General features: G+C 33.4%; 31 protein-coding genes, 2 pseudogenes and 5 CRISPR repeat arrays (1 of these 38 running past the window's edge). Of the genes and pseudogenes, 22 read left to right on the top strand and 11 right to left on the bottom strand.

What is annotated here, in order from left to right:
- The first annotated feature begins 546 nt into the window (after positions 1 to 546).
- The 9 genes from FEZ13_RS00005 to FEZ13_RS00045 all read left to right on the top strand — a co-directional run bounded on the left by FEZ13_RS00005 (position 547) and on the right by FEZ13_RS00045 (position 11,408).
- On the top strand, positions 547 to 1,299 hold the full coding sequence (locus FEZ13_RS00005; protein ID WP_146550964.1) for a MerR family transcriptional regulator: 753 nt from the start codon (positions 547 to 549) through the stop codon (positions 1,297 to 1,299).
- Between the two features lie 292 nt (positions 1,300 to 1,591).
- Positions 1,592 to 2,086, top strand: a complete 495-nt coding sequence (locus FEZ13_RS00010; RefSeq protein WP_146550965.1) for a TraR/DksA C4-type zinc finger protein — start codon at positions 1,592 to 1,594, stop codon at positions 2,084 to 2,086.
- A gap of 289 nt (positions 2,087 to 2,375) precedes the next feature.
- On the top strand, positions 2,376 to 3,758 hold the full coding sequence (locus FEZ13_RS00015; RefSeq protein ID WP_146550966.1) for an isochorismate synthase: 1,383 nt from the start codon (positions 2,376 to 2,378) through the stop codon (positions 3,756 to 3,758).
- The gene (gene menD / locus FEZ13_RS00020) at positions 3,751 to 5,472 is read left to right on the top strand and encodes a 2-succinyl-5-enolpyruvyl-6-hydroxy-3-cyclohexene-1-carboxylic-acid synthase (RefSeq protein ID WP_146550967.1); all 1,722 of its coding nucleotides are present in this window, start codon (positions 3,751 to 3,753) and stop codon (positions 5,470 to 5,472) included. The genes FEZ13_RS00015 and menD overlap by 8 nt, the downstream gene beginning before the upstream one ends.
- Positions 5,466 to 6,290, top strand: coding sequence for a 2-succinyl-6-hydroxy-2,4-cyclohexadiene-1-carboxylate synthase (menH, locus tag FEZ13_RS00025; protein WP_255473018.1), 825 nt, complete (start codon positions 5,466 to 5,468; stop codon positions 6,288 to 6,290). The genes menD and menH overlap by 7 nt, the downstream gene beginning before the upstream one ends.
- A gap of 12 nt (positions 6,291 to 6,302) precedes the next feature.
- Positions 6,303 to 7,121, top strand: coding sequence for a 1,4-dihydroxy-2-naphthoyl-CoA synthase (gene menB, locus FEZ13_RS00030; protein WP_146550968.1), 819 nt, complete (start codon positions 6,303 to 6,305; stop codon positions 7,119 to 7,121).
- Positions 7,122 to 7,560: 439 nt separating this feature from the next.
- Positions 7,561 to 7,917, top strand: a complete 357-nt coding sequence (locus FEZ13_RS00035) for a DUF3221 domain-containing protein (RefSeq protein WP_146550969.1) — start codon at positions 7,561 to 7,563, stop codon at positions 7,915 to 7,917.
- Between the two features lie 264 nt (positions 7,918 to 8,181).
- On the top strand, positions 8,182 to 9,621 hold the full coding sequence (locus tag FEZ13_RS00040; RefSeq protein ID WP_146550970.1) for an o-succinylbenzoate--CoA ligase: 1,440 nt from the start codon (positions 8,182 to 8,184) through the stop codon (positions 9,619 to 9,621).
- 1,574 nt (positions 9,622 to 11,195) lie between these two features.
- Entirely contained in the window at positions 11,196 to 11,408 is a 213-nt protein-coding gene (locus FEZ13_RS00045; RefSeq protein ID WP_146550971.1) for a hypothetical protein, read from the top strand.
- 62 nt (positions 11,409 to 11,470) lie between these two features.
- Here the strand turns inward: FEZ13_RS00045 and FEZ13_RS00050 are convergent, their stop codons facing one another.
- Together FEZ13_RS00050 and FEZ13_RS00055 are read right to left on the bottom strand one after the other, a co-directional pair.
- Entirely contained in the window at positions 11,471 to 11,878 is a 408-nt protein-coding gene (locus tag FEZ13_RS00050; protein WP_146550972.1) for a hypothetical protein, read from the bottom strand.
- Positions 11,879 to 13,047: 1,169 nt separating this feature from the next.
- Positions 13,048 to 13,920 carry a LysR family transcriptional regulator gene (locus FEZ13_RS00055; RefSeq protein WP_255473019.1) on the bottom strand — a complete coding sequence of 291 codons (873 nt, stop codon included), beginning with the start codon at positions 13,918 to 13,920 and terminating at the stop codon, positions 13,048 to 13,050.
- Between the two features lie 123 nt (positions 13,921 to 14,043).
- Here FEZ13_RS00055 and FEZ13_RS00060 point away from each other — a divergent pair, with 123 nt between their 5' ends.
- From FEZ13_RS00060 to cas2, 10 genes are all read left to right on the top strand, one after another.
- Positions 14,044 to 14,370 (top strand): GlpM family protein, encoded by a 327-nt coding sequence (locus FEZ13_RS00060; RefSeq protein ID WP_146550974.1) that lies wholly within the window; start codon positions 14,044 to 14,046, stop codon positions 14,368 to 14,370.
- Positions 14,371 to 14,817: 447 nt separating this feature from the next.
- A complete protein-coding gene (locus tag FEZ13_RS00065; protein ID WP_146550975.1) occupies positions 14,818 to 15,639 on the top strand; it encodes a serine/threonine protein kinase in 822 nt (273 codons plus the stop codon).
- A gap of 486 nt (positions 15,640 to 16,125) precedes the next feature.
- Positions 16,126 to 16,860, top strand: a complete 735-nt coding sequence (gene cas6 / locus FEZ13_RS00070; RefSeq protein WP_146550976.1) for a CRISPR-associated endoribonuclease Cas6 — start codon at positions 16,126 to 16,128, stop codon at positions 16,858 to 16,860.
- Between the two features lie 16 nt (positions 16,861 to 16,876).
- The gene (cas8a1, locus tag FEZ13_RS00075) at positions 16,877 to 18,553 is read left to right on the top strand and encodes a type I-B CRISPR-associated protein Cas8b1/Cst1 (RefSeq protein WP_255473020.1); all 1,677 of its coding nucleotides are present in this window, start codon (positions 16,877 to 16,879) and stop codon (positions 18,551 to 18,553) included.
- A 1-nt stretch (position 18,554) separates the two neighbouring features.
- Complete coding sequence (gene cas7i, locus FEZ13_RS00080; RefSeq protein WP_146550977.1) at positions 18,555 to 19,451, top strand: type I-B CRISPR-associated protein Cas7/Cst2/DevR; 897 nt, start codon at positions 18,555 to 18,557, stop codon at positions 19,449 to 19,451.
- Positions 19,452 to 20,195 (top strand): type I-B CRISPR-associated protein Cas5b, encoded by a 744-nt coding sequence (gene cas5b, locus FEZ13_RS00085; protein WP_146550978.1) that lies wholly within the window; start codon positions 19,452 to 19,454, stop codon positions 20,193 to 20,195. It begins immediately after the preceding gene.
- A 54-nt stretch (positions 20,196 to 20,249) separates the two neighbouring features.
- The gene (gene cas3, locus FEZ13_RS00090) at positions 20,250 to 22,469 is read left to right on the top strand and encodes a CRISPR-associated helicase Cas3' (RefSeq protein WP_146550979.1); all 2,220 of its coding nucleotides are present in this window, start codon (positions 20,250 to 20,252) and stop codon (positions 22,467 to 22,469) included.
- A gap of 72 nt (positions 22,470 to 22,541) precedes the next feature.
- Positions 22,542 to 23,057: a CRISPR-associated protein Cas4 gene (cas4, locus tag FEZ13_RS00095; protein ID WP_146547925.1), complete on the top strand. Its 516-nt coding sequence runs from the start codon at positions 22,542 to 22,544 to the stop codon at positions 23,055 to 23,057.
- A complete protein-coding gene (cas1b, locus tag FEZ13_RS00100) occupies positions 23,054 to 24,043 on the top strand; it encodes a type I-B CRISPR-associated endonuclease Cas1b (RefSeq protein WP_186725854.1) in 990 nt (329 codons plus the stop codon). Before cas4 ends, cas1b begins: the two co-directional genes overlap by 4 nt.
- A gap of 454 nt (positions 24,044 to 24,497) precedes the next feature.
- Complete coding sequence (cas2, locus tag FEZ13_RS00105; protein ID WP_146547927.1) at positions 24,498 to 24,761, top strand: CRISPR-associated endonuclease Cas2; 264 nt, start codon at positions 24,498 to 24,500, stop codon at positions 24,759 to 24,761.
- A gap of 182 nt (positions 24,762 to 24,943) precedes the next feature.
- Positions 24,944 to 41,218: a CRISPR direct-repeat array (repeat unit 29 nt; unit sequence GTTATTCATTAACTATGAGGAATGTAAAT).
- 46 nt (positions 41,219 to 41,264) lie between these two features.
- Here the strand turns inward: cas2 and FEZ13_RS00110 are convergent.
- The gene (locus FEZ13_RS00110) at positions 41,265 to 41,573 is read right to left on the bottom strand and encodes a P27 family phage terminase small subunit (RefSeq protein ID WP_146550981.1); all 309 of its coding nucleotides are present in this window, start codon (positions 41,571 to 41,573) and stop codon (positions 41,265 to 41,267) included.
- 107 nt (positions 41,574 to 41,680) lie between these two features.
- Positions 41,681 to 41,977, bottom strand: a complete 297-nt coding sequence (locus FEZ13_RS00115; RefSeq protein WP_146550982.1) for an HNH endonuclease — start codon at positions 41,975 to 41,977, stop codon at positions 41,681 to 41,683.
- A 138-nt stretch (positions 41,978 to 42,115) separates the two neighbouring features.
- Between FEZ13_RS00115 and FEZ13_RS00120 the strand changes: the two genes are divergently transcribed.
- Positions 42,116 to 42,307 carry a type II toxin-antitoxin system HicA family toxin gene (locus tag FEZ13_RS00120; RefSeq protein WP_186725704.1) on the top strand — a complete coding sequence of 64 codons (192 nt, stop codon included), beginning with the start codon at positions 42,116 to 42,118 and terminating at the stop codon, positions 42,305 to 42,307.
- A 27-nt stretch (positions 42,308 to 42,334) separates the two neighbouring features.
- The gene (locus FEZ13_RS00125; RefSeq protein WP_146550983.1) at positions 42,335 to 42,748 is read left to right on the top strand and encodes a type II toxin-antitoxin system HicB family antitoxin; all 414 of its coding nucleotides are present in this window, start codon (positions 42,335 to 42,337) and stop codon (positions 42,746 to 42,748) included.
- Positions 42,749 to 42,824: 76 nt separating this feature from the next.
- Positions 42,825 to 47,236: direct repeats of the CRISPR family, unit length 29 nt; unit sequence GTTATTCATTAACTATGAGGAATGTAAAT.
- 96 nt (positions 47,237 to 47,332) lie between these two features.
- Here the strand turns inward: FEZ13_RS00125 and tnpC are convergent.
- The 7 genes and pseudogenes from tnpC to istA (FEZ13_RS00160) all read right to left on the bottom strand — a co-directional run bounded on the left by tnpC (position 47,333) and on the right by istA (FEZ13_RS00160) (position 56,071).
- Positions 47,333 to 48,870 (bottom strand): annotated as a pseudogene (tnpC, locus tag FEZ13_RS00130) (IS66 family transposase).
- 81 nt (positions 48,871 to 48,951) lie between these two features.
- Entirely contained in the window at positions 48,952 to 49,305 is a 354-nt protein-coding gene (tnpB, locus tag FEZ13_RS00135) for an IS66 family insertion sequence element accessory protein TnpB (RefSeq protein ID WP_146550984.1), read from the bottom strand.
- A complete protein-coding gene (locus FEZ13_RS00140) occupies positions 49,302 to 49,496 on the bottom strand; it encodes a hypothetical protein (protein ID WP_146550985.1) in 195 nt (64 codons plus the stop codon). The genes tnpB and FEZ13_RS00140 overlap by 4 nt, the downstream gene beginning before the upstream one ends.
- A 115-nt stretch (positions 49,497 to 49,611) precedes the next feature.
- Positions 49,612 to 50,552: direct repeats of the CRISPR family, unit length 29 nt; unit sequence GTTATTCATTAACTATGAGGAATGTAAAT.
- A 128-nt stretch (positions 50,553 to 50,680) separates the two neighbouring features.
- Positions 50,681 to 51,418: an IS21-like element helper ATPase IstB gene (gene istB / locus FEZ13_RS00145; protein WP_370467591.1), complete on the bottom strand. Its 738-nt coding sequence runs from the start codon at positions 51,416 to 51,418 to the stop codon at positions 50,681 to 50,683.
- Positions 51,418 to 52,917: an IS21 family transposase gene (gene istA, locus FEZ13_RS00150; RefSeq protein ID WP_146550986.1), complete on the bottom strand. Its 1,500-nt coding sequence runs from the start codon at positions 52,915 to 52,917 to the stop codon at positions 51,418 to 51,420. The genes istB (FEZ13_RS00145) and istA (FEZ13_RS00150) overlap by 1 nt, the downstream gene beginning before the upstream one ends.
- Positions 52,918 to 53,105: 188 nt before the next feature.
- Positions 53,106 to 53,716: a CRISPR direct-repeat array (repeat unit 29 nt; unit sequence GTTATTCATTAACTATGAGGAATGTAAAT).
- Between the two features lie 69 nt (positions 53,717 to 53,785).
- Positions 53,786 to 54,527: pseudogene (istB, locus tag FEZ13_RS00155) on the bottom strand (IS21-like element helper ATPase IstB).
- Entirely contained in the window at positions 54,527 to 56,071 is a 1,545-nt protein-coding gene (gene istA, locus FEZ13_RS00160) for an IS21 family transposase (protein ID WP_146550987.1), read from the bottom strand. Before istA (FEZ13_RS00160) ends, istB (FEZ13_RS00155) begins: the two are co-directional and overlap by 1 nt.
- A gap of 155 nt (positions 56,072 to 56,226) precedes the next feature.
- Positions 56,227 to 57,170: a CRISPR direct-repeat array (repeat unit 29 nt; unit sequence ATTTAAAACCCACTAAGTTCAGATAAAAG).
- Between the two features lie 391 nt (positions 57,171 to 57,561).
- On the opposite strand from istA (FEZ13_RS00160), the gene cas6 (FEZ13_RS00165) reads away from it, so the two are divergent.
- A protein-coding gene (gene cas6, locus FEZ13_RS00165; protein ID WP_146550988.1) for a CRISPR-associated endoribonuclease Cas6 crosses the window boundary here: on the top strand, positions 57,562 to 57,671 show its beginning. Its footprint extends 604 nt past the window's final position; 110 of the gene's 714 nt are visible here — the first part of the coding sequence; the start codon lies at positions 57,562 to 57,564; its stop codon lies off the right edge, out of view.

A 57,671-nucleotide genomic window follows, 5' to 3' on the forward strand; every position in this document is an offset into this window, starting at 1 on the left:
ACCGCACGAAGAAAATGCATGCATTTTCGAGGAGTCGCCGTCTTCCGCTCCACAACTATCAAAATTAGTTATTCTTAAATGTTCGTATTTTTTTAAAAGAAAATGATTATGAAATTGATTCATTTAAAGAAGATTTTAGTGGATTAGAGAATCTGATTTTATTTAGCAAATGAAATAATTGATTGAATGAAAGGACATTATTTAAACGAGGTAATTATTCAAATTGATCATTATTTTCTCCCGCTTTAACGAGCAGTAAGATCCTTATTTCAAGATTTAGAGAGAAGCAAAAAAGATAGATGGGGGATCAACTGCCCGTAAAAGTCCGATTGGTTCGGGCGGGCATGATGTTGGTCCCTCAGGTGTTGCCACAGGACGTGGCGTTTTGAACCTGAGTTTCTCTATTTCAGTGGGGGATGAAGAAAAATCCCTACTGATGGAGTTTCACATTATCATTAAAACAGTGGGGGAATATTTTGATATGAAAAATGTTTGACTTTAACGTTGCGTCAATCTGTATAGTGAGTTTCAGAGGGGGGGATTAAGATGGAATATACGATCCAGCAGCTTGCTAAACTTTCAGGTGTTACTACTAGAACACTACGATATTATGATGAAATTGATTTACTTAAACCATTTAAACTGACTGATTCAGGTTATCGCATCTATGGGGAGTGGGAAGTTCAACTCTTGCAGCAAATTTTATTGTATCGTGAATTAGGGTTGAAATTGGAGGAAATCAAAGAAATACTATGTAGTTCAAATTTTGATATCAAAAGTGCTTTGCTAGAACATCGAAAAAAATTACTAAAAGAACGAACAAGAATCGAGAAGATGCTACTGAACGTGGAAAAGACAATTCAATCAATGAAGGGAGAGTATGAAATGATGGATAAAGAGCGTTTTGAAGGACTAAAGGATAAAATGATCCAAAAAAATGAGAAACAATATGGTGATGAAATTCGCAAAAAATATGGTGAAGATGTAATAGATGCTTCGAATGCAAAATTACGTGGAATGAATGAAGAACAATTTAAAGAAAATCAAATTTTGGAACAGCGAATCATCGATTTGTTGAAAGAAGCTATGCAAAAAGGAGATATTCACGATGTGAAAGCTAAGGAGGCAGTAGCGTGTCATAAGAAGTGGTTAAAACAATATTGGCCATCTTATTCTATAGAAGCTCATAAAGGACTTGCAGATATGTATGTGGCAGATGAGAGGTTTACGGCATATTATGATCAACATCGAAAAGGGATGGCGCAATTTTTACGTGAAGCAATATATGCCAATCTTTAGATGAAGACAATGAAAATTGGCGCAAAGTAACAGTAGTATGCTGGAGAACATTCTAGCATGCTATTTTTGTTTAGACAGTTAAGGAATAATCGCGTAAATTCACAAAAAGCAGGGGTATAAAAAACAAAGCCAATTTTGTACATAAGTTATACAAGCATTTAGGTATATATAACGATCACCTCTAATGACATAAAAAGATAGCAAAGATCATCTCATTTTTATAAATGTAGTGGAATATGTGCTTTGAAAAGAATTATTTGGGGAATAATAAGAAAGAATGGAGGTTGAAATAATGACAGATCAACAGTTACAAACATTAAAGAAAGCATTGCAGGATGAAAGAAAAAAGATTGAAGAAAGACCAGATAATGATGAAATATTTGATTCGACGGAGCTTTCTAACTATGATAATCATCCAGCAGATCAAGCAACAGATATGACAGATTCGTCGACGGAACTGGCGATGGATAAATTTCATGAAGTTCAATTAGATAACATTGAGAAAGCTTTAAAGGCGATAGATGATGGCACGTATGGCTATTGTATTGTGTGTGGGGAAGAAATTCCTTATGAGCGTTTAGAGGCAATACCGACTGCACTAACTTGTATTAAGCACTCTGAAAGGAAAATGGGGACACAGGAGCGTCCTATAGAAGAGGAAATTTTAAATGCGACAACATCTGATCCAAGTAATTTGAAGGATTATCGAATTGACGGAGAAGACAGTTTCCTTGTTGTAGAAGAGTATGGTTCTTCTGATACCCCGTCTGATGTTGGATATGATTAGAATCCTATGTGTTGAGTGGAAGAAACTACGATAAATATTTTCCCTAGTATTTTAATGTGAATAGAACATATTGCAACAGCTTTTAGAAGATAAAGTGAAGATCGTTATAAATAGAAAAATTTATTGATATATTAAAACACAAGGCATGTAGAAATTTTTTCTACATGCTTTTTTCATACGAAATATAAAGTAAATAAGTGATGAAACCGAAAGAAAGATGTATGATAGTATAGGACATTATGGACGGTAGATAATTTTATCTCTATATCTACTGACGGAGGGAATTTTCATGAATCGTAAGTTGTCGACAACAACCGACGAACAAATTGAGACAGAAAAGTCGACACTGCAATTTTTTTCGGAAACAATTGAAGTGAATCGATTGTCAGCAATGGCATTTTTTGAAGCAGGGGAAGAATCCTTTGTAAATCAGCGATACTATTGGCAAAATCGTGAGAAAACGTTTACCTTAGTCGGTCTAGGTCATGCGTATACCATAACAAGTCAGTCAAAAGATAAGCGTTTTGACGATGTTGAGCAACAATGGAAAAGGCTGACGCAGCATGTTGTAACAAATGACAAAACACTACACCCCATTCTGTTTGGGGGTTTCACTTTTGATCCTGAAAATGGTATTTTGGACGAATGGGGAGATATGCCATCGGCTTTTTTCACAGTTGCTACATATCAACTAGTTATACGCAATAACCATATATATATTAGTACAAACTATGTTGCGGAACGGGAAAACCCAGATTTATTAAAGAGACTTACTATCAAACGTGATGAGCTTATAGATAGAGCACAAGTAAAAGCATTAAAAACTTATGCAAAACCAAAAGTAAAAAGTAGTTTTGAACCCTATAAAAAAGAATATTTGGAATCTATTCATCAAGTGACATCTCTCATTCGTCGAAAAGAAGCAGAAAAAGTAGTGATTGCTCGCTCACTCGTTCTAAAATTTGAAGAAGCTGTTTCATCATCCAATATATTATCTCAAATTATCTCAGAACAGCCTGAAAGTTATTTATTTGGTTTAGAATACAAAGGTAAATTGTTTTTTGGAGCTTCACCTGAACGATTAGTGAAGGTTGAGAACTCTTATGCCCATTCTTCTTGTGTAGCGGGTTCTGTGAAACGTGGTAAAACGGCTGAGGAGGATGAAGCATTAGGAAAGGATTTACTAAATGATGCTAAAAATCGTGTTGAGCATCAATATGTTGTAGAGATGATTGGACATACATTTAAAGAAAATTGTGCAAGCTATCATATTCCATCAGAACCACAGCTTTTGAAAATAAGAGATATTCAGCATTTATATACGCCAGTAGAAGGTCAATTAAAAGATGATGCAACCATTTTGAAATTAGTGAAAACATTGCACCCAACACCAGCTTTAGGCGGTGTGCCACGTATGAAAGCAATGGAAGTCATTCGTAAGTATGAACCTATAAATCGAGGCTTATATGCGGCACCAATCGGTTGGTTAGATACAGCTGGCAATGGGGAATTTGCAGTTGCCATTCGATCTGCCCTATTACATCAAGATGAAGCCTTTTTATATGCTGGTGGGGGAATTGTTGCAGATTCAGAGCCGCAAAGTGAATATGAAGAAACACTTGTGAAATTCCGTCCGATGATTCGTGCTTTAGGAGGACAATTACATGAATAATAAAGAGATTCTAACGGGCTATGTATATAAGCTTGTAGCGTCTTTATACCAGGCAGGGGTGAAGGATGTAGTGGTGAGTCCAGGTTCACGATCTACACCTTTAGCGTATGCCTTTGCACATACAAAAGAATTTACAATGTATAGACAAGTTGATGAAAGATCAGCAGCATTTTTGGCTTTAGGAATAGCAAAAGCGAGTGGACAACCGGTTGTTCTTGTTTGTACATCTGGTACAGCAGCTGCCAATTATTTTCCTGCAATTGTTGAAGCCAAATTAGCTCGTATACCACTAATCGTATTAACGGCAGATCGCCCACATGAACTGCGTGAGGTGGGGGCACCACAAGCGATTGCACAACCTAATTTATACGGTCATCAAGTAAAATGGGCAGTCGATTTTCCAATACCTGATGATTTTCCAAACACTTTACCATTCGTCGAGCGGCATATTGCTCGAGCAGTAGCTATCGCTAAAACCGCGCCTGCTGGTCCTGTACATGTAAATGTGCCATTTCGTGAACCATTGATGATTGACTTACAAGAACAGTTGCCAGCTGTTTCATTCAAAGAAAGCGTGGCACAAGAATCTCGTCCTCATGAACATGCTATGAATATGCTGGAGTCAGTGATTGAGCATGCGAAAAAAGGTATTCTAATTATCGGAGAGTTGCCACAGGATACAGATTTGAAGATAGTTTGGAATTTTATCCGCCATTTGAGGTGGCCAGTCTTTGTAGAAAGTCTTTCTCATCTACGTGGGAATGTGCCAGATGATTGTAACGATTTCGTGATCGACCAGTATGACGCACTTTTAAAAAATGAAACATTTAAGCGTGTGGTAGCACCTGATACAGTGATTCGTTTTGGCGCACAGCCTGTTTCCAAATCGTTCATGCAATTTTTGACGAAAGTACAACCATCCATCTATTTAGTTGTAGATGAGGATCCGATGTTCCGTGATTCTTTGTCCATTACAACACACCATATTCAAGCGGTAATCGGTAATTGGCTAGATGATGTACAAATAGCGACTGTAAATATGGATGAAGCTTATGCACAAATATGGATAGAAGCAAATTGTATGGCAACACAGCATGTGAAAACATATGTACAACAGGAATCAGATGAAGGAGCGCTTACTGCTATTTTATTTGAGCATTTGCCAGAACATAGCAATTTATTTGCCAGTAATAGCATGCCTATTCGTGACGTTGATACGTTCTTTCAAAAAACAGAAAAAGACGTTCGAGTCTATGCAAATCGTGGAGCAAATGGAATTGACGGTGTTGTTTCAACAGCCATCGGTACACAATTGGCGACCAAGCGAGATTCCTATTTATTGATAGGGGATTTGGCGCTTTTACATGATTCCAATGGATTGATTGCTACTCGTTACCAGCATTGTGAAATGACAATTGTTGTGATGAATAATAATGGTGGCGGTATTTTTTCTTACCTTTCACAAGCGACGGTGGAAGACCATTATGAAGAATTATTTGGCACGCCTTCTGGTTTGCAATTTGAGGATTTGGCCAAGATGTATGATGCTCAATATGAAGTGGTCCATTCAAAGCAGGACTTTATAAAAGTGCTTGATGCACCTAAGAAAAAGCCACTCTGCATTATTGAAGTGATCACCAATCGAGCAAATAACGTTCAGTCACATCGTAGATTATGGAACTCAATTAGTAAGGAGTTAGATGAAAAATGGTAAGTGTAATGACATCTGTAAGAGGCATAAATGTACATTACCAGATTATCAATCCTAGAGCTGAGAAAACAATCGTTTTCCTGCATGGTTTTACAGGTAGTACTAAAACATGGGATACGGTTATTCAATCATTTCAAAAAGATTATCGTATTTTTGCTATAGATTTAATAGGACATGGCTTAACGGATTCACCATATAGCGTTCGTCGTTATTCAATGGAAGAACAAGTTGAACTACTGCATGAGTTTTTTGAAGCTAGGCGAGTTCCATCCTTTACACTTGTTGGGTATTCAATGGGAGGGCGTGTCGCACTTGCTTTTGCTGTAAAATATGCAAGTATGATAGAGAAACTTGTTTTAGAAAGTTCCTCACCAGGGCTACCAACAGAAGCAGAACGCACAGCTAGAAGGAAAAATGATCGTACGTTAGCCGAAAAAATCGAAAAAAATGGTCTAGATGCCTTTGTGAAAGAATGGGAGAATATTCCTCTCTTCGAATCACAAAAAACATTACCAGCATCAAAACAACTAGTCATCCGGCAAGAAAGACTAAATCAGCGTGCTATGGGTTTAGCCAACAGTTTGCGAGGGATGGGCACAGGGCAGCAGCCTTCTTATTGGGACGAACTAAAAAAAATGACGAAGCCTGTTTTATTGATAACAGGTGAACTAGATCAAAAATTCCAACAAAAGGCTATTGATATGGCAGAAAAATTTTTATGCTGTGAAAATAAGACTGTCCCAGATGTCGGACATGCCGTACATGTGGAAAATCCACAAATCTTTGCTACAATAATAGAGGAACACTTAGAAACAATATAGGAGGATTTTTTAATGACTCGTGAATGGGTAACTGAACATGTCTATGAAGATATCAAATATGAATCTTATAATGGCATCGCAAAAATTACAATTAATCGTCCAGAAGTACGAAACGCATTTCGTCCCAAAACGACTGCAGAAATGATTGATGCTTTCACTCGTGCTCGTGATAATGCAGAAATCGGCGCCATTATTTTAACAGGCGAAGGTGAAAAAGCATTCTGCTCAGGCGGAGATCAAAAAATACGCGGAAATGGTGGTTACGTGGGGGAAGATAATATTCCTCGCCTAAATGTACTTGACTTACAAACATTAATCCGCAAAACACCAAAACCAGTAGTAGCAATGGTTGCAGGCTATGCAATCGGTGGTGGACATGTACTACATATTGTATGTGACTTGACGATCGCAGCTGAAAATGCAATTTTTGGACAAACTGGACCAAAAGTTGGTTCATTTGATGCAGGTTACGGTGCAGGTTATTTAGCTCGTATTGTCGGACATAAAAAGGCACGTGAAATTTGGTATTTATGTCGACAATATAATGCACAAGAAGCACTCGATATGGGTCTTGTTAATACGGTTGTTCCGTATGAAAAATTGGAAGATACGACAGTAGAATGGTGCGAGGAAATGCTTACAAAATCACCAACAGCTCTTCGCTTCTTAAAAGCTTCCTTTAACGCAGATACAGACGGCCTTGCTGGTTTGCAACAATTAGGTGGCGATGCAACTTTGCTATACTATACAACCGATGAAGCAAAAGAAGGTCGCGACGCATTCAAAGAAAAACGTGATCCAGACTTCGGTCAATTCCCACGTTTCCCATAAAGAGAAGAGATTAACTAAATATTTTTTTGAAAAGTCAACGAATTTTGTTGGCTTTTTTTAGCATTTAGAGGATGAAAGAATAAGTAAAGTTATCAATCTATCTAATCGACCATTTGAGGTTATACTTATTTGCGAGTTAATGACGAAGTGAAACCATAATTATGTTTTTAGTTGAGCAGGAAAAAATGAACCTATAAGATTGTAGCAGAAAAGATTGGCACATTGTAAAAACTTAATAAAATAATATTTCTCTTTCACTTGTAAAGGCGTTTTTTTATATAATTAAAATATTAGTCTAGTAATATTTTGAATTTATATAGTAACTTAGATTTATTTGTGAAATTTTAATATTAATACTAATCTTATATGATTCGCTACTACTATTAAATTGAAAGGAGAGCCAGCTTATCTCTTTAAAGACACATCTAAGGAGGAAAAGGTGAATAAAAAACTAGATTTCATAATTTTAGTTCTTTTCATAATAGGGATTACTTGTAGCAATATGGGGTGTTCAAAAGATTCAGCTAATGATGAAGAAAATAAATCAAGCATTGATGGAATAGTAGCGAAAGTAGAAGACAATCAGATATTAGTAGTAAATGGATTGTCAGTTAAAGAAGTTAAAAGTTTATCAGAACAAGAAGTATTAAAGAAGGCAAAAGGAGCAGCATACTTTGAGATGAAAACAGATATAAAAAATTTGAAAGTTGGATACAAGGTAAAAGTTTGGGTAGAAGACTTAGATACTTCCAATCCTGCGCATGGAACTAGTAGTAAGATAGAAATCTTAGATTAAATTAATTAGGGAGGAAGAACATCAAAAGAAGTTAAACTCCTCTTTACTTTCATCATAAAAGCAAATCATTTAAATTCAAGAAGCAGGAATGTCGTGTAAAATTTACATTCCTGCTTTTAATTTTCTGCGTTTGTGGCTATTGTTGTTGACAAATCTAAATAACATAAAGGTAGAATGTTTTCGAGATGATATAAGTATTTTCAAATTATAATAAGAAAATGCTAAAATAAAAGAGATGATTTTTTATATAAGGGTGACAAGCAAATGATTCCAAACTGGATTATTCAACGTTCAATGTTAACACCAGATCGTATAGCGGTACGTTTTGAGGGGCAAGCATGGACATATAAAGAGATAAATGAGCTAGCATTACAACGAGCAAGTCAATTAGTATCGCTTGGGATTAAATCACACGACCGAGTAGCAATCTATGCAACGTCCACTCCGCAAATTATTTTCATGATTTGTGGATGTATGCATTTGCAATGTGAGATGGTGCTATTGAATTTACGCTTAAGCAAACTGGAATTAGCTTACCAGATTGAGGATTCTGAGGTTGTGGCAATTTTAGCGGAAGATTCTTTGCTAGAAAAATTACCAAAAGCAAAAGTGCAGACTTACCCATTTTCTAAAGTTTCGGACACACCTCTTACAAAATTCACACCAATGCTTGAATGGAGTGAGGAGGATACATTGACGATTATGTATACATCTGGGACAACAGGTTTTCCAAAAGGAGTGCGCCAAACCGTTGGAAATCATGTATCAAACGCAACATCTTCACTTTATAACACAGGACTTATAGAGGATGATGCGTGGTTATGCGCGGTTCCGCTTTTTCATATTAGCGGTTTTTCCATGTTGTGTAAATGCTTGTTGCATGGGGTTCGGCTGGAGCTTTATACAAAATTCGATGTTAAGAAAATCGTCGATCAATTGGTTGATGGTACAGTAACAAGGATGTCAGTAGTGGCTGTGACACTTGAACGGATTTTAACGGAACTAGAGCGTCGTGATAAATATGTATCCAATCGATTTCAAACGATGCTTGCTGGCGGTGGGCCAGTGCCAATCGATTATTTAAAACGGGCGATCGAACGGAAAATTCGAGTTTCACAAACATATGGTATGACGGAGACCGCTTCCCAAACGTCAACTTTATCGAGTGAAGATGCACTTCGGAAAATCGGTTCAGCAGGGAAACCGCTCTTTTTTAATCAGATACGAATTGATGGTGCCAATCAACCATTTGAACAGGGGGAAATACTCATACGAGGTGCACATGTAACACCAGGATATGTTGGGCGCTTTGCTCATAAGCCCTCTCAAAAAAATGGCTGGCTGCATAGTGGTGATATTGGTTATCTTGATGAAGAGGGATACTTATTTGTAGTAGATCGCCGCTCTGATTTGATTATTTCTGGTGGGGAAAACATATATCCGGCTGAAATTGAGAATGTTTTAATCTCTCATCCAAGTGTCCGAGAGGCGGGTGTTTGTGGAATAGAGGATGAAAAATGGGGACAAGTACCAAATGCTTTTGTTGTTTTGAAAAATGATGTAACTACCGAAGAGCTTGTAGTATTTTGTAAAGAACATTTAGCAGCCTACAAGGTACCTAAGAAAATCTATATTGTAAAAGAGCTTCCTCGTAACGGGTCCAATAAATTATTACGTCGTAAATTACAAGAGCTGATATTATGAAACAATTGAGGCTGGGGCAGAACTAAATGAGCATCTCCAGAAGCCGGATTATTGAGTTCTATAGGCATGGTAATAAAAAAGAAAATCCGAACGAATAGAAATTTCTTATTAGAATTTCTATTCACTGTTCGGATTTTTCATTGGCTAAAATGCTTTTGTCCCAGCCTCGTAAGATTCCCTTCAATAAAAGGCTGCTGAGAAAGCCAATTCATCCCTAACAACATGCTAAAGCAGAATTTTTATTGATAAAAGCAGATGAATTTTCGTTTTTAAGTGGTCGCTTTCAAGACACATAGGCGAGTGCTTCCATTCTATCTACAAAAAGCTTTAACAAGAGGATTTAGAGAAAACTCAATGCTTGTTAAAGCTCGCTCGTTCAGGAACACAGTGGAGAGTATAGCAAATCCACATTATGTGAAATATTTGTCATAAAATTAGATAAAAGTAGAAATAGGTTGGTCGATTTATCAGGAAATTTGTAGAATTAAATATTTCCTCGGAAATAATTGGACGTTTTTTATGAACATAGCTATTGAATCCATTCCATACAGGCTATATCTATAAGGGCAAAGACAATCTTAATCCATTCTTATTTAAAAATCCAATTTAGATAGTCATAAGATTACGGCTTGCTCCATAATCTATTAATGGGAGCGGTCAACTGTATTTCGATAGAAAGCATTGAGGGATGAACTGTGATGTGATCTGTTTAAAAAATAAGCGATTGTCATTGGAGGAGATTCTATCATTAAAAAAATATTCGAATTTCGAAATGAGTTATCTGTACTTGTAATAGGGGCAACCATTCTACTCTTCACAATTATAAAAATCCATCAAATTAGTGCAGCCATCATTTTAGCTACGATTTTCTTGATGATTGTGAACTATATCTGTTTAATAATGGTTCAATCAAAGTATTCACGAGTGAACCTCGAAATCCAAAGCTTTCTTGCCGCTTTTTCCTTCTTTTTATATATTCCGATTTTCACGACCTCAGCAGAATATTTAGTTTATCCTACCCTATTTTACTTTATAAGATTTTGTGCAATCGTTGAACTCTCTTTTGTGCTTGTGACCGTATGCGTTATCTGTGCTGTGAACTATCAGTTTAGAAAAAATCATCTAGCGAAAGAGTCGGATGATGAGATTTCAGACTATTAAAGTGAAAGAGCTATCCGAAAGATAAAAGGGATGAGACTGTGGGATATAAGCCGAAAACTAATTAATTTTAGTACAAATCTTGAAAATAAGACCATATGAAAACAAGGTTTATAAATCTTATTTCATATGGTTTATTTATTTTAAGAAGGCTTTGCTCCAGTCTCGTTTTTTGCTTTTTCGATAGTTACTGTTTTGGGTGAGCATTTTTGGTAGATAACATATGAGCTTTCGCACTGACCACATTTTTTTGCCAAATTCTTTAGAAAAAATTTATAGCACGATTCAAAATATACTTACGTCTTTTCCTCTCCCTAGGTTTTAGCCATTTCTTCTGGTATTGTCAAAATATAAAGAAACCTCAAAAGGTAAATATAAATTAACAACTTATGAAGAACCTACAAATCGGATTTTAGATGGACGATGGTAAAGGTACAGCAAGAACAAAAAGTGGTGTAAAAGCAGGCTATTTACTAGCAGACTTTAAAAATTTGGCTAGATTGGTATCAAGCGCTAGAGATAACATTGTTATTGCATATTCAACTATAGGTGCTGCTGGGATTCCATTAATCTGGAGTAACATTGTAACTGCAATTGCAGTGGGAGGAACAATTGGTGTACTTGCATGAACTATTTATATAAATAGCGGATCGGTAAAATCCAATATGAAAGAGGCTTATAATCTATTATTTTATTTTTCATCAATACAAATATAATTTTTTTTAGCAAAAACAATTAAATCAGAATGTATCTTTTTATATTTATAATCGCTTATTTTCAAATTAAATCCTTTTTTTAATTTAATATAAGTACAATTTTTTGATTTGGAAAATTTAATGTTAATAATATTCTTTTTAAAAATTTTCTTTTTATATATTAAAACGCCTAAAAACTTTATAGTATATACTAATTTGTCGTCACAAATATCAAATTCGAAATTTATAAACAAAATAATTGCTGTTATAAAAATAATTAATAAAAAGATATAATTTAATATCGCCGAATCATTCGTTTTGGAAAATACAGAAAAATATAAATTCAATTGCAAGACTAACAAAATAAAAACTAATAGTTTAGACGGTCTGATTAAATAAATCATTTTTCATCTCCTTAGAATATCTAATAATCTCACCACATATTGATACATGTTCTGCTTTCTTGAACTGCACTGTAAGATCTCTAACAGTTCAAAATAAACGACATTGTTATCTTTTTTCCAAGATTGATTTTTCCATTTGTTTTAAATCATAAAGTACTGTTTTTGGTCTAAATTTATATTATCAGGGTACATATGTAAATACAAAAATCTCCTTTTAGGAATTCCTGAAGAGTACAAAAATTACTGTGCATATTAATTTAGCATGATACTCAATAATAACATATATGAAATTTTTTGTATGTTTTCTTTCTACCACTAAAAGTCCTTAAACTCTTTCATATTAAAGTTTTAAGGTATTTTTCGGAAATAATGTTATTTCTATCTTCTCAGGCGTGTTGATTTTACAAAAATTAGGAATATATGTTTGGCATAGCTTTTGAAAAACTCTGTATTTTTAAGACCATTTATATAGAACTTCGCTGCGGCTTGCTCGAGTCCTCGAAAATGCAAGCATTTCCTTCGTGCGGTGTGATTCGAGGAAGAAAATTCAACGTCCCGCGGGAAAATCGAATAGTTGAGATCCGCAGCGAAGCGAGCAAGCCTTCGCTGCAATCAACAAATCTCCTTATTTTCATGGATCAAATTGGATAATCAACACGCTTGCTATCTTCTCAATTTATTTACATAACGTTACGGGTGAAAAAACTCTCACTGAGTGAAATTTCACTTTATCCCGCTTTAACGGGCAGTAAGAACCCCATCTCAAGATTTAAAGAGAAACGAAAAGATAGATGGTGGTTCAACTGCCGCATGCGTCCGATTGGTTCAACTATCCATCAGTGGGGGATGAAGAAAACCCCCACTGATGGAGTTTCACTTTATCCCGCTTTAACGGGCAGTAAGACACCTATCTCAAGATATAGAGAAGAAACGCCAAAGATAGAATGGGGAACAACTGCCGCATGCGTCCGATTGGTTCGGGCGGGCAGGATGTTGGTCACTCAGGTGTTGCCACAGGACATGGCGTTCTTAACCTAAGTTCCTCTATTCCAGTAGGAGATGAACGAAAGTAGTAGAAAAAGGTATCGCAAAATGCACAAAAGTTCCTCTATTCCAGTAGGAGATGAACCCTCACTGATGGAAGCTTCACTTTATATAAGCAAGATCATTTAGTAATTGCTCAGAACCCATTCTTGTAAAAAAGGGATAAATTTTTTACTTGAAGGGGAGAGACTTTGGATAGGTGCGTTCGTAAGAATACCGAGACTTCGAACATAGTTGCCTTCAATGGGTCTTGCGCAAAGTTCTGTTAGATGTTCTTTAATGAGCAATTCAGAAAGCAAACTAATACCTAGCCCATTTTTAACCATCGCAATAATGGCTTCATCTCCACGAATTTGGTAGGCGATATTAGGGGAGATTTTTTCTTTTTTAAAGATAAATTGTACATCATGATGCGAGTCCTCATAGGGCATAATACAAGGCTCTGTTGTAAAAGCTTTAAGCGGTACTAAGTCAAGGCTTGCTAATGGATGTTCTTTCGGAAGTATAGCGAGCATTCGATCCTGCATTAAAGGGATGAAATGAGGATTTTGATTGACTTGTGTTGTTCCAATGCCAAAGTCGATTTTCCCACTTTCTAACCATTGTTTAATTTCTTGAGAATTTCCTTCATATAGTTGAATATGAATTTTGGGGTATTTTGTGTTAAATAAACTCAAGACAGTCGGCATCCAGTGAACACAAACGCTTGTATAGGCACCAATCCGTATAGTTCCAATCTCCATACCATTAATTTCATTGACCAATTCCTTTAGAAGTTGAGAGCGTTTTAGAAGATCCTGCATCGCCGGCAAGAGAGCCAATCCGTTATCTGTAGGGATTACTCCAGATTTTCCCCTTATTAATAAAGAAAATCCAAAGTCATCCTCTAAACTACTAATCATATGACTAATGCTGGGTTGCGTATAATCAAGTTTTTCGGCAGCCTTTGTTAAACTTCCATATTCCACAGCTGTTACAAATGCTTTTATTTTGTTCATGGACATCATATTCACCATCTATAAATTTTTTCTATAGTTATCATTTAAAATATTCAATTTACTAATGATAAAAATAACATTACAATGGCAACAAATCAATCATAGCTGTTAGGAGAAATAATCGTGGGATATGTTATTCAATTTATCATAGGTGGCACTGTGATGATGCTCGCCGCCATGTTAAGTAAATCAAAATACTTATTTTTATCAGGTATCATTACACTTTTACCGATTTTGACCCTAATGAATTTAAATTTACAAGTCCATCATATGACACCTGAAATTTTCCATATTACACAACGTAATGGGATTATAGGAGCGCTAGGTATGGTCGTTTTAGTAGGCGGAATCTATATGCTCACCAACTGGTTCAAGCCAGGTCCATCTGTGCTAATTGCTTTCGGTGTATATATCGTGTTTATGGTAGGTTCTAGATATTTAATGGCCTAAAGTGGATTGTTCGTACAATTTTTTAAGATAGATGCACACAGCGCACAGTGTAAATTATGCTTTTTCAGGCAATGGATTTCGGCCGATTTTGGCTCTGCTCGTGATGTGTTGAAAGAGAGATTTTTCAGGTAGTGTATCTTTTTCTTTATACTTGTATTGTGAAATGAAGGATAGAAAAAAGATTGAGGAAACTTTTGGTTTTCCAATCTTTTTTTGTGAAAAGTGAAACTTCAAATGGGAGGATCTCGTATATGTATAAAAATAAGGAGGCGTTTAAATGCTGGATAAAATTTTTCGTTCTTTGATGAATAATAAGTCGCGCTATCATGGTTCTAGTAGTCGTCACTATTTCAGTCGTGATCAATATCATGGTCACAATTATTACAAAGGGAACCGCCGCAAGAAAAGTTCCCGTAGTTTCTTTAGTTCCCGCAGTTTTTTTAGCTAATGGATATTCAAAAAAATTGGAACCAATATCGTGAGAAGCACTATGAAATTGTATTTATGCGTTATATTGCAGAGCAGACACCATATAGAGTAATCCATAAACTTGGCTATGGTTCGTATGGGATTACCTATTTGTTGGAAGATCGAAAAAGTGAAAAGAAAGTCGTGATGAAAAGATTACGGGCAAGGGGAAAAAAGAAAAGAAAAATACGAAATCACTTCTTTTTTGAAATCGCTACCCTTCAGCATCTAGCAGAGGAAAGTTTTCCAAAGGTGTTTTGTGGAGGCCAAATCGAGGATATTCCATTTTACATCATGGAATATATGGATGGTCAAACATTTGAAGAACTTATTTTTCAGGAAAACAAGTCATTTACGATAGATGAATCGCTAAAAATTGTGGAAGAGCTCTTTGAAATTGTCTCAAAGATTCATAAAGCAGGATATGTACATCGAGATTTACGAATCCCTAACATTTTATCTGTTGATGGCAAACTGCGAATTATTGACTTTGGTTTAGCAGCTCCTCTCCAAAAAGAAGACAAACAACTAGGGCGTCATCGTCATCCAAAGCGATTAAAAACACCTCAAAGTGATCTCTATGCAATAGGCCACTTTTTACTATTTTTGTTGTACTCAACCTACCATCCAACAGAGTCAAAAGAAAGATCTTGGCAAGAAGAATTAAAACTACCTTCCGACATCGAAAACTTTATCGAAAGACTACTGGGCATCAAAGAAATATTTCAAAATATCTCAGAAGCCCAAAACAAACTAAGCCAAATAAGAAATCATTCTATCCAAGCATCCAGAGCGATGTAACAAGAGAATGTAATGTATGGAAAAAGCTACTTCGGAAGGGGTGGCTTTTGGTTTTGGAGAGAAGAAGCCCACTTAGTCTAAAATTATCATTAAAAATTCAAATAATTTCAAATAATGGATCACTAAATATGGTAAAATGTAATTATAAATGGAATATTTTATTAAGGTTCTTAGTCATAAAAATAATTTTGTGCTAAGAATTATAGTCATTCTAAAAAACGTACATAAAAAGATAGATTATAAGAGTGGGATGCAAAAATAAAAAAGGGTGCATCGATTAAATACATCATGCAATCCCTCATAGTTCCACATAGTTTAAGTAAAATTAAAACAAACATCTAATTTACATTCCACATAGTAAATTTATGTTCATTATAACATATTTCTTTTAATTTTAAAATAATTTATTGAAAGTATTGACAAATAATGCTTTTTGTAAAATAATAGATCCATAGATATTTGTTTTAATAAAAGGAGGTGAATTCATTGAATTTGTTAATTGTATTTCAACCTGCAAAACTTCCAAAACAGTATAATTTTATGTTTACAAGTATAGTCAAAGCGGCTTTAGAGATTTCCTCACCTGAAATAATAAAAGAATTGTATAGCTATGGGGAAAAGGCAAACAAAAAAGCAAAATCATTTACAGGAAGTATTTTTCTGCAAGATTATGTAATTGAAGAAACTGAAATAAAAGTAAATGGTGAAATAAGAGTGACTATCTCTTCACCGGATCCTGAACTTATTCTGTATCTTTACAATGGGATTGTTCAAAAAAAGATATTTCGATATCAAGCTCATGAAGTGCAGCTTGCCTATGTGAAAGTCTTGTCTGAGAAACTTCCAACGAAACGGAAGGTGTTATTTAAAACCAATTCACCTATTGCTGTCAAAAATAAGGAGGGGCGTTTTTTAGATGTAAACGATCCATCTTATAATGAGGACTTTAATTATATTGCCAATGTCATTGTAAAAGCAATAACAGGAAGAAATTTGTTGGAACCTTTATCGTTTACACCTGTAATCATGAAGAAAAAAGTCGTCCAATTAAAACACCACTCATTTGCTAAGTTGAATAAGGAGTCCATATTATTCGTCAATTGTTATGAAGGAAGCTTTATTCTAGAGGGGGCTATAGAGGATTTAGCTATTTTGACAAGCAGTGGTTTGGGAGTTAGAAGATCACAATTTTTTGGCAGTATACAAATGTTACAAGAATAGGAGGTGTGAATATCAAATGATCAAAGTTACACTAAATGACTTCCTCTACAACAGTGGGATTTTAGGTCTAATTCGAATTTTTGAACACAGTGGAATCGATTATCAAAAAGAGGGACAACAGTCCATTCTTTTTGAAGAGTCCGCACTTGAAAACTTTGAAAATCATTACTTCAATTATTTAATTGATGAGTATGATTATGATACAAGCTATTCAAAAATGCTGAATTATGAAAGCTATTTATTGAACTATAAGCAAAACCTTAGTGATGATAAGCAGTTGGAACATTTCAATGAAATCATTGACAATATGAAAAAATGGTTGACTTCCAATAGTTATAAAAATACTTACAAATTTTTAACTGAGATCGATTATTCGTTTGAAGCCACTGCAAAATCATTAAAAAAGGTTTCTAAAAAGAAAAACGAAACATTTGAGGATATTGCCGATCAGGTAAAAGAAACTTCTGAAACATTGTTAACCTGTATTGAAAACTTAAAGCATCCTCAAGCTAGACATTATTTAGTAGCACGTACATTAAGCTATCAAATTGTACAAGGATTTTGGACAAACGTTGCATTTTTAAATAGTACAGCTAGTAAAAAGGATTTATATATTGAATATAAAAATTACTTTACAGATGCTGTTCAAAACTATTTAGAAACGAAAAAAAATGAAAAAAAATACGCTAAAAATAAGTTTCAATGTGCAACCTGCGATAATACAATGGGGAAATTGAATGAAGCATTTGACCTCACCTGGCTGCAAAAAACAGGTGTGGATGCAGCACGAAAGTCTTCGCATTACTGGGATCATCAACGTGATATTTTTATTTGTCCCATTTGTAACTTAATTTATAGCTGCGTGCCGTTAGGGTTTACTCTTGTTAAAGGAAAAGGGATTTTTATCAATAATAATCAGTCAATTGAACAATTGATCTCAGCAAACTCAATTCCACTGCGTAATGGTGAAAACGAGTTAACGATGAATGAATTAGAAGAGAAAGCCTATTATCAAATTTTAGATGTTATGGATCAAAATGTTGAATCGAAAAAACAATTAGAAATCGATAATATCCAAATTGTTAAGTTTGATAAAAATAACGAATCAAGACCATACACGTTTAATATTCTTTCAAAACAGAAAGCAGCTCTGATCGTAAAAGCGAAAAAAGATTTGAATTATTTAGTAGGTAAGTATTTAAAAGAAGGTAGGGAATATACAGATCTTTATCAAGAAGTAATCAAACGGATTTACAACGGCCAATCTTTTTACGATTTGTTGAATAAATTGATGAAATTATACATTTCAGAAGACTTTAAAAACCTAGCGGCTATTTATAGGATTTTACGAATTTCAAACACTCAATTTGAAGGGAGCGAACATTTTATGACACTTGATGAGCTTCAAAAAGTAAGAGGAACAGGATATTACTTACGAAGAGCCTATAAAGAACAAGGTCAAGAAAATAAGTTAAGTGGAATATCTTATCGATTATTAAATGCTTTAAAAGTAAAAAATCCAAATAAATTTATGGAAACATTGATACAAGCTTATAGCTATAAAAAAATGGAGATACCTTCTGTTTTTATACAAGCATTAAGCGATGAGAAAAAATTTCAAGCAATTGGATATGCATTATTGCTAGGGTTAAATGGTTATGAGTCAAATAATGAACAAGGGGAGGAAAAATAATATGCTAAAAAAAGGATTAACAGTAAGCATCATTTTTGAAGCTGAAAGTGCCAATTATGGGGAGGGGGTAGGGAATGTTGCCTCATTGAAAAAAATATCTCGTGGTGACCATGAGATGTATTCCTATATTTCAAGACAAGCCCTTCGCTATAACATAGTAGACCAAATGGAAGCAGCAACAACACCAATCGGTAATGATAAAAAGGTGCTGCAATTTCACCCAGACGCATCGATTGCAGATTATGCTGAAATTGATTTATTCGGATATATGAAAACAGCAAAACCAACGAGAACAAGAGCAGCTGTTGTGCGTTTATCAAATGCAGTATCTCTTGAAAGTTATAATACAGATTTAGAGTTTTTAACAAACAAAAACTTATTTGACCGTTATAAAAAAGCAACTGGCCAACAAGGTGATGAAATCAGTGGTGGTAATATTGCGCAAAGTGAAATTCATAAATCATTTTATGCTTATACAGTTGCGGTTGATCTAGATAAGGTGGGGATTGATGAAAATGATGGTGTAGAAATTCCACCTGTTGAACGTGCGAAACGTGTTAATACACTACTCCAAGCATTAAAATTCCTTTATCGTGATATTAAAGGACGCCGTGAAAATTTGGCTCCGATTTTTGCTATTGGTGGGGTCTATGATATTAAAAATCCATTCTTTGAAAATCGTTTAAAGCTAAAACAAAATCGTCTATCAGTTCAAACCATTCTAAATGTACTAGAAGAAGATACAGTTATTAAAGAAAATACAAAAGTAGGGCTTATTAAAGGGATTTTCGAAAATGATGCTGAGATTGAATCAGAATTACATGCAACATCCATTGCGGAATTTTTCCAATCTTTACAATCAGCAGTTGAATCATATTACCAACAAGCGGGTGAGTAAATGAAGGGAATTCGATTAGAGGCTTATCAGAACTTAGCGAATTATCGAAAACCAACTAGCTTTCAACTAAAAGAATCTTACCCATTACCACCTTATTCAACGGTGATAGGGATGATTCATGCAGCGTGTGGATTTACAGAATATGTACCTATGCAAATTAGCATTCAAGGAAAATATCATTCAAAAGTCAATGATCTTTGGACAAGATATGAGTTCGCAGGAAACTCATTTGAAGAGGGAAGACATCAACTGAGAATTGAAGATACAAATGGGAAAACATATGGTGTTACAAGAGGAGTATCAACGGTTGAATTATTAGTGGATGTTGAACTTGTCATTCATATAGTACCAGAAGATGAAAATTATATTCCAGTCATTCTTCAAGCTCTTCAATCACCAGCAGAATATCTATCACTTGGTAGAAGAGAAGATTTATTGCAGGTGAAAAAGGTGAAGGTGGTGGAGATACAAAAGGAAAGAACGAGGAAAGATGTGGTTGGAATTCCTTATGATATTTATGTTCCAATGGACTCAATAACAGAAGATAAAAGATTGTATCAGTCAATTGGGACATACTATAGCCTCAATAAAACATATGAGTTATTTGAAATTGCTAAAGGAAAGACAATTCGACAATGGAAGAAAATCAAGGCCTTCCATATACCTGCAACTAATAATAATAGATTGTTTGCTAGACATATTGTCCAATTTGATGAAGATGATTTGGTCGTTTTTCTTGCGTAATAATGAAGGAATGGGAGCAATCCTATTCCTTTTTTTAGAAGGGAGTAATCAGTGATGTTCAAGGAATTATTAGCAAAATCGGAACAAAAAGATAAGGCTGCTGAAACGATTAAAAAGCATACAGATGAACTTCTATCAAGGCTAGAGATTTTAAGAGGAATGCATCCTAATGCCTTAACTGAACGGGAATGGCTATTATTAGAAAAAGCCTGTTATTATCACGATATCGGAAAAGCTAATACGAAATTTCAAAATAAGGTTCATCCAGTTCCTTTAAGAATAATGGATGAGTTTGAGAATTTGAAAGAAGTATCCCATGGCTATTTAAGTTGTGCCTATATTCCCATTGATGAATTAGAAGAAGAACTTTCTTATCAGGAATTATGTACCTTGATGAAAGCAGTGTACTATCATCATGAAAGAGAAAAAGAAGATTTTACTGTTAGTGAAACAATAGTAGAAAATGATTTACCTAAGTATATACCTCTACTTGAAGAGCAAGGTTTTAATGTTCGAAAAGAACTTGTGTTTGATTATGGTGAATTTGTTGATAAGTATTTTGCGGATGATCAATCTTTCTATGATTTCGTGAAAATAAAAGGATTTCTCAATAAAATTGACTTTACGGCAAGTGCTCATACAAAAGTTGAAATAGAACCCGAAAATTTAGTAGAAAAAGTGGATCACTTTTTAAACGAAAATAAACATGATCCTAATAATTTACAAAATTATTTAAAAGAACATCAAGATGAAAATCATGTCATTATCGCATCTACGGGAATTGGAAAAACGGAAGCTGCTTTGTACTGGATAGGTCAAAATAAAGGGATTTTCACGTTACCATTGAAGGTTTCGATTAATGCCATTTATGATCGTTTAACAAACATACTCAACCTAAACAATGTAGGGCTTTTGCATAGTGATACAGTTTCAGAGTATTTAAAGCGATCTGAAGAGCAAGATAATGAGTTCGATCTTAAATTTGTGGAGCAAACAAAGAAATTTTCCAATCCATTAACTGTTTGCACACTCGATCAAATTATTGATTTTGTAGGTTTGTATCCAGGTTTTGAAATGAAACTCGCTATTTTATCTTATAGCAAGTTAGTCATTGATGAGATTCAAATGTACAGTCCCAAATTAGCAGCTTTCATCATTTTAGGGTTAAAACATATTACAAATGTAGGTGGAAAGTTTTTAATTATGACAGCTACATTTCCACCACTTTTGGAAGAAGAAATGAAACGATTGAATATTCCTTTTCATAAGCGTGAGGAGCCATTTTTAAAACTAGATGAAAATGGGCAAGTCATGAAGCGACATTATATGAAGATAAAAGAACAAGATATATCAGCGGCAGATATTGTGCAAGAAGGAATTGCTGGAAAAGTACTGATCATAGTAAATACAGTTACAAAAGCACAGAAACTTCAAGATGACTTTGATCATCTAGAGATCAAAACGAATCTTTTACATAGCCGATTCATCAAAAAAGACCGTGATGAAAAAGAAGAGGCTATTAAATTTTTAGGTAGAGAAGACGTGCATGAAGAAGGAATATGGATTACTACGCAATTAGTTGAAGCAAGTGTGGATATTGATTTTGATGTATTATTTACAGAATTATCAGAAGCCACTGGTCTATTCCAACGAATGGGGAGAGTTTATCGTAAGCGAATCTATAGAGATGAAAATCCTAATGTCTTTGTCTATACAGGTAATCCCTATCCTTCAGGAGTATCAAATTCTACAAAATCTGTTGTTGATTTTGATATTTTTAATAAATCAAAGGAAGTTTTGCTGGAATACGACAATCAATTGTTATCTGAACAACATAAAATGGATATCGTCAAGAAAATATATACAACTGAAGCATTAAAAGGTTCAAATTACCTTTCTGAATTTAAAAAAACAATCCAAAGATATTCGCATTTATTGGCTTATGAGGATGATCAAAAGCCATCCCTTAGAGATATCCAAAATGTCAATATCATTCCAACATGTGTTTATGCTGAAAACGAGGCGGCAATTCTCGATATTGTAGACAAGCTTAAGAAAGAAACAAATTGGACGAAAAAGATAAAGTTTTTAGATCAAATCAAAGAATTTGTTGTAGCCATTCCCCATTGGGCGTTTATAAATGCATCTAATAAAAGATTAATAGATGAGCCAGTTTACCTAGATAAAAGAAATAGTTATCCAGTCATTGCTTTTAAGTATACAAAAGAACGAGGTTTGATCTATGATATCGACTTTGATGCAATGTTTATGTAAAAAGTATTTTAAATCGTTGAAGAAAAATCAATCTTAATATAGTTATCTATTTTAAAGGAATGGAGGAATAGTATGGTGAGACGATTTGATGAAATGCGAGCAACAGGATTGCAAGTACAGTATTTAAAAGTTTGCAAAAGAAAGCTTTGGCTATACTCTCATCAGATCAATTTTGAAGATGAAAGTGATACGGTATTACAAGGAAAAATATTGCATGAAAATTCTTATAAAAATGCCAAAACAAAAGAATTATTGATAGATGATTTAGTGAAAATTGATATTGTAGATTCACAATATATTGGCGAAGTAAAGTCTAGCAGCAAAATGAGAAATTCAGATGTTGCGCAATTGCTGTATTACCTTTATGTGTTGAAAAAGATGGGCATTGAAAGAAAGGGAAAGCTTCATTATCCAAAAGAAAAAAAGACAGAAGAAATTGAACTAACTACTGAAATGGAAGAAGAAATACCTAAATGGCTGGCAGAAATACAACAAATACTTTCTCTCGATAAGCCACCAGTTAAAGTAAAATATCCCTATTGTAAGAAGTGTTCTTATTATTCCTTTTGTTGGGTGGGTGAAGAATAATGCGAGATCGATATTTGTTTAATAATGGAAGACTTCAGCGTAAAGATTCAACCATCTATTTAATCAAGGAGGATGGAACAAAAAAAGTAGTACCTATTGAACAAGTTGAAAATCTGCATGTTTTTGCGGAAATGGATTTTAATACAGCATTTTTTAATCTGTTAAATCAAAAAAATGTGAATCTACATTTTTATAATTATTATGGTTACTATTCTGGAAGTTACACACCAAGAAAGAAAAAGGTTTCTGGATTTGTTGAGATTAAACAAAGTGAGCATGTATTAAATCTAGGGTATCGTTTATATATTGCACAGCAATTTATTTATAGTGCGGTTCATCACATGCTTAGAAATTTAAGGAGGCATAAAGAATATACGGCAGAAATTATTGATGCCATTGTTGAATTAAAAAATATGGTTTCATCAGCATCAGACATTCAAACGCTTATGGGGATTGAGGGGAAAATCAGAAACTATTATTATCAAGGTTTTAACGGAATCATTCGTAATGAAGATTTCTATTTTGAAAAAAGAGAAAAACGACCTCCAACAAATCCAATTAATGCTCTGATTTCTTTTGGCAATAGTTTGATGTACACAGCTGTTTTATCCGAAATTTATAAAACGCAGCTTAATCCGACCATTAGTTTTTTACATGAGCCAGCTGTTCGAAGATTTTCTTTATCTTTGGATATAGCAGAGATCTTTAAGCCACTGATTATGGATAATCTTATTTTTTCTTTAATTAATAATCGAATGATTCGATTAGAACATTTTGAATTTGTTGAAGAAAATGTTTGTTTATTAAATGATACTGGACGAAAAATCTTTATAAAAGAATTTGAAAATAAAATGCAAACTACTATTAAACACCGAAAACTAAAAAGAAACACATCTTATCGATTTTTAATTCGATTAGAATGCTATAAGCTGATCAAACATTTCTTGGCGGATGAAGATTATAAAGCTTTAAAAGCATGGTGGTGAAATAGAGGGGGGACGAATGTATATGTAACTATAAGAAAAGATTAATGTTGAAAGTGAAATTATGGATTAAAATGGAAAGATAAATATAAGAGATAGCACGCGTGTTGATTTGACAAAAATTAGGTCGTCTGTGGCGTAATTTTTGAAAAAACCTGTATTTTTCGGACCATTTATATAGATCTTCGCTGCGGCTTGCTCGAGTCCTCGAAAATGCAAGCATTTCCTTCGTGCGGTGTGATTCGAGGAAGAAAATTCAACGTCCCGTGGGAAAAGCGAATAGATGAGACCCCGCAGCGTAGCGAGGAGGCTCAGCATTCGCCCGCATGAGTCGTGCAAGCCTTCGCTGTAATCAATGAATCTCCCTATTTTTATGGATTATATTGGATAATCAACACGCCTGAAGAGATAGGATACTAAAGGATTAATAGAGAAATATGGAGGTTGGGGATGAAAAATGTATGTATTGGTTGCATATGATGTGGATGTAAAACGTGTATCAAAAATACACAAGATTCTGAAAAAATACCTTTCATGGACGCAGAATTCCTTATTTGAGGGAGAAATAACAGAAGGAAAATTAAAACAGTGTTTAGCTGAGATTGCAAAGAAGGCAAACCCAAACATTGATTCTATTTATGTGTATAAAATTCCAAATCCTAAAAATATTAAAAAAGTTGTCTATGGGATTGAAAAAGATTATGAGAGCATGTTTTTATAGCTTGCAGTGAGGTACAAAATTAGGATATCTAGCATAAAGACCGCCATATCAAGATTTCTATAGGTTTTAAGGATTTTTTCAAAAATACATTAGAGGGTCACTGCAATTTTTGAATATTGGTTTTAACTAAAAGTGCCCCAAACCCTTGAAAAATAAGGAGATTTGTGTAGGATAAAAGTAGGGTTATTCATTAACTATGAGGAATGTAAATATGGACGACGTTGATATGACAAAGCTTTCTAAAGAGTTATTCATTAACTATGAGGAATGTAAATCATTATGCTAATAGCTTATTATTTCTCTATCCACTGCCCGTTATTCATTAACTATGAGGAATGTAAATCATGTTAACGGGCTCGAATTTCGGATATTCCCGTAACGGTTATTCATTAACTATGAGGAATGTAAATTTTAACAATGTTTCTGTCTTTTTATAAATAACTAAAGTTATTCATTAACTATGAGGAATGTAAATTGCGAAAGCAAGCGATTCAACTTGGTTCAGATACTACGTTATTCATTAACTATGAGGAATGTAAATTGGTAGTAAAAAGTGGTCTACTTCCATGATGCTGAGTTATTCATTAACTATGAGGAATGTAAATTCTTTAAATCGACTTTCAATACTTTAGCTGGTGCTGGTTATTCATTAACTATGAGGAATGTAAATTCCATGCGATTGAAAGAGATGAAGCTAAGTATTCAGTTATTCATTAACTATGAGGAATGTAAATCAACGAATTTACGAAGGTAGCGTCAAGCGCAGGCATGTTATTCATTAACTATGAGGAATGTAAATGTATTAATCGAGGAATTCGACTGTAGCGCAAAAGCCGTTATTCATTAACTATGAGGAATGTAAATTTTCTATAGAAGATAAGGACTGGCGTCGAGCTAATGGTTATTCATTAACTATGAGGAATGTAAATGAAAGTTTCGTAACGCGTTTATATTCGAGTAGGTCCGGTTATTCATTAACTATGAGGAATGTAAATTACAACCATAGATTTGGCAGAAGGAGAGAGATCATTGTTATTCATTAACTATGAGGAATGTAAATCATTTCTATTCATCAACAATTAAATTTATTCTTCATGTTATTCATTAACTATGAGGAATGTAAATACGTGAAAACGTTGGCTCAAGAAGGCAAGATTTATGGTTATTCATTAACTATGAGGAATGTAAATGCAAATCGTCCTCGTTCAAATTTAGTAACGGTGAAATGTTATTCATTAACTATGAGGAATGTAAATAAATGGATCACTCTCCATCCCGTATTGTCCAGCCAGTTATTCATTAACTATGAGGAATGTAAATGTTATTTTGATGACTCTAACCTTGCGCTTAGTAATTGTTATTCATTAACTATGAGGAATGTAAATATGAAGCATTGCAGAGTACAAAGAGCGCTCATCATCGTTATTCATTAACTATGAGGAATGTAAATTTCAGAGTAATTATCATAATAAATTTTATAAATTACGTTATTCATTAACTATGAGGAATGTAAATGGCGTCGACTGGGGATATGACCACTATGGAGCCATTGTGTTATTCATTAACTATGAGGAATGTAAATTCCAATACATTATCAAAACCTTTTATAGTAGGATTCGTTATTCATTAACTATGAGGAATGTAAATTTTAAAATAGTATTTAATTTAGTTCTGCTCATCTTCGTTATTCATTAACTATGAGGAATGTAAATGTAGAGTCAACTAAACGTTTTCTGTCTTGCGGCAACTGGTTATTCATTAACTATGAGGAATGTAAATTATTATGCCCCTTGTGACTGCACCTGTTTAGCAAAAGTTATTCATTAACTATGAGGAATGTAAATTCGTCTGCTGGTAGTAAGAAAAAATTTCAATTAAGTTATTCATTAACTATGAGGAATGTAAATTTTGGGAAGCCAAAACGCTATGTAAGCGACGCTGCACGTTATTCATTAACTATGAGGAATGTAAATGATAATTGCTAATTTTATATTTCTTCGCGAGTTTGCGTTATTCATTAACTATGAGGAATGTAAATACTGTATCATTATTAAAAACATCTTTAGATGTTAGTGTTATTCATTAACTATGAGGAATGTAAATATGACAACGAAAGCTGTTTATGCAAGTGGAGGGAAATGTTATTCATTAACTATGAGGAATGTAAATTTTTTTAGCTCAAAAGTGCGTAGAAGCAGGCGTCACGGTTATTCATTAACTATGAGGAATGTAAATTCAAATTCATTTAAAGAAATTAAAAACGTACTTTATAGTTATTCATTAACTATGAGGAATGTAAATCATATAAAAACATGCTCATCTGTATCGATTTTGTTAAGTTATTCATTAACTATGAGGAATGTAAATATCGGTGGGCTATTATTTTTGAAGAGAGGGCACTCAGTTATTCATTAACTATGAGGAATGTAAATCTACCTATACGCATGGAGGAACTAGAGGAAGAAGATGTTATTCATTAACTATGAGGAATGTAAATATTTTGAAATACCCAAATAGTTATAATTTGCACAGTAGTTATTCATTAACTATGAGGAATGTAAATAAACATATTTTAAACTTGCTCCAGATTCAAGGAGATGCGTTATTCATTAACTATGAGGAATGTAAATTTTGAATCAATAACTCTATTTGATGAATAGAAAGTATGTTATTCATTAACTATGAGGAATGTAAATTTCTCTAAACACTTTTATCTAATCAAAGTTGATAAAGGTTATTCATTAACTATGAGGAATGTAAATCGTCATAAGCAACTTGCTCTTGCACTTCTACGCTGGTTATTCATTAACTATGAGGAATGTAAATGAACCAGTTGGCATTACGATGAGTGATTCCCTATATTGTTATTCATTAACTATGAGGAATGTAAATTCTTATCTTGATAGGCAGGATGATCAGCAGGTACACGTTATTCATTAACTATGAGGAATGTAAATAGAAAGGGGATTATGTTCGACTGGTTGGAAATACAAGTTATTCATTAACTATGAGGAATGTAAATATGAAATTCGATGAAATACATCAATTAGCTATGAAAGTTATTCATTAACTATGAGGAATGTAAATATTTCAATCGACGCAATTGGTCTAACATTCGACTAATGTTATTCATTAACTATGAGGAATGTAAATGCAGATGCGACATTCTCTGATGGTGTTGAAGCACGTACGTTATTCATTAACTATGAGGAATGTAAATAGAAACAAAAAGATTCTGAGACAAAGGCTAAAAAACGTTATTCATTAACTATGAGGAATGTAAATAAGCGACATGGTTGTAACTATGACAATCACCGAACGTTATTCATTAACTATGAGGAATGTAAATTTTTGTCCGTTTGGATCAATTACTTTTAAATCTGAGTTATTCATTAACTATGAGGAATGTAAATAAAGTAATACTGCATGAGTATGTCTAAAAACATGCGTTATTCATTAACTATGAGGAATGTAAATATTAAACGAGCATTAGCAATCATGAAAGGGGATAAGTTATTCATTAACTATGAGGAATGTAAATATATGTTAGTTTACTATAAAATCTATATGTTAGTTTGTTATTCATTAACTATGAGGAATGTAAATATGTAACCATGTCCCCTACATACTGGACTAAGCGCGCGTTATTCATTAACTATGAGGAATGTAAATTTGGAAAATTAATAGGATCTTTAGCAGAACACGGATCGTTATTCATTAACTATGAGGAATGTAAATAATGTTTAGGCTTCTCTTTTCTATATCAAAAAATAACGTTATTCATTAACTATGAGGAATGTAAATTTCGTTATCAGTTGGTACACCTCCTGCATAATTATCGTTATTCATTAACTATGAGGAATGTAAATGTAACACCGTTCGTGAATATTTAGTAAGAGGTAATGGTTATTCATTAACTATGAGGAATGTAAATGAAACGGTTGTAGCGGGAATTTGGAAACGCGCAGAGTTATTCATTAACTATGAGGAATGTAAATTTTATCATCGCAATATCCCTCAATACATCACCCCCACGTTATTCATTAACTATGAGGAATGTAAATCCTGCACCATTACCAAAGAACTTTTTATGATTTGCGTTATTCATTAACTATGAGGAATGTAAATCTCTATATATCAAACAATCGTCGTCATCCATGTATACGTTATTCATTAACTATGAGGAATGTAAATTTGTTGGCAAATAGTATGAAGCAAGCGCGTTTATTGTGTTATTCATTAACTATGAGGAATGTAAATGCTGCAAAAGGGCTTGTAAAAGGCGCATGGAATGGAATGTTATTCATTAACTATGAGGAATGTAAATTGGCAACATTTTATTATAGGTTCTCTTTTTGGCTGGGTGTTATTCATTAACTATGAGGAATGTAAATGGTACAGGTACAACAACGAATATAGGTAACGCTTATGGTTATTCATTAACTATGAGGAATGTAAATCAGCAGTTTTAACGTTATGATGTCTTTGACAAAGAACCCGTTATTCATTAACTATGAGGAATGTAAATGAAAATTAGAATGGAAGTTTTTAAGAGAGATAGTTGTTATTCATTAACTATGAGGAATGTAAATTCTGTAATCTCGTATCATCTTATTAATCATGTCAGGTTATTCATTAACTATGAGGAATGTAAATACAAAATGGAGCGATTAAATAATACTTAATAACTCGTTATTCATTAACTATGAGGAATGTAAATTCTTTAATTTCTAACATTTCAATCACTCCATTTTTTGTTATTCATTAACTATGAGGAATGTAAATCGGTGGAGGGGTGATTTTTTATTTTATGAAGTTATGTTATTCATTAACTATGAGGAATGTAAATTGCATCAGCATTAGCACCATCAAAGCAATAGATCTTGTTATTCATTAACTATGAGGAATGTAAATATAATTCTGCAAAACAAAACAGTTGAGGATTACAAGTTATTCATTAACTATGAGGAATGTAAATTATTTCAAAGCTAAAAGGGCATGTTGGCGGTTATTAGTTATTCATTAACTATGAGGAATGTAAATATCGCAATATCAAGTTTTTCTCGATTTTCAATAAAGGTTATTCATTAACTATGAGGAATGTAAATGTCCGTTTAAATATTTCTGGACCATTCTCCTCGTCCGTTATTCATTAACTATGAGGAATGTAAATGAAAACCTCGGTGCAATGTATACCGAAGATGATGCGGTTATTCATTAACTATGAGGAATGTAAATTTTTGCGAAAGAAGGAGGAACAATTGAAAAATTTCAAGTTATTCATTAACTATGAGGAATGTAAATTTCGCTTCAACTGTTTTATATTCTCTGAGTCGCCTTCGTTATTCATTAACTATGAGGAATGTAAATTTATCACTACAAATTGCACTAGAGAACAGCTTGAGAGTTATTCATTAACTATGAGGAATGTAAATGTATTAATCAATCATAAAGAATTTATAAAACTACTTGTTATTCATTAACTATGAGGAATGTAAATCTTTTTTAGATTCTTTATAAAGCACAATAGCTTGGGGTTATTCATTAACTATGAGGAATGTAAATTTCTTAAATAAATTATTGAAAAATTTTTCTAAAATATGTTATTCATTAACTATGAGGAATGTAAATTTTTTGCAGATAAGGGGTTTGACATGGATAGTATTTGTTATTCATTAACTATGAGGAATGTAAATTATAACAGGATATGCAGGACTTACAACCTATGCACATGTTATTCATTAACTATGAGGAATGTAAATTATAACAGGATATGCAGGACTTACAACCTATGCACATGTTATTCATTAACTATGAGGAATGTAAATATCTTATTAATTGTTGTGACATGCGCGGCAACACATTGTTATTCATTAACTATGAGGAATGTAAATTAACATGATACAATTAATAATGTAGTATAAGTAATACGTTATTCATTAACTATGAGGAATGTAAATAATGTTACTAGCGATTGTTTTTCCATTGTAATACCGTTATTCATTAACTATGAGGAATGTAAATGTCATTAAAACAGTAGAGCCTTGTGCCGAACGGACAGAGTTATTCATTAACTATGAGGAATGTAAATTTAAAATGTATTTTAGACGACATTGTGGCAATTAACGTTATTCATTAACTATGAGGAATGTAAATGATATTGAAGTCCATAAAAGTAAATTGGGTGCATGGAGTTATTCATTAACTATGAGGAATGTAAATAAAAGAAATCTAGGGATATGGGGCGATAGCAATGAAATGTTATTCATTAACTATGAGGAATGTAAATGTTTTTTTGAAAAGACGAGTAATGAAGTCGCATTTCAGTTATTCATTAACTATGAGGAATGTAAATTTTGAATCTGCGACTGTGACGTTATCTGGGTCTTTCCGTTATTCATTAACTATGAGGAATGTAAATTCTAGCGAGAATTTGTTATCTTTCCCTAGCAATTTATCGTTATTCATTAACTATGAGGAATGTAAATTGCGTAGCAAGGGTTTGAACGGGTTTCTTCTTATCGTTATTCATTAACTATGAGGAATGTAAATAGTAAAGATTTTCAGTTATTAACTGACAAAAATCGAGTTATTCATTAACTATGAGGAATGTAAATAATAAAGGATTGTAGTCGAATAAATGCGGTTGAATATGTTATTCATTAACTATGAGGAATGTAAATTGCTACGCAAGGCTCCGAACTCCAAAAAACAAAAACAGTTATTCATTAACTATGAGGAATGTAAATAGAAAACGGATATGACCCTAAAAACCGCCAGGAAGGGTTATTCATTAACTATGAGGAATGTAAATCAAATTTAGATTGACAACCGTCACGTTTCACCTTCTCCGTTATTCATTAACTATGAGGAATGTAAATATTACATTTCACGATTCTAATAAATTGATCCCTGGTCGTTATTCATTAACTATGAGGAATGTAAATAACAGTCCGCGGGTTTCGGTGTCGAGAGTAAAAATCGTTATTCATTAACTATGAGGAATGTAAATATAGAAATGGAAAAATCAATTGATCTAGCGAAACGAGTTATTCATTAACTATGAGGAATGTAAATTTATCAAGCGTCAATTTAAGAACATGAATCCTGTCATGTTATTCATTAACTATGAGGAATGTAAATGGAGATGAACGTTGGCATTATGCTAGTGATTTCGCAGGTTATTCATTAACTATGAGGAATGTAAATATGGCTTAGACTTTGAGTTAGAAGATGAAACAAAACAGTTATTCATTAACTATGAGGAATGTAAATGCAGATCTTGAGTCGTTTATCGAATCTCGGTCAAACGTTATTCATTAACTATGAGGAATGTAAATGCAGATCTTGAGTCGTTTATCGAATCTCGGTCAAACGTTATTCATTAACTATGAGGAATGTAAATTACGGAAAACCAAAAATGTATTATGGGGATGCAGCGTTATTCATTAACTATGAGGAATGTAAATGCAGATCTTGAGTCGTTTATCGAATCTCGGTCAAAGTTATTCATTAACTATGAGGAATGTAAATCGGTTGTTGTATTTCAGATACATTAAAAATTGTTTTAGTTATTCATTAACTATGAGGAATGTAAATCGGTTGTTGTATTTCAGATACATTAAAAATTGTTTTAGTTATTCATTAACTATGAGGAATGTAAATCACATAGCCGCATACGTGACGTCGCTAGCAAGGATGTTATTCATTAACTATGAGGAATGTAAATGTATGTTATAATGGAAGGTTATACTATTTTAGGTGTGGTTATTCATTAACTATGAGGAATGTAAATAAACGATTGAATTTATTAAATATGCAAAAAAGAAATGTTATTCATTAACTATGAGGAATGTAAATGTTTTTGCCGCAATTGCTGGACTTTTTGTAGCTTTGTTATTCATTAACTATGAGGAATGTAAATGATGATTCTTTAGATGTAAATTTTGTGGAGAGTGGTCGTTATTCATTAACTATGAGGAATGTAAATGCTTTATATGCTCAATCTGCACGTTATGGAATTAATGTTATTCATTAACTATGAGGAATGTAAATGCAGGTATGTTGTCTAAATCGAGTGTTAGAATATCTGTTATTCATTAACTATGAGGAATGTAAATGGAGCAGAAACAAAAGCAACGGAAACGAAGAAAAAGCGTTATTCATTAACTATGAGGAATGTAAATATATGTTCGTTGAAAACGTCGTTAGGGTCACATTTGGCGTTATTCATTAACTATGAGGAATGTAAATCAGATCAGTTATGAGACGAATGTAATCGACATCAAAGTTATTCATTAACTATGAGGAATGTAAATAACATGCTTGCAGTTCTTCAGGGATTAGGAGACGCTGTTATTCATTAACTATGAGGAATGTAAATAATGTATTCTTTACGATACTTTTTCTTAGCCTCTGCGTTATTCATTAACTATGAGGAATGTAAATGAAACTACTGATTTAATACCATTCCAGACGTTTGAAGTTATTCATTAACTATGAGGAATGTAAATAAAGGTGATAATGAAAACGATGAATTATTGAAATTTTGTTATTCATTAACTATGAGGAATGTAAATGAAGAAGTATTAAACCAAATGACACAAGATGGCAATCGTTATTCATTAACTATGAGGAATGTAAATTTTTATTTAAAAACTCAATCGAGAGCACTTAACTTGTGTTATTCATTAACTATGAGGAATGTAAATAAGAGCATGTCGGATTTATTATCAAAGACAGATGTTTCGTTATTCATTAACTATGAGGAATGTAAATTATGGAATGCAGTTAAATCAGTCACATCGTCAGTGTGGGTTATTCATTAACTATGAGGAATGTAAATTATGAGATTTAAATGGCTATTACGCCTATTTCTAGCGTTATTCATTAACTATGAGGAATGTAAATTTTTGAAACTTTATTTTTAATAATTTAACTTCGTAAGTTATTCATTAACTATGAGGAATGTAAATTAATAATCAACATCATTGAAATCCTCTAAAATCGAATCGTTATTCATTAACTATGAGGAATGTAAATTATTTCTTTATCTTTTCATTTTTACTTACTAGCTTATGTTATTCATTAACTATGAGGAATGTAAATCTCGTAAAGGAAAACGTCGCAAATAGAAACACCGAGTTATTCATTAACTATGAGGAATGTAAATAAAAAGATTTTAATAGTTTAGTGGAGAATCTTGATTCGTTATTCATTAACTATGAGGAATGTAAATGTTTTTGCCGCAATTGCTGGACTTTTTGTAGCTTTAGTTATTCATTAACTATGAGGAATGTAAATTGAAAACGGACATGTTAAACGTACATAAAGCGTTGATGTTATTCATTAACTATGAGGAATGTAAATCTATATCCATTCACAGAAGTAACCGCTCCACTCGAACGTTATTCATTAACTATGAGGAATGTAAATTTAAATCTTTTACAGATTTTAATGAAACATCATAAGGTTATTCATTAACTATGAGGAATGTAAATTTATGTTATCAATACGAGTATTCAAATCTTGGACGCTGTTATTCATTAACTATGAGGAATGTAAATTTTTTTTACAGTGTTCAAAAAGTCTGCACTTTCTCTGTTATTCATTAACTATGAGGAATGTAAATTGCAGAATCGGTTTCTGAAAATCGACTACAGCCAATGCGTTATTCATTAACTATGAGGAATGTAAATATTAAAGCAGCAGTTAAAAAGGGGACTACTAAAAGTTTGTTATTCATTAACTATGAGGAATGTAAATCGTTATGCGTATGAACTGGATGTAGTGGATTTCAATGTTATTCATTAACTATGAGGAATGTAAATGCTGATGTTGCAACAGACTTCGGCGCTGACACAGTCGTTATTCATTAACTATGAGGAATGTAAATTTTGATTATGGGAATAGAAAGGATGTGATAAAAATTGTTATTCATTAACTATGAGGAATGTAAATGTTTTTTCGAGAAACAATTGAAACGGTGATTTCCAAGTTATTCATTAACTATGAGGAATGTAAATTTTCGAAACTTTATTTTTAATAATTTAACTTCGTAATGTTATTCATTAACTATGAGGAATGTAAATGTTATACCAAATTGCATTTGGAACAGGCTCTGCGAGTTATTCATTAACTATGAGGAATGTAAATCCTTGAAATCGGGCTACAGGCAAAGACACGGCAGTGTTATTCATTAACTATGAGGAATGTAAATTGAAATAGCTTAATAGAGCATGTTCATGGCTATTTTGTTATTCATTAACTATGAGGAATGTAAATATCGCACAAGCAATTGAAAACTCGAAGCCATTAAGTGTTATTCATTAACTATGAGGAATGTAAATGCTTATGATGACACAGAAGCATCTTTAGTACGTAGTAGTTATTCATTAACTATGAGGAATGTAAATATTTAAGTTTTATTTTTTCATATAGCTGTAAGGCAGTTATTCATTAACTATGAGGAATGTAAATTATAAAATTTCTTTAAAATCTCATCAACTTGCTTAAATGGTTATTCATTAACTATGAGGAATGTAAATGGAAATATATCGTTGAATACAATCTCATGAGGATACATCGTTATTCATTAACTATGAGGAATGTAAATGGTCATGAGCATACAAGGCTTGTTCGAACTGATCATTCGTTATTCATTAACTATGAGGAATGTAAATATAATATCATTTTGCTTAGCTTGCTCAGCTTCAAGCCGTTATTCATTAACTATGAGGAATGTAAATGCTTGGGCTTTTAATTGATTGTATAAATCTGGGTTGTCGTTATTCATTAACTATGAGGAATGTAAATCTCACATTAAACGATCGCGACGCGGTTGGACTTGTATTGTTATTCATTAACTATGAGGAATGTAAATCGCAATATTATGATTGGGATTATCATCATGCTTGTAGTTATTCATTAACTATGAGGAATGTAAATAAACGATATGCTGGTGACGCGGCACGTAACACTTTTAGTTATTCATTAACTATGAGGAATGTAAATGTTAAATAACTTGAGATAGATTCTGAAATGCTTTGGTGTTATTCATTAACTATGAGGAATGTAAATTTATCTACGGTTACAATAACTTCTTTATCAGCTTTAGTTATTCATTAACTATGAGGAATGTAAATGGTCAATGAAACTACTGTTACAATTGATGCAATGAATGTTATTCATTAACTATGAGGAATGTAAATCACTCTCCATAGCCTTATTCACTTCTTGCTGAAGTTGTTATTCATTAACTATGAGGAATGTAAATTAAAGGCACTCCATAGACTAATTTTTCACCAGCACGTTATTCATTAACTATGAGGAATGTAAATATAAAACTTCCCCATGACAGATGCGGGATGAAACTAGAGTTATTCATTAACTATGAGGAATGTAAATTCTCTTTTTAAAATATTCTAACTCGTTTCAAAAACTCGTTATTCATTAACTATGAGGAATGTAAATAGCGGTATCGATATGTGGGGACAAATCGAGCGTTTCGTTATTCATTAACTATGAGGAATGTAAATCATAAGAAATCTATCTTTTGCGATTGGCAAAACAGAAAAGTTATTCATTAACTATGAGGAATGTAAATCACTTTTTAGTTTTATTTGCTTTTTTCTTTAGCTCGGTTATTCATTAACTATGAGGAATGTAAATCTCGTTGACAGTGGCAACATGATGGCTTCTATGGAGTTATTCATTAACTATGAGGAATGTAAATGAAGCATTAGAACCTATCGAAGGTGTGCCATTACTGTTATTCATTAACTATGAGGAATGTAAATTGATGAAAAAGAAATTTCATATGAGTCAAAAGCGAGTTATTCATTAACTATGAGGAATGTAAATCAAACATCAGAAGGTGTTGTATTAAGTGGTGAATACATCGTTATTCATTAACTATGAGGAATGTAAATTCAATTGGATTAATGATCTGATTAACAACGCCAATATCGTTATTCATTAACTATGAGGAATGTAAATGTACTAAATCGATAACGATTGTTGGAGCTCCATCGATCGTTATTCATTAACTATGAGGAATGTAAATTTTTTGATTCGATCAATTGGAACGCCGAACATCTGAGAGTTATTCATTAACTATGAGGAATGTAAATTTTCGTTTTACCTGTTTGTTTTGCGGCTTCAATTGCTGTTATTCATTAACTATGAGGAATGTAAATTATTTTGGAAAATTAAAAGTTAATAAAATTACTAAGTTATTCATTAACTATGAGGAATGTAAATCAAGCAAACCCAACTCAACAAATAGGGCAAATCAGGTTATTCATTAACTATGAGGAATGTAAATTAAATATACTTCGACTTTGTATTTGTGGACTGAAAAAGGTTATTCATTAACTATGAGGAATGTAAATACATCAATGGTTGCACTGAACAAGTTGCAAAAGCATCCGTTATTCATTAACTATGAGGAATGTAAATCGGTAAACCTTTTACAGAATCGGATTTGGAGTACATTGTTATTCATTAACTATGAGGAATGTAAATGTATCAGCTAGCGGAGCATAATTGCTTACTGCGCCCAGTTATTCATTAACTATGAGGAATGTAAATTCGTTATAAAAGTGATTTGAAAAAAATAGATAATTAGTTATTCATTAACTATGAGGAATGTAAATGTAAATAGAACGTATGAACGAACAATACTCATATAAGTTATTCATTAACTATGAGGAATGTAAATCAATTATTTCTGTCTAACAGCCCCACGTCGACGTGTGTTATTCATTAACTATGAGGAATGTAAATCATTTTAAGCATAATAAAAAGCACCCAGAAGGATGCTCGTTATTCATTAACTATGAGGAATGTAAATTGTGTAGTTAAGGCTAATGGTGTCGATTATACATTTGTTATTCATTAACTATGAGGAATGTAAATCTCTTTATTTCACCCTAAAGCTTAATGCATGACAAATGTTATTCATTAACTATGAGGAATGTAAATATACGAATTTGATAGTGGCCCCCGATTCCAAAAGTGTTATTCATTAACTATGAGGAATGTAAATATTTATATAAGTTGATCTCTTTACTCTCCGATGAACTAGGTTATTCATTAACTATGAGGAATGTAAATACTAGCGTTATTTTTATGCCTTCCACAGTGATTGTGGTTATTCATTAACTATGAGGAATGTAAATGCTGTAATCATTAATTTAAAAGCTACTCTCCAATGCAGTTATTCATTAACTATGAGGAATGTAAATGTTGCACGCAACGTATCGGCTTGTTGGGCGGTTAGAGTTATTCATTAACTATGAGGAATGTAAATCTTGTATAGCTAATCCATCCCCATTATCATCAATACGTTATTCATTAACTATGAGGAATGTAAATGGATATTTGGATATAATAAATGAATTTGACGTAAATAGTTATTCATTAACTATGAGGAATGTAAATTAACGGTATCTATGGAAGCACTGCCTGTTGTTAGCAGTTATTCATTAACTATGAGGAATGTAAATAACACAAAGTATTTAAATAGTTTTAAGAATGCTGAAGGTTATTCATTAACTATGAGGAATGTAAATTTTGGTTTATACATGTGGAGTGAAGAAAGAGAAGATCGTTATTCATTAACTATGAGGAATGTAAATTTGGATTCAAATTCGATAATGAAAACGAAGTTGGCGCGTTATTCATTAACTATGAGGAATGTAAATTGACGCAAGAAGCTGTACAATATGCTACTGATTTTTCGTTATTCATTAACTATGAGGAATGTAAATGTTAATAAAATGCCGTCAACATCGACATCAACATTGCGGTTATTCATTAACTATGAGGAATGTAAATTGTATCTTTTTAATCTTGTGTTCTTTATTTCTATAGGTTATTCATTAACTATGAGGAATGTAAATTTTAAAATCACTCCCATCACTCGTACAAGATAAACGTTATTCATTAACTATGAGGAATGTAAATTTTCATAAGCACGTCATAATGCTCTTCGTTCATTTGTTATTCATTAACTATGAGGAATGTAAATGATAATTTGTCTGAAAAACTTTCATAGCCAATGACGTTATTCATTAACTATGAGGAATGTAAATGTGAATTTACCGGGCAGTTCTACACAGTCAGGATTTTGTTATTCATTAACTATGAGGAATGTAAATGACGATTTTGAGTCATTTATTGAATCTCGGTCTAACAGTTATTCATTAACTATGAGGAATGTAAATGACGATTTTGAGTCATTTATTGAATCTCGGTCTAACAGTTATTCATTAACTATGAGGAATGTAAATGACGATTTTGAGTCATTTATTGAATCTCGGTCTAACGTTATTCATTAACTATGAGGAATGTAAATCTGGTTGATGGGGGTAAATTTTTAGAAGCAGAAGTCGAGTTATTCATTAACTATGAGGAATGTAAATGTTAAACGAAAAGGAAAATTAATTTTCCCGGTCGGTGTTATTCATTAACTATGAGGAATGTAAATAAAAAATCTAAGGAGGATAGACCAAAATGGGTGAACGTTATTCATTAACTATGAGGAATGTAAATTCAGTATGAAAGTAATAAAGATGTTCGTGTTCATATGTTATTCATTAACTATGAGGAATGTAAATTGTTTACTTTCAACACTGCTATCTTGACTAGATAGGTTATTCATTAACTATGAGGAATGTAAATATGATTTAGAAAGTATTGGCGAATCTGTACTGGCTTGTTATTCATTAACTATGAGGAATGTAAATGACGCTCCTAAAGAGTTAGTCTCCATTTCTAATTTAGTTATTCATTAACTATGAGGAATGTAAATTCCATAGATCTCGTTTTGACCATTTTTCGCATAGAGGTTATTCATTAACTATGAGGAATGTAAATGGTGTAGCAAATTTTTCAAACATATCTTGCACATCTTGTTATTCATTAACTATGAGGAATGTAAATAAGTCAGAGAAATTTGCATTATGCCAAGAAATCAAAGTTATTCATTAACTATGAGGAATGTAAATTTTCTCTGCAATTAACTTATGTGCGTCAGTTTTAGATGTTATTCATTAACTATGAGGAATGTAAATGTGGGTGTTTACGAACAGAAAAGGTGCGTCAAGCAAGTTATTCATTAACTATGAGGAATGTAAATTAATAAAAACAATGGATAAATATTCTTTGTTGTTCCGAGTTATTCATTAACTATGAGGAATGTAAATTTATATTCAATCATGCCAGCTTCTTTTGCTTGTTCGTTATTCATTAACTATGAGGAATGTAAATCAAGCTGCGCTTCCTTTTTTTTAATAAATGTACCAATGTTATTCATTAACTATGAGGAATGTAAATGAAACAGCAGATCATACGAAACATTTTATTATTATCGTTATTCATTAACTATGAGGAATGTAAATAAGTCAGAGAAATTTGCATTATGCCAAGAAATCAAAGTTATTCATTAACTATGAGGAATGTAAATTTTCTCTGCAATTAACTTATGTGCGTCAGTTTTAGATGTTATTCATTAACTATGAGGAATGTAAATGTGGGTGTTTACGAACAGAAAAGGTGCGTCAAGCAAGTTATTCATTAACTATGAGGAATGTAAATTAATAAAAACAATGGATAAATATTCTTTGTTGTTCCGAGTTATTCATTAACTATGAGGAATGTAAATTTATATTCAATCATGCCAGCTTCTTTTGCTTGTTCGTTATTCATTAACTATGAGGAATGTAAATCAAGCTGCGCTTCCTTTTTTTTAATAAATGTACCAATGTTATTCATTAACTATGAGGAATGTAAATATCGTATATCGTTTAGAAGTTATAGCAGGATTATTGTTATTCATTAACTATGAGGAATGTAAATTTTGGTGAATCAATATTGAATGCTGCATATGAAATATGTTATTCATTAACTATGAGGAATGTAAATACTAATGATGGTGAATCTACGTCTAATCCAATATCAGGTTATTCATTAACTATGAGGAATGTAAATTCTTTTTTGGCTTGTGCAACAACTGCTTGTGCTTCTAGTTATTCATTAACTATGAGGAATGTAAATACTGTAGCTGATATTGTGGAAGATGTCATCGTTGAGCGTTATTCATTAACTATGAGGAATGTAAATGTTTTTGGAGCAACGAGGATTCCATCATGTAGGTACCTGTTATTCATTAACTATGAGGAATGTAAATAGTACAAAACTGAACGGCATAAAAGGCGCTAACATGTTATTCATTAACTATGAGGAATGTAAATACGATGTGCAGCTTCGTTTATCGTCATATAGTTGTCTAGTTATTCATTAACTATGAGGAATGTAAATTATGGGTGGACTGCGCTTATTAAACATCACTTATGCTCCGTTATTCATTAACTATGAGGAATGTAAATTTCACTTGATTTACTTACCCACGGCGCTGGGCAATTTGTTATTCATTAACTATGAGGAATGTAAATTCTCGATACTGCTGAATATATTCATCAACATATTTTTGGTGCAGCGTCATAATAAATCACTTTTGCTGTCGCTAACATCATTGTTGATAATCTTATTATTTTCTAAACCGAGATCTTTACTAAGAGCAATTAGAGAACTGTTAATTTTATTTTTCTCTGAGATGGCCGGATTTATTTTAGAAAAAACTTGCGCACCATTTTGAGTTGTTATCACTACTCCTAGATCACGAATAGATTTATCTAACTTGTAATACAGTTTCAATAAATTCATATAACGCTCCACTTTTTCAAGTTGAACATTATCATTTGGATTAATTCGAGATAACAATTCTTTTTTTACTTTCGTTTGGTTCAAATTGACCACCCCCTTATACGAGAAAATACTAAAAAAGTTCGACAGTTGACCCTTCCCACCGGTTTCCAGATTTGGAGAAAATGCAAAAACTTTTGACCCGGGGGTATCTACCAACGTTCATCATATGCCCACTTGTTTGCTTTTTTCTTAAACCCAAAGCGATTATGTCGCTTGTTATGACAATCTTTACAAAGCGTTCTTAGATTATCATCTTCTAGTGCTAATTCTGGATAATCATCTAATTCTTTAATGTGATCCACTTCTAATATTGCTTCTTTATCTGTCGTGACTCTTCCCTCTTTAGCACACCATTGACACTCATAGTGATCACGTTCTAGTATCTCTTGTCGCTTTACTTTCCATGCTTTCGATAAGTAAAAAGGATTTGCTTTTTTCTTATACATTACTTATCACTCCATCAATCTTTCCAGGCTTACCACATCAATCACCTTCTCAGACAAAATAAAAATGTCTTAATTTTTCACATAAACATATTGCACGTGTATTTTATACGTGTTATAATAAGAATATAAAGAAAGGAGATGAAAAAGATATCATCAAAAGAAATAATCAAAATACTAGAAAAAAACGGGTGGTACTTACATAGTGTTGTTGGAAGTCATCATCACTTCAAACATCCAACTAAGGAAGGGAAAGTAACTGTCCCCCACCCAAGAAAAGATTTAAAAATCGGTACACAAAATTCAATACTTAAGCAGGCAGGACTTAAATAGTCCGCCTGCAAAGGAGGTTTATATAAATTGACAAGATACTATTTCCCAGCAGTATTTGATTCTGGAAACGATGGAAGCAAAGGCTATACAGTAACGTTCCCAGACTTACCAGGATGCATCACTGAAGGATCAGATATTGAAGAATCATTTCGTATGGCAAAAGATGCTTTAGAAGGTTATCTCTATGGAATGGAAGAGGATAACGAATCTATTCCTTCACCATCTAATTTAAATGATATTTCTGTTCCTTCTGGTGGTTTTATTGCTTATATAGAAGTTTGGACTGATTATGTTCGAGATGAACTTCAAAACAAAGCGATCAAGAAAACATTAACAATCCCAAAATGGTTAAATGATGTCGCAGAAAAAGAAAATATTAATTTTTCTCAACTACTTCAATTTGCAATTAAAGAACGATTAGGATTCATACAAAAAGACTAGCCAAGATTATATCTAGATATTAGAGCAAAAGCCCACATGACTAATGTGGGTTTTTTATAGTTCATTGTGTTACTTCGTTATTCATTAACTATGAGGAATGTAAATGATATAATTGCTGAAATAGATTTGAGAAACAATGCTATGTTATTCATTAACTATGAGGAATGTAAATTGTTCTACATAGCTTACAAAAGAGATGGATGTTATGAACGTTATTCATTAACTATGAGGAATGTAAATTAATGTTAAAGATTGATTAGTAGCCACCTCCGCGATAGTTATTCATTAACTATGAGGAATGTAAATAGTGCTTCCACAATGCTAATTGCTTTAGCAATATAAGTTATTCATTAACTATGAGGAATGTAAATTTTGAAGTAACAAGAGTAGTTTGAGCAGTTAAATCTGTTATTCATTAACTATGAGGAATGTAAATTGTGTTTTTTAGCGTTAATTTATATTCATTCAGTAGCTGTTATTCATTAACTATGAGGAATGTAAATTCTAATAGATGCGCTGTCACTTTTAAATTTCTCATTGTTATTCATTAACTATGAGGAATGTAAATGCAAATACAATTGTTTTTTCAATTTCTTCTTATCTTTCGTTATTCATTAACTATGAGGAATGTAAATTTTTAACTTTAAATATTATAATTCAATTTTAGAATAAAAGTTATTCATTAACTATGAGGAATGTAAATTGATTAAACGCGGCTTTCCCTCCATTTCAACAACAGTTATTCATTAACTATGAGGAATGTAAATGAACAAAAGGATCCGGAAAAACAAGATTAGCGATCGTTATTCATTAACTATGAGGAATGTAAATTTCAATCGAATTCGATTAACTTATACTTTTATTTTGTTATTCATTAACTATGAGGAATGTAAATAGTTAAAAAAGTATTTGTTTCGGACATGTCCCCACAGTTATTCATTAACTATGAGGAATGTAAATGAGGCTTCTAGGAATTGAATACAGGACAACGGAATCATGTTATTCATTAACTATGAGGAATGTAAATCGCTGTATAAAAGCCTTCTTCATGATTAAATTCTTGGTTATTCATTAACTATGAGGAATGTAAATGAATCGCCGGTGGCCGAGGATTAACGGCGGATGAAGCGTTATTCATTAACTATGAGGAATGTAAATTGATAAAATCGTGCAATTTGCAGTGCATAATGTAATGGTTATTCATTAACTATGAGGAATGTAAATCAGATTATCAAGTTGCTAAAAGTAATGGGATTAGTGTTATTCATTAACTATGAGGAATGTAAATTGATACAGATTCAACAGATGAGTATAAGATGCAATGGTTATTCATTAACTATGAGGAATGTAAATTAATATTCGGACGTCTTTTTCTTGTCATCTTATAACCGTTATTCATTAACTATGAGGAATGTAAATCTGTTGCGCATCAATGAAATTCATGATTATGCAGAATGTTATTCATTAACTATGAGGAATGTAAATCATATGAACTTGCTACGTTGATGTTGGTTTCTCATTGGGTTATTCATTAACTATGAGGAATGTAAATTACGCATTCATATACTTCCGCATCTAGGAAAATATAGTTATTCATTAACTATGAGGAATGTAAATATAAAAGGGGTTTCAGAAGTCGTACAGGCGGTCTAGGGTTATTCATTAACTATGAGGAATGTAAATGGACAAACTTTTGTGCGACGTTCGATAGTCGTTTTGTTATTCATTAACTATGAGGAATGTAAATTGTTCCGTTATTTTTATACGCTGGCATCGTACCAACTCCGTTATTCATTAACTATGAGGAATGTAAATACGACTCTAAAATGATTTGTCCGAGCGTGATACTAGCGTTATTCATTAACTATGAGGAATGTAAATTAATTCGTTTTGATATGCATAGTATATCATAGGAAGGTTATTCATTAACTATGAGGAATGTAAATTTTCTTCAACTTTTCTAATCACGATAGCTAAAAAAGTTATTCATTAACTATGAGGAATGTAAATTTCTACAATTTCAGTTAATAACACTTCCAGTTCTTCGTTATTCATTAACTATGAGGAATGTAAATGCAGAATGGGCTCAATACGGAAATGGCATGACTACGTTATTCATTAACTATGAGGAATGTAAATTTTTTTTAGTAAGATGAACATAACGATCTTCTGTAAGTTATTCATTAACTATGAGGAATGTAAATGATGAATTCGCATGTATGTATGCCACTGCAAATGTTGTTATTCATTAACTATGAGGAATGTAAATACGCTATTATCACCGAAAACGTCTTTTGATGTTAGTAAGTTATTCATTAACTATGAGGAATGTAAATTATAAATTGGGTGTACTAGCGTGGAAAGGTATTCAGTTATTCATTAACTATGAGGAATGTAAATGTTATGGCGCGGCTGGTATTCGATGGATGAAGGAGGGTTATTCATTAACTATGAGGAATGTAAATAGTCTGAAAAGCTATCCGTATAGCTTTCTAAAATAAGTTATTCATTAACTATGAGGAATGTAAATAGCCAACAGAGAAAGAAGCCAATTAGCTAAACTATCGTTATTCATTAACTATGAGGAATGTAAATAGCGAAGGTAAAGAAAATATCCATAACTTATCATGTAAAGTTATTCATTAACTATGAGGAATGTAAATTATATTAAAACCTCTCCCCTACTCCGCCGATCGGCGGTTATTCATTAACTATGAGGAATGTAAATAAGTTTATTCCGATAGCTTCAACATAACTTTTTTCTGTTATTCATTAACTATGAGGAATGTAAATTTCTTGAAGTTCTGAACGCTGTCCCTGTGGTGTCTGGCGTTATTCATTAACTATGAGGAATGTAAATTCATACTGGATGGGAATACGACAGTCTTGGGATCATTGTTATTCATTAACTATGAGGAATGTAAATGCTTATATTTGGCAAAAAATCGACAAGGACGGTTTGTTATTCATTAACTATGAGGAATGTAAATACATACTGGACTAAGCGCGCGAGATAAAAATAATAAAAGTTATTCATTAACTATGAGGAATGTAAATTTTCTTCAACTTTTCTAATCACGATAGCTAAAAAAGTTATTCATTAACTATGAGGAATGTAAATTTGGTGACATTTATGTCGTCTTAACGATTTTATCTAGTTATTCATTAACTATGAGGAATGTAAATAGTCTTGGGGATGTTTTGGATTGGATGGCGGGCATTGGTTATTCATTAACTATGAGGAATGTAAATAGTGGTACATGTTACTAATTTTGTAATTTGTGTAGCTGTTATTCATTAACTATGAGGAATGTAAATGAACATCTTTAAAAACAATGCTGTTAAATCTATCACGTTATTCATTAACTATGAGGAATGTAAATTCGAGAAAAATGCAGAATATCGATCGCGATACGTATGTTATTCATTAACTATGAGGAATGTAAATGGGCTGAAAGAAGAATTTAGCGATGGAAATATCAATGTTATTCATTAACTATGAGGAATGTAAATCTTATTGATGAACTTTATCTGAAAGAACGCTTAGGGTTATTCATTAACTATGAGGAATGTAAATAGCCTTCCGCGATGCATTAATTGCGTTGATTTACATTGTTATTCATTAACTATGAGGAATGTAAATTCAACTCCAAAAATCAGTACTGTCAATGCTTTGACAGTTATTCATTAACTATGAGGAATGTAAATATTTAAGGCATAGGCAATATCACGGTTAGCTGTAGCGTTATTCATTAACTATGAGGAATGTAAATGCAATACCACCCAGAGCAGTACCAAACACTGGGATGTTATTCATTAACTATGAGGAATGTAAATTTACTTCAGCGTTGATAATGAGTAATGCAGAAAAGTTATTCATTAACTATGAGGAATGTAAATCATGGTGTATTGTTTAGAGGCTCTGCAGAAGGTACTGTTATTCATTAACTATGAGGAATGTAAATATCCGCATCATCTGCGATCATGCCGTTGTCATATGGTTATTCATTAACTATGAGGAATGTAAATATAAGTAATTAATCGAGCGGAGTACGCCAAGACAATCGTTATTCATTAACTATGAGGAATGTAAATATCGATCACGTACTAACATGATGACACGTGCTGTTTCGTTATTCATTAACTATGAGGAATGTAAATCCGGTGCTACTGCATTACGCTATAAAGCGCAGTTCGGTTATTCATTAACTATGAGGAATGTAAATAAGCAATAACTGTGAAGGGATAAGCAATGGAAAAAGGTTATTCATTAACTATGAGGAATGTAAATCCGGAGCAATTAGATACAATCGCTGAATATGGATTACGTTATTCATTAACTATGAGGAATGTAAATTCGTAATAGATTTGTTTTCCAATGCCATGAGTTTGAGTTATTCATTAACTATGAGGAATGTAAATAATATTAAACAAACCGTGAACGGTTGGGAAACTATTGGTTATTCATTAACTATGAGGAATGTAAATAATACAATTGTAAGCCCGAAATATAAAAAAATAAGCGCACCTTTGCGGTACGCACGACGAATGGCCAACTATCCTGGATTTTTTTCGGATAGTTGGCTATTTTGCACATGTGGCTTGGATATTTTTCGACCAAGGCATGTAGTTTTGTAAAAGCTCTGGCTGCTGGTGAATTGGTAAAGTCGGCAGATCTGTCATCAGCTTCACCAGATATTGATAAAAATCGATGCCGTTTGCTTTTGCTGTTTCAGCCAAACTTAAACAAATGGCATTCGCTTTGGCGCCTGCTTCACTTACAGAGAAAAGCCAGTTTTTACGACCAATCACATTCGGACGAATCGCATTTTCAGCCGGATTATTATCGATTTCTAAATGGCCATCATCAAGAAAAGCCTTTAACCCAGCTGCTCGGCTTAATGTATATTCAGCTGCCTTCGCCAGCCCAGCGCATTTTTACCAAAGAAAGGTGAGTGATCAATCCAAGCCAAAAATTCATACACAATGGGCTTCGATTCTTGTTGCCTCACTTGTTGCCGTTCTTCTGGTGAAAGATGTTTTATTTTACGCTCGATATGAAATAATCGATCACAGTAATTGACGCCCATTTGCCCATTTTTGCTATCGGCTTTCAGCCAATAACGTCGAACATGCGCCCAGCAGTGAGCGAACTGGATATCAGGCAAATGACCGTAAGCCGAATAGCCATCACAAATGATAGTTCCTTTAAAGCCAGTAATAAAGTCAGCTAATACAGCCCGACTTCTTGATAAAGCGCTTTTAAAAAGGATAATAATAGGTCCTTGGCTTGGCACGCTCCTACACACCCAGTTATAAGCATTCGATTGACCAGATTTTCCATCTGAACGTTTGATGATTTGCGCATACGTCTCGTCCACATGTAACACAGATTTCGCAGTTAATAATTGCTTCATCAGGTCATAAACAGGTTGAAGCCAATCTTCAGCTACACGAATCACCCAATTCGATAGGTTTTTATCGTTCGTAAGTAGGCCATATCTTTCCCATTCCTTTACCTGGCGGTAAAGAGGCAAGTACTGGATAAACTTATCGTAGATAAGCTTTGCTAAAACGGTTGGTCCGGCAACACTACGTTGAATGACAGCCTGGGGTGCTTTGCCACGTTTGATTTGAGCTTTTTGAGTGATATTCTTTTTACAGGCTTTACACTCATACGCATGTTCAATGTGCTGTACACGTTTCATTGTAGCTGGAATAAATTTGGCTTCTTCACGTGCGACAGTTGAACCAACTTCTGTCATTTCACCAAGGCAACAGTCACATTGCATATTAGAGGGATAATGATGAATTTCTTCTACTTCAATCCCATCACGAAACGAATCATTTCGCTTTTTATTCGTTTTTTTACGGACAACTGTATAGCTAACGGTTTCTGTGCTTTGTTCTTCTGTCTGCTCAGGTTCGCTAAAAGACGGATCGTCTTCAAATAAAGAAACTTGACCGTCTGGTGCTTGATATTTTGATTTTTCTGATTTAGAGCCATATAAAGCTTTTGTTAGTTGACGAACTTGTTCAGTTAATACTTCTATCTGTCGATTTGACTGAGCCAATTGTTGCTCAAGTAATCGAATAATACGTTCATTTTGTTCTTCTTGCATCTGATTAACATTCGACAATTCGGACACCACATTTCCGTTCGGTTTCATCTATGGCTGATTATACCATTCGGAATAAGGTTTTTAAAAGACCCCTTTTACAGATTTCGCAATCGCCTTTGGCTGTTGAAGGGATAGTCCTTCTAATAACCAGCGAAGCTCCTGTTGCGAAAGGTTACGTACTTCATTTTCATCTTTTAGCCATTGTAACTTTCCATTATCTAACCGTTTATAAAGCATGGCGAAGCCATCTCCATCGAAATACAAACATTTATAGCGGTCCTTGCTCCATCCAGAAAATAGAAAGATGGAATCACTATATGGATCCAATTCAAAAGAATCTTGAATAAGCGTTGCGAGACCATCAATGCCTTTACGCATATCTGTCTTGCCGCAAATGATGTAGATGTTTTGTACGCTCGTAAAATCATGCTTCATCGATTGTTCAGCTCCTTCATTACCGATTGGATGATGCGCTCATCTGCATTATTGAAGAAGGAAATTTCAGCCGTTGCTGTTTTGATAACGCAGCTTGGATCAGCAGAAGATTGCGAAGAAATCATGGAAAACATTTTATCAGTGATAGGATCTAGTTTGACAGGAACAATCGTTAATTTATTTGTAGGCATAGGAAAGGCCCCCCCTTAATTGATACGTTTATTGTACCGAAGGTGCCAGATTTTTTTATATGCGTTATTTGATTACGGGCTTACTCTCGATGTATTATTTTTTCTGACGCAAGCCGTTATTCATTAACTATGAGGAATGTAAATATCAGTTCTATACTTGCTTTTAAATCTGCTATATCGTTATTCATTAACTATGAGGAATGTAAATTCAGATAGATATGTGTTTATACAAGTTAAATGGTAATCGTTATTCATTAACTATGAGGAATGTAAATGTTATTTGCTTTACAAATGCTTCTGAAAGTTGTTCGTTATTCATTAACTATGAGGAATGTAAATAATCAATTAATGATTTATAAAGACGTTACAGAAAATGTTATTCATTAACTATGAGGAATGTAAATAAGTATGTACGTGATCAATACGATACAGGATGGAAGTTATTCATTAACTATGAGGAATGTAAATTGTCTACTTCTTGCTGAAGTTTATTTTCTTTGTCTTGTTATTCATTAACTATGAGGAATGTAAATTTGTCAATATTCGACAATTAAGGAGGAAAGCCTTTAACGTTATTCATTAACTATGAGGAATGTAAATTTCGGCAAACCAAAACGCTACGCTGGAGACGCGGCAGTTATTCATTAACTATGAGGAATGTAAATCGACACACTATAGTAAAAAGGGGGTGTAAGAAATCCGTTATTCATTAACTATGAGGAATGTAAATTTTTAAATTCATAAAAGTTGTATCGTTGTAATCAAAGTTATTCATTAACTATGAGGAATGTAAATCAAGGCAATCATTTCTAAAAAGGCTTGAAAAACGTGTGTTATTCATTAACTATGAGGAATGTAAATATCTCTGATATGCCCATACCCTTGGGATCCCTTCTTGTTATTCATTAACTATGAGGAATGTAAATTCGACAAAGGTTAAACGATTGCTATCATTTTCGGTTGTTATTCATTAACTATGAGGAATGTAAATGAATTAAACTTGCTAAATTAACAATTCTGTTTGGGGGTTATTCATTAACTATGAGGAATGTAAATTCGATGATTGCTTCTTGTTCAACTGTCTCATTAACAAGGTTATTCATTAACTATGAGGTGTTTATTGCAAAATAAAAGTGCAGAAAATTGCAGAGAAATTTACATAGGCTTGCAGCTTTTCTTTTACATTAAATCCCAGTATCCGTTTTTACGGAGGATAAGGCATTTTTCAACCGGTAGCTTTCCCCTGTGAACGCTATGACATGCGCGTGGTGAACTAGTCTGTCCACAAGGGCGGAAGTTAGACGGTTATCCCCAAAAACCCGATTCCACTGACCAAACTCCAAATTGGAGGTTACAATCACACTTTTATGCTCGTAACAGTCTGCAATAATGTGAAACAATAATTCCGATCCTTGCTTTTGAAAAGGAACGTATCCCAATTCATCCAGTATAAGCAAATCGCACTTCTCAATCTGTCGTTTTAATCTCTGCAAGGTGCCTTCTTTCATCGCTTCTTCTAATTGTCCCACCAAATCAGCCACCCTAAAGAAACGGACCTCAAATCCCAGTTCACATGCCTTAACACCTAAAGCCGTTCCTAGATGAGTTTTCCCAGTGCCTGGCGTTCCTAAAAGTAGAAGATTCTGTTTTTTCTTTATAAAACGGAGGTCACAGATTTCCTCTTTCGAGGTTGTTGCTGGTAAGTGCAGCTGGTCGGACCATTCATAATCCCTAAGCCATTTAAGCTCTCTAAATTTAGCCTTTTTTATCAGTCTAGCGATTTTGGTGGTTTGTCTGGAATTGACTTCAATCGATAGAATATCACGTAAAAACTGTTCTTTGCTTTCAAAAGGTATCTCCTCAAATTCCTCGATAATATGGGCAAGGTGGAGTGTTTTACAAATGGCCTTTAAATCGTTCATCAGGAAACACCTCCTTCCAAGGAAGGACAAAGTTTTTTATCATAAGTGTGCAAATCTGTTTCGTAGTTAAGCAAAATCTCAGGTGTGTGTACTTCGGTTAATTTTTCTGGATAAGCAGCTTCCTTAGCTTCTAGGATATACCCCAGTTCATGTGGAGCTCTTTCAAGCCGTTCTTCTGTTTCCAGAGAGGAGTGAATATCATCTAGTGTATGCTTCTCTAATAGTTTCTTTATACCTTTAACCCTTGCTCGGGTTTCTTCCGGGTGTATCGTCAGATACGCTTGAACCCTCTCAGGAAAATATTTAAAGAATCGTGAATACTTGACAGACCGGGGCTTCTTCTCCCAATCTATTAAAATATCATTCCATGGTATCGCTCTTGTTGTATTCATATAAGGGCGGTCTTCCTGGTAAACAATTTCTCCGCCATTCGTAAAACAGGTGAATCGATCCCATTCCATTTTGAGGACCAATCCTTGTTTCATTTTCGCTTTGTGGATAACAATTTTTTTACCGTCAACTTCAATTTCCCCATATTTATTAACCTTTGTGGATTTTACAGAATAAATCGGAAGATCCGTTAAAGGTAAGGCTTTCAAATGTTTTTTATCCTCTTTCCACAACTCATCAATCAACACATTTTTTTCATAGTGGAGGCGTTGCCGATCCTTTTCCATTTCCTCCTTCAACCAGTCCGCTAATTGTGGAAAACTCTTCATTATCGGTGCTGTTGTAAATAGATTATTCCTTGTATAACCAACCTTCTTTTCCACATTTCCTTTCTCATGCCCGCTTGACGGATTACATGGCTGCACTTCAAAACCATAATGGCACTTGAATCTCAAAAATGCGTCAGTGTAGGTCCGTTTGTCCCCTTTGCCAATTGAAATTACTGCCGCAGACAAGTTATCAATACGTAGATAGGTTGGGACCCCTCCAGCCTGGTGAAACAACTCCTTTAGCCCTTCAAGGAAACACTCCGTATTTTCGCTTGGAAGAGGGTAGCTAAATCCAGCATTACTATGTGGAAAACTCAAGATTAGGGCTTTGACATCTTTATACGCTCCGTCTTTTACCACAGTCATGTTTCCGAAGTCCACTTGTGCTTCACCCGGAGGGTGTTCTAAACGCTCATGTCTTTCAACCTTGGCTGCTTTGAGTTGGGGCTTTCGGTGTTGGATATATTCGCATACGGTCCGATACGAACCTTTAAAATCATGGTTGTTTCTAAGTTCTTCATGGATCTTCTTGCTAGTTCTTCGGTCTTTTCTCTTGAGTTTCATGTCCTCCTCAAGCCAACAGTCAACAATTTCTCCGAACCCCTCCTCATACATCATTCCTCTTTTAGTGAACTTGAGTGTTTCTTGAAAACTTTCTCCATCTGCGTATTTTTTAACAGTCCTCCAATTACAACCAGTTTTTCTTGCAATCTCGTTTATAGATAAATCTTCTTCTTCTCTTAAATGTTTGATATAATTTACTTCAGGCATCGCTAGCATCCTTTCATGTCCTCCTACTGTTGTGGTCTCTCAATCAATACAGTAGGGAATTATTATGGGGCTGGCAAGCCTTTTTTTATGCAGTTGAGTTCTGCACAAATTTCTCGCAAACCTCTGTACTTTTATTTTGCAATAAACACTTTAGGAGTTGCATAGCCCTCTCTGTTAGGATAGTTGTAAGTCAAATCGTTATTCATTAACTATGAGGAATGTAAATGTATAAGTGAAAACCTCCTCCGGTTTCCCGTCATGTTATTCATTAACTATGAGGAATGTAAATTATTTTTTAACTTGTTGGTCTGACTCTATCTATACGTTATTCATTAACTATGAGGAATGTAAATATTTTTTGACTACTCGCATCTAATTCGACACGTCCGGTTATTCATTAACTATGAGGAATGTAAATTCGATATTTTTAATTGTATCCACTGTCACGTTCGCGTTATTCATTAACTATGAGGAATGTAAATGTTCTTCAGAAGGTTAAAGACGCAATCAAAAATCCGTTATTCATTAACTATGAGGAATGTAAATTATTCCAAATACAGCTATGCTTATTTAGATATCACAGGTTATTCATTAACTATGAGGAATGTAAATTTTTAGCGGAAACGGATTTTGATCCAGCTCTAACAGTTATTCATTAACTATGAGGAATGTAAATATGGCTATGCTAATATTAGCATATTGGCTTAGATCAAGTTATTCATTAACTATGAGGAATGTAAATAATTCAATTACTTCACTGAACTTTAATACTAGAAGCCGTTATTCATTAACTATGAGGAATGTAAATTCGCTTTTCACTCCTCACTGTATTTCGCAAGTAAAAATTGAGCCATTTATTAATTAAAAACTGAGCCACTTAAACCGAACTGTTTTCTAGCCATTCTTTTGTATCTAATATTCGATAAGATGGTCCAACCATGTCTATCATATAAGCTCTATGTGTTAGTCGATCTGTTAAAGCAGCTGTTAAAACGGGATCATGAAAGACTTCTTCCCAGCGGTCAAATGATAAATTACTCGTAACGATGGTAGATGCTCGTCCAACACGTAGGGAAAGATGAGTAAATAATAATTCTGCACCTTCTTTATCAAAAGAAATATAACCTAGCTCATCGATAATCACTAAATCATACTTTTCAAACCTCAATTCAAATGAACGTAACGTTCTTTCAGAACGACTCTCCTTTAATTGATTGACTAGTGATGAAACGGTTGTGAAATACACCTGATACCCAGCTAAACAAGCTTCAATTCCTAAACCAATCGCAATATGGGTTTTACCTGTTCCAGGTGATCCAATTAATAATACATTCTGTTTTTCTTGAATAAAGTCTAATTTCTTTAAATGCGGGAGACGAGAGGCCACATTTTGCGGTAATCTCTCAGTCTCTAATTCAGTTAATAATTTCTTTTCAGGAAAATTGGCTGAACGAATCCGATTCGCTTTTGCTCGTACTTCTCGATCGTACCAGTGCGTGATATAAAAAATCCTCTGCTGTCTGATGTTGTTTCCACATATCATCTTCTTGAATAAATGCCCGAATACTTGGTAATCGAAGTTCTTTACACATTTCAATCATTTCTTGTCTCTTATCCATTAATGAAGCACCCCTGTCTTTTTCGTTTCAAATAATGCCGTAATGGCTGAAAGATTTTCGAGAGATTGAGTGGTGACCTCATTTTTGGAATGTACAGTTTTATGAATAGCTTCGCCTTGATTAGCTAAGAAAATAACTTTCTCTGTTGTTATTTGAACCATAGGGTTCTTCTCAAGTTGCTCAATCGCTGCTATGACCTTTTCTAGATTGTTATGTTCTTTTAGATAGATCAGTAACTCTAGAAAATCTCGCTCATTTCCAATATAATAGTTTTTGTATAATTTTTTTATTTTTGTTGGTGCTTGACTCAAACCTTCACTTTGAGCCAATGCGCCTTTTTTCTTTTCAAATGTACGTAAGTAATGATAAATATCCATAATCCATTCATGGATCTGCCAACTTCGCTTATGTGTCGCGATACAGGCATTTTCACTAAAAATAAGAATTTTTTCCGCACTTGCTTTTACTTTCACCCATTCACCAACATTTCCTTCTGGAACAGAATAACGATTTTGTCTATAAGTAATCGTGCTATATTTGTCCACTCTAAATTCAAATAACTCAGATGCATCAAATGGAATAATATCTGCACTTACTTGCCGAGCTGTACGTTCTTCTAGCATCAATTCTTGGTGCGTTTCGCTTTTCTTATAATGCTTACGAGAGTTTAATTTCATAATGATTTCTGTTAAATATACCTGAGCTTCTTCTAGACTTGTAAACGTATCTCGATGGGCAAATGCTTTCCTGCGGATGTATTCTACACTTCGCTCCACATGCCCCTTCTGATTGCCTTTTCTTGGTTCACACAGTCGGATTTTAAAATGATAATGCATCGATAGATTTTTCATACCATCGGTAATCTCACGATCAGTCCCAATAAAGTTCTTTACAACAGTTCGCATATTATCGTATGTGAATACCTCTGGTACAAAGCCTAAATAATTAATACACTTTACATGTGCATCTTGTACGCACACCATTGTTTCTGATTCATACAAATAGGCGAACCGATTATTACTATATGGTAGGGTGAAGACAGCCATAGAAAAAGACCTTAATGTTTGATTAATAGTTAGTTTTACTTCTCCCCAGTCAAATTCAATCTCATGACCAGCAGTTGCCTTTTGTCGAATAAAGACTTCTTTTTGACGTTTTTCCTCACTATTTACAAAGTTTCTTACAGTTGTATAGCTAATCTCAAACCCCTCATCTAACAGCTTTTCATGAATATCCACCATTTTTAGTTGTTGTTTGTGCATTAGATGTTGCCTCTTGTGTTCGTTGTCCTTTAACATTTTTCTAATTCGTTTCATTACTGTAGGCGTTAAAGCACGTTTATTTCCTTTTCGTTTTTTATACGCCGGAGGTGTTACATAATTATCTGTAATAGGTAATTCTCGAATATCTTGCTTTCTTTTTTCAAGATCTTCTTGGATATACTTTTTTACAGTATTACGAGAAATCCCCAGCTCTTTTGAAATTTGACGTTGGCTTTTATTTTCTTGATGAAAGGCAAGTAGCACTTTCTGTTTCTTCTGCATTGAAATCACCTCTATACACTCCTAACTCTGAAGTTAGGATTATTTTCATATAAAAGTGGCTCACTTTTCAACTGCGATGGTGGCTCAGTTTTAGCTTATCAAATACATTCAGATAAAAGAGAACTACTTACAACGTTTGGTGCACTCGCTTTACAATTTAAAACCCACTAAGTTCAGATAAAAGAATAAAGTAACAGCAGCAACACGTTGGAATGACGTATTTAAAACCCACTAAGTTCAGATAAAAGAGTTATGAATAATTCAGATGTACGTAAAGCTATTACATTTAAAACCCACTAAGTTCAGATAAAAGCATCAAGTTAATGGAAATGCCGCTAGAAGCGATAAATATTTAAAACCCACTAAGTTCAGATAAAAGTGGGATTCCTGTAGAGGGAAACGGGTTGAGTAAGGGTATTTAAAACCCACTAAGTTCAGATAAAAGGACGGAGCTCCAACAGTCGTTATCGATTTAGTACATTTAAAACCCACTAAGTTCAGATAAAAGATTTCTTCATTTTGTGTTTTCCAAGATTCTTCAACCATTTAAAACCCACTAAGTTCAGATAAAAGTAGTTATAAGTGTATTTGGATCGTTTTGACTTAGAATATTTAAAACCCACTAAGTTCAGATAAAAGCTGCGTCAAATCGTGCCAGAGGGGTGAAAAAATGATACTATTTAAAACCCACTAAGTTCAGATAAAAGCAATTCAAAAAACGCTACTTCAATACTGTGGATGGACCATTTAAAACCCACTAAGTTCAGATAAAAGGTTGAGTTGGTCGGAAGTGGCGAAAATGGATTGTTATTTAAAACCCACTAAGTTCAGATAAAAGTAGAAAGCGATTTAACGGTCGCTGACAGCAAGTTAAATTTAAAACCCACTAAGTTCAGATAAAAGGTGAATACAATCGTCGTACTTACTTCACCTTCCACAATTTAAAACCCACTAAGTTCAGATAAAAGCTTGCGCATGAATTGGGGAACTGTGATTGGTTCCAAATTTAAAACCCACTAAGTTCAGATAAAAGTGAATTTCTCATCACAAGTTGGACCCGGCTCAGGCTCATTTAAAACCCACTAAGTTCAGATAAAAGTATGCTAAAACCGCATTATACCAATGTTTCTATCAATAAGTTTGCAGTGGACCCTTAGTGTGGAAAATTGAGTTTCTTTTCAAAGTGCCATAAATACTGTTGTATCGGCTTTTTAAAGGAATTTATATGAAATTTCCAGGATGCACCACTAACCGCTGAGTTCAAATAAAGGCATGTCTATAGAAAAAAAGAAAAGCTTTAAAACCCACTAAAGTTCAACTTTAAAACATTGATATCTATTAGAATACATTAAAATAGTATTTGTGTCTAAATTTCCAAAATACTATTAATTTTCGAAATAAATGGTTTTTTTGTTTATTTATATTTAAATAAATGGTATATTATATTCATAAATTAGATTTGCATAAAGAAAAATAAAAGAGGTGATATTATGCGATTGAAAGTTCAAATGAATGTTCAGAAAATTCCACAATTTTATCGATTGTACTTGTTATCTTTTATAAAAGAAATGATTCGAATTGGGGATTCAGAGTTATACCA

The sequence above is a fragment of the Rummeliibacillus sp. SL167 genome (genome assembly GCF_007896505.1).
GTDB lineage: Bacteria > Bacillota > Bacilli > Bacillales_A > Planococcaceae > Rummeliibacillus > Rummeliibacillus suwonensis.

Excerpts from the sequence above, each read along its gene's own strand:
- FEZ13_RS00040 (WP_146550970.1), top strand. The coding sequence starts at position 8,182 with ATGATTCCAAACTGGATTATTCAACGTTCAATGTTAACACCAGATCGT.
- cas5b (WP_146550978.1), top strand. The coding sequence starts at position 19,452 with ATGAAGGGAATTCGATTAGAGGCTTATCAGAACTTAGCGAATTATCGA.
- tnpB (WP_146550984.1), bottom strand. The coding sequence starts at position 49,305 with ATGAAGCATGATTTTACGAGCGTACAAAACATCTACATCATTTGCGGC.
- FEZ13_RS00050 (WP_146550972.1), bottom strand. The coding sequence starts at position 11,878 with ATGATTTATTTAATCAGACCGTCTAAACTATTAGTTTTTATTTTGTTA.
- cas2 (WP_146547927.1), top strand. The coding sequence starts at position 24,498 with ATGTATGTATTGGTTGCATATGATGTGGATGTAAAACGTGTATCAAAA.
- FEZ13_RS00010 (WP_146550965.1), top strand. The coding sequence starts at position 1,592 with ATGACAGATCAACAGTTACAAACATTAAAGAAAGCATTGCAGGATGAA.
- cas7i (WP_146550977.1), top strand. The coding sequence starts at position 18,555 with ATGCTAAAAAAAGGATTAACAGTAAGCATCATTTTTGAAGCTGAAAGT.
- cas8a1 (WP_255473020.1), top strand. The coding sequence starts at position 16,877 with ATGATCAAAGTTACACTAAATGACTTCCTCTACAACAGTGGGATTTTA.
- cas4 (WP_146547925.1), top strand. The coding sequence starts at position 22,542 with ATGGTGAGACGATTTGATGAAATGCGAGCAACAGGATTGCAAGTACAG.
- FEZ13_RS00055 (WP_255473019.1), bottom strand. The coding sequence starts at position 13,920 with ATGAACAAAATAAAAGCATTTGTAACAGCTGTGGAATATGGAAGTTTA.
- FEZ13_RS00140 (WP_146550985.1), bottom strand. The coding sequence starts at position 49,496 with ATGCCTACAAATAAATTAACGATTGTTCCTGTCAAACTAGATCCTATC.
- menH (WP_255473018.1), top strand. The coding sequence starts at position 5,466 with ATGGTAAGTGTAATGACATCTGTAAGAGGCATAAATGTACATTACCAG.
- FEZ13_RS00120 (WP_186725704.1), top strand. The coding sequence starts at position 42,116 with ATGAAAAAGATATCATCAAAAGAAATAATCAAAATACTAGAAAAAAAC.
- FEZ13_RS00115 (WP_146550982.1), bottom strand. The coding sequence starts at position 41,977 with ATGTATAAGAAAAAAGCAAATCCTTTTTACTTATCGAAAGCATGGAAA.
- istA (WP_146550986.1), bottom strand. The coding sequence starts at position 52,917 with ATGCTAGCGATGCCTGAAGTAAATTATATCAAACATTTAAGAGAAGAA.
- menD (WP_146550967.1), top strand. The coding sequence starts at position 3,751 with ATGAATAATAAAGAGATTCTAACGGGCTATGTATATAAGCTTGTAGCG.
- cas3 (WP_146550979.1), top strand. The coding sequence starts at position 20,250 with ATGTTCAAGGAATTATTAGCAAAATCGGAACAAAAAGATAAGGCTGCT.
- FEZ13_RS00065 (WP_146550975.1), top strand. The coding sequence starts at position 14,818 with ATGGATATTCAAAAAAATTGGAACCAATATCGTGAGAAGCACTATGAA.
- istB (WP_370467591.1), bottom strand. The coding sequence starts at position 51,418 with ATGAACGATTTAAAGGCCATTTGTAAAACACTCCACCTTGCCCATATT.
- menB (WP_146550968.1), top strand. The coding sequence starts at position 6,303 with ATGACTCGTGAATGGGTAACTGAACATGTCTATGAAGATATCAAATAT.
- FEZ13_RS00005 (WP_146550964.1), top strand. The coding sequence starts at position 547 with ATGGAATATACGATCCAGCAGCTTGCTAAACTTTCAGGTGTTACTACT.
- FEZ13_RS00045 (WP_146550971.1), top strand. The coding sequence starts at position 11,196 with ATGGACGATGGTAAAGGTACAGCAAGAACAAAAAGTGGTGTAAAAGCA.
- FEZ13_RS00015 (WP_146550966.1), top strand. The coding sequence starts at position 2,376 with ATGAATCGTAAGTTGTCGACAACAACCGACGAACAAATTGAGACAGAA.
- istA (WP_146550987.1), bottom strand. The coding sequence starts at position 56,071 with ATGCAGAAGAAACAGAAAGTGCTACTTGCCTTTCATCAAGAAAATAAA.